The 41,684-nt window shown below is 72.1% G+C and carries 41 protein-coding genes (1 of these 41 only partly in view); 28 read left to right on the plus strand and 13 right to left on the minus strand.

Going from position 1 to position 41,684, the window contains the following annotated elements:
* The 5 genes from panC to nadC all read left to right on the plus strand — a co-directional run.
* Positions 1-525, plus strand: the 3' portion of a protein-coding gene (gene panC, locus ACGFH8_RS21010; protein ID WP_393369463.1) for a pantoate--beta-alanine ligase. It extends 324 nt beyond the left edge of the window; the window shows 525 of its 849 coding nt (coding positions 325-849); its start codon lies off the left edge, out of view; its stop codon occupies positions 523-525.
* Between the two features lie 43 nt (positions 526-568).
* On the plus strand, positions 569-997 hold the full coding sequence (panD, locus tag ACGFH8_RS21015; RefSeq protein ID WP_393369466.1) for an aspartate 1-decarboxylase: 429 nt from the start codon (positions 569-571) through the stop codon (positions 995-997).
* 96 nt (positions 998-1,093) lie between these two features.
* Positions 1,094-1,990 carry a septum formation family protein gene (locus tag ACGFH8_RS21020; RefSeq protein WP_393369469.1) on the plus strand — a complete coding sequence of 299 codons (897 nt, stop codon included), beginning with the start codon at positions 1,094-1,096 and terminating at the stop codon, positions 1,988-1,990.
* 99 nt (positions 1,991-2,089) lie between these two features.
* On the plus strand, positions 2,090-3,784 hold the full coding sequence (locus tag ACGFH8_RS21025) for an L-aspartate oxidase (protein WP_393369472.1): 1,695 nt from the start codon (positions 2,090-2,092) through the stop codon (positions 3,782-3,784).
* A complete protein-coding gene (gene nadC, locus ACGFH8_RS21030) occupies positions 3,781-4,677 on the plus strand; it encodes a carboxylating nicotinate-nucleotide diphosphorylase (protein ID WP_393369475.1) in 897 nt (298 codons plus the stop codon). Before ACGFH8_RS21025 ends, nadC begins: the two co-directional genes overlap by 4 nt.
* Positions 4,678-4,695: 18 nt before the next feature.
* Here nadC and ACGFH8_RS21035 read toward each other — a convergent pair whose 3' ends face one another.
* Positions 4,696-5,787: a hypothetical protein gene (locus tag ACGFH8_RS21035; RefSeq protein ID WP_393369478.1), complete on the minus strand. Its 1,092-nt coding sequence runs from the start codon at positions 5,785-5,787 to the stop codon at positions 4,696-4,698.
* 118 nt (positions 5,788-5,905) lie between these two features.
* On the opposite strand from ACGFH8_RS21035, the gene ACGFH8_RS21040 reads away from it, so the two are divergent.
* On the plus strand, positions 5,906-6,664 hold the full coding sequence (locus ACGFH8_RS21040) for a type III pantothenate kinase (protein ID WP_357404064.1): 759 nt from the start codon (positions 5,906-5,908) through the stop codon (positions 6,662-6,664).
* 4 nt (positions 6,665-6,668) lie between these two features.
* Here the strand turns inward: ACGFH8_RS21040 and ACGFH8_RS21045 are convergent, their stop codons facing one another.
* Positions 6,669-7,406 (minus strand): class I SAM-dependent methyltransferase, encoded by a 738-nt coding sequence (locus ACGFH8_RS21045; protein ID WP_393369480.1) that lies wholly within the window; start codon positions 7,404-7,406, stop codon positions 6,669-6,671.
* 88 nt (positions 7,407-7,494) lie between these two features.
* Between ACGFH8_RS21045 and lysS the strand changes: the two genes are divergently transcribed.
* The 3 genes from lysS (at position 7,495) to ACGFH8_RS21060 (ending at position 12,497) form a co-directional block, all read left to right on the plus strand.
* Positions 7,495-9,003, plus strand: a complete 1,509-nt coding sequence (gene lysS, locus ACGFH8_RS21050; RefSeq protein WP_393369483.1) for a lysine--tRNA ligase — start codon at positions 7,495-7,497, stop codon at positions 9,001-9,003.
* 113 nt (positions 9,004-9,116) lie between these two features.
* The gene (locus tag ACGFH8_RS21055) at positions 9,117-9,461 is read left to right on the plus strand and encodes an Lsr2 family protein (RefSeq protein ID WP_110563841.1); all 345 of its coding nucleotides are present in this window, start codon (positions 9,117-9,119) and stop codon (positions 9,459-9,461) included.
* Positions 9,462-9,947: 486 nt separating this feature from the next.
* Positions 9,948-12,497, plus strand: a complete 2,550-nt coding sequence (locus ACGFH8_RS21060) for an ATP-dependent Clp protease ATP-binding subunit (protein WP_393369486.1) — start codon at positions 9,948-9,950, stop codon at positions 12,495-12,497.
* Between the two features lie 996 nt (positions 12,498-13,493).
* Here ACGFH8_RS21060 and ACGFH8_RS21065 read toward each other — a convergent pair.
* Positions 13,494-14,405, minus strand: a complete 912-nt coding sequence (locus ACGFH8_RS21065; protein WP_393369489.1) for an A/G-specific adenine glycosylase — start codon at positions 14,403-14,405, stop codon at positions 13,494-13,496.
* 96 nt (positions 14,406-14,501) lie between these two features.
* On the opposite strand from ACGFH8_RS21065, the gene ACGFH8_RS21070 reads away from it, so the two are divergent.
* The 3 genes from ACGFH8_RS21070 (at position 14,502) to ACGFH8_RS21080 (ending at position 16,442) form a co-directional block, all read left to right on the plus strand.
* Entirely contained in the window at positions 14,502-15,014 is a 513-nt protein-coding gene (locus tag ACGFH8_RS21070) for a glycine cleavage system protein R (protein ID WP_393369491.1), read from the plus strand.
* Positions 15,011-15,595 (plus strand): peptide deformylase, encoded by a 585-nt coding sequence (locus tag ACGFH8_RS21075; protein ID WP_393369494.1) that lies wholly within the window; start codon positions 15,011-15,013, stop codon positions 15,593-15,595. The genes ACGFH8_RS21070 and ACGFH8_RS21075 overlap by 4 nt, the downstream gene beginning before the upstream one ends.
* A 118-nt stretch (positions 15,596-15,713) precedes the next feature.
* Positions 15,714-16,442 carry a hypothetical protein gene (locus ACGFH8_RS21080; protein WP_393369496.1) on the plus strand — a complete coding sequence of 243 codons (729 nt, stop codon included), beginning with the start codon at positions 15,714-15,716 and terminating at the stop codon, positions 16,440-16,442.
* A 6-nt stretch (positions 16,443-16,448) separates the two neighbouring features.
* Here ACGFH8_RS21080 and disA read toward each other — a convergent pair whose 3' ends face one another.
* The 4 genes from disA to ACGFH8_RS21100 all read right to left on the minus strand — a co-directional run bounded on the left by disA (position 16,449) and on the right by ACGFH8_RS21100 (position 21,099).
* The gene (disA, locus tag ACGFH8_RS21085) at positions 16,449-17,633 is read right to left on the minus strand and encodes a DNA integrity scanning diadenylate cyclase DisA (RefSeq protein ID WP_393369498.1); all 1,185 of its coding nucleotides are present in this window, start codon (positions 17,631-17,633) and stop codon (positions 16,449-16,451) included.
* A gap of 132 nt (positions 17,634-17,765) precedes the next feature.
* Complete coding sequence (gene radA, locus ACGFH8_RS21090) at positions 17,766-19,223, minus strand: DNA repair protein RadA (RefSeq protein ID WP_393369501.1); 1,458 nt, start codon at positions 19,221-19,223, stop codon at positions 17,766-17,768.
* 85 nt (positions 19,224-19,308) lie between these two features.
* Positions 19,309-20,118: a hypothetical protein gene (locus ACGFH8_RS21095; protein ID WP_393369504.1), complete on the minus strand. Its 810-nt coding sequence runs from the start codon at positions 20,116-20,118 to the stop codon at positions 19,309-19,311.
* A 141-nt stretch (positions 20,119-20,259) separates the two neighbouring features.
* Positions 20,260-21,099 (minus strand): UbiA family prenyltransferase, encoded by an 840-nt coding sequence (locus ACGFH8_RS21100; RefSeq protein ID WP_393369507.1) that lies wholly within the window; start codon positions 21,097-21,099, stop codon positions 20,260-20,262.
* 46 nt (positions 21,100-21,145) lie between these two features.
* Here ACGFH8_RS21100 and ACGFH8_RS21105 point away from each other — a divergent pair, with 46 nt between their 5' ends.
* From ACGFH8_RS21105 to ACGFH8_RS21120, 4 genes are all read left to right on the plus strand, one after another.
* Positions 21,146-21,916, plus strand: coding sequence for a methyltransferase domain-containing protein (locus ACGFH8_RS21105; RefSeq protein WP_393369509.1), 771 nt, complete (start codon positions 21,146-21,148; stop codon positions 21,914-21,916).
* Positions 21,917-21,957: 41 nt separating this feature from the next.
* Positions 21,958-23,124 carry an acyl-CoA dehydrogenase family protein gene (locus tag ACGFH8_RS21110; protein ID WP_393369511.1) on the plus strand — a complete coding sequence of 389 codons (1,167 nt, stop codon included), beginning with the start codon at positions 21,958-21,960 and terminating at the stop codon, positions 23,122-23,124.
* Positions 23,125-23,218: 94 nt separating this feature from the next.
* Complete coding sequence (locus ACGFH8_RS21115; RefSeq protein WP_393369514.1) at positions 23,219-24,268, plus strand: type III polyketide synthase; 1,050 nt, start codon at positions 23,219-23,221, stop codon at positions 24,266-24,268.
* Positions 24,269-24,300: 32 nt separating this feature from the next.
* Positions 24,301-24,936, plus strand: coding sequence for a hypothetical protein (locus tag ACGFH8_RS21120; protein WP_393369517.1), 636 nt, complete (start codon positions 24,301-24,303; stop codon positions 24,934-24,936).
* Positions 24,937-25,126: 190 nt separating this feature from the next.
* Here ACGFH8_RS21120 and ACGFH8_RS21125 read toward each other — a convergent pair whose 3' ends face one another.
* Positions 25,127-25,813 (minus strand): hypothetical protein, encoded by a 687-nt coding sequence (locus ACGFH8_RS21125; protein WP_393369520.1) that lies wholly within the window; start codon positions 25,811-25,813, stop codon positions 25,127-25,129.
* Between the two features lie 328 nt (positions 25,814-26,141).
* Between ACGFH8_RS21125 and ACGFH8_RS21130 the strand changes: the two genes are divergently transcribed.
* The 4 genes from ACGFH8_RS21130 to ACGFH8_RS21145 are packed head-to-tail and all read left to right on the plus strand — an operon-like array spanning position 26,142 to position 28,916.
* The gene (locus ACGFH8_RS21130) at positions 26,142-26,627 is read left to right on the plus strand and encodes a CarD family transcriptional regulator (protein WP_007073334.1); all 486 of its coding nucleotides are present in this window, start codon (positions 26,142-26,144) and stop codon (positions 26,625-26,627) included.
* Between the two features lie 55 nt (positions 26,628-26,682).
* Positions 26,683-27,378 (plus strand): 2-C-methyl-D-erythritol 4-phosphate cytidylyltransferase, encoded by a 696-nt coding sequence (gene ispD, locus ACGFH8_RS21135; protein WP_393369523.1) that lies wholly within the window; start codon positions 26,683-26,685, stop codon positions 27,376-27,378.
* Positions 27,379-27,394: 16 nt separating this feature from the next.
* A complete protein-coding gene (gene ispF, locus ACGFH8_RS21140) occupies positions 27,395-27,877 on the plus strand; it encodes a 2-C-methyl-D-erythritol 2,4-cyclodiphosphate synthase (protein WP_393369526.1) in 483 nt (160 codons plus the stop codon).
* Positions 27,878-27,887: 10 nt separating this feature from the next.
* Complete coding sequence (locus tag ACGFH8_RS21145; RefSeq protein ID WP_393369528.1) at positions 27,888-28,916, plus strand: tetratricopeptide repeat protein; 1,029 nt, start codon at positions 27,888-27,890, stop codon at positions 28,914-28,916.
* Here the strand turns inward: ACGFH8_RS21145 and ACGFH8_RS21150 are convergent.
* Positions 28,913-30,079, minus strand: a complete 1,167-nt coding sequence (locus ACGFH8_RS21150) for a homogentisate 1,2-dioxygenase (protein WP_393369531.1) — start codon at positions 30,077-30,079, stop codon at positions 28,913-28,915. The genes ACGFH8_RS21145 and ACGFH8_RS21150 overlap by 4 nt on opposite strands.
* 94 nt (positions 30,080-30,173) lie before the next feature.
* Here ACGFH8_RS21150 and ACGFH8_RS21155 point away from each other — a divergent pair, with 94 nt between their 5' ends.
* From ACGFH8_RS21155 to ACGFH8_RS21190, 8 genes are all read left to right on the plus strand, one after another.
* A complete protein-coding gene (locus ACGFH8_RS21155; RefSeq protein ID WP_393369533.1) occupies positions 30,174-31,043 on the plus strand; it encodes a hypothetical protein in 870 nt (289 codons plus the stop codon).
* Positions 31,040-32,236, plus strand: a complete 1,197-nt coding sequence (fahA, locus tag ACGFH8_RS21160; RefSeq protein WP_393369536.1) for a fumarylacetoacetase — start codon at positions 31,040-31,042, stop codon at positions 32,234-32,236. The genes ACGFH8_RS21155 and fahA overlap by 4 nt, the downstream gene beginning before the upstream one ends.
* A 172-nt stretch (positions 32,237-32,408) precedes the next feature.
* Positions 32,409-32,618, plus strand: a complete 210-nt coding sequence (locus tag ACGFH8_RS21165) for a DUF397 domain-containing protein (RefSeq protein ID WP_393369539.1) — start codon at positions 32,409-32,411, stop codon at positions 32,616-32,618.
* A gap of 138 nt (positions 32,619-32,756) precedes the next feature.
* On the plus strand, positions 32,757-33,518 hold the full coding sequence (locus ACGFH8_RS21170) for a hypothetical protein (protein WP_393369542.1): 762 nt from the start codon (positions 32,757-32,759) through the stop codon (positions 33,516-33,518).
* Between the two features lie 220 nt (positions 33,519-33,738).
* Positions 33,739-35,367 (plus strand): helix-turn-helix domain-containing protein, encoded by a 1,629-nt coding sequence (locus ACGFH8_RS21175; protein ID WP_393369544.1) that lies wholly within the window; start codon positions 33,739-33,741, stop codon positions 35,365-35,367.
* An 88-nt stretch (positions 35,368-35,455) separates the two neighbouring features.
* A complete protein-coding gene (locus ACGFH8_RS21180; RefSeq protein WP_393369547.1) occupies positions 35,456-35,935 on the plus strand; it encodes an SRPBCC family protein in 480 nt (159 codons plus the stop codon).
* A 102-nt stretch (positions 35,936-36,037) separates the two neighbouring features.
* Positions 36,038-37,294 (plus strand): PQQ-binding-like beta-propeller repeat protein, encoded by a 1,257-nt coding sequence (locus ACGFH8_RS21185; RefSeq protein ID WP_393369548.1) that lies wholly within the window; start codon positions 36,038-36,040, stop codon positions 37,292-37,294.
* 101 nt (positions 37,295-37,395) lie between these two features.
* On the plus strand, positions 37,396-37,779 hold the full coding sequence (locus tag ACGFH8_RS21190; RefSeq protein WP_393369551.1) for an LPXTG cell wall anchor domain-containing protein: 384 nt from the start codon (positions 37,396-37,398) through the stop codon (positions 37,777-37,779).
* A 74-nt stretch (positions 37,780-37,853) separates the two neighbouring features.
* Here the strand turns inward: ACGFH8_RS21190 and ACGFH8_RS21195 are convergent, their stop codons facing one another.
* The 4 genes from ACGFH8_RS21195 to ACGFH8_RS21210 all read right to left on the minus strand — a co-directional run bounded on the left by ACGFH8_RS21195 (position 37,854) and on the right by ACGFH8_RS21210 (position 41,677).
* Positions 37,854-38,738, minus strand: a complete 885-nt coding sequence (locus ACGFH8_RS21195) for a hypothetical protein (protein WP_393369554.1) — start codon at positions 38,736-38,738, stop codon at positions 37,854-37,856.
* 160 nt (positions 38,739-38,898) lie between these two features.
* Positions 38,899-39,453: a hypothetical protein gene (locus tag ACGFH8_RS21200; protein ID WP_393369557.1), complete on the minus strand. Its 555-nt coding sequence runs from the start codon at positions 39,451-39,453 to the stop codon at positions 38,899-38,901.
* 119 nt (positions 39,454-39,572) lie between these two features.
* On the minus strand, positions 39,573-40,676 hold the full coding sequence (gene hisC, locus ACGFH8_RS21205) for a histidinol-phosphate transaminase (protein WP_393369559.1): 1,104 nt from the start codon (positions 40,674-40,676) through the stop codon (positions 39,573-39,575).
* Positions 40,673-41,677: an RDD family protein gene (locus tag ACGFH8_RS21210; RefSeq protein WP_393370446.1), complete on the minus strand. Its 1,005-nt coding sequence runs from the start codon at positions 41,675-41,677 to the stop codon at positions 40,673-40,675. Before ACGFH8_RS21210 ends, hisC begins: the two co-directional genes overlap by 4 nt.
* Positions 41,678-41,684: the final 7 nt, after the last annotated feature.

Genomic DNA, 41,684 nt, shown 5'->3' on the forward strand with positions numbered 1-41,684 from the left:
GGCCCGCTCGGCGCGGAGTTGGAGGGCGCGAGCCGTCCCGGCTTCTTCCACGGGGTGCTCACCGTGGTGCTGAAGTTGCTCCAGCTCACCCGACCGGACCTGACGTTCTTCGGCGAGAAGGACTACCAGCAGCTCACCCTGGTCCGGCGGATGGCCCGGGACCTGGACGTACCGGTCGAGGTGGTCGGCGTGCCGACCGTCCGGGAGCCGGACGGGTTGGCGCTGTCCAGCCGCAACCGCTACCTGAGCGAGTCGGAGCGGGCCGCGGCGCTGAGCCTGTCCGCCGCGTTGCGGGCCGGCGCGCGCGCCGCCGAGGACGGCCTGGACGCGGGAGCGGTGCTGACCGCCGCGCACGCCGCGTTCGGCGCCGGCGCGCCGGGTGCCCGCCTCGACTACCTGGTGCTCACCGACCCCGAGTTGGAGCCGGGGCCGGTCAGCGGGCCGGCGCGGCTGGTGATCGCCGCCTGGGTGGGCGCCACCCGCCTGATCGACAACGCGGCGATCCACCTCGCCCCCCGCCCCTGACCGGGCCGCACCACCCTCCACCACTTCGTGAAAGGCCACCCCGATGCTGCGGACCATGCTCAAGTCGAAGATCCACCGGGCCACGGTGACCCAGGCCGACCTGCACTACGTCGGTTCGGTGACGGTGGACGAGGATCTGCTCGACGCCGCCGACCTGCTCCCCGGCGAGCAGGTGGCGATCGTGGACATCACCAACGGCGCACGGCTGGAGACGTACGTGATTCCCGGCGTGCGGGGCAGTGGCGTGATCGGCATCAACGGTGCCGCCGCGCACCTGGTGCACCCCGGTGACCTGGTCATCCTGATCTCGTACGCCCAGATGGACGACGCCGAGGCGCGCTCGTACCGCCCCCGGGTGGTGCACGTGGACACCGACAACCGGGTGCTCGAGTTGGGTGTCGACCCGGCCGCGGTGGCACCCGGCACGGCCGGCCACCCGGTGCCCAGCCCGTTGGCCGTGTCCGGAGTCTGATCCCGCACGAGGCGATTCCGGTCTGTCACCGGAAGGTCATTTCCGGTTACCCTTGGCGCGCTGGCGAAAGCCGGTCGGTGGCTGGGGGAGGCCGCTATGCGCAGTGCCAGGACGACCGTGTTCGCCGCTGCCGTGACGGCAGTGCTGCTGGCGGGCTGCGCCGGGTCGGGTGACCTGGACGGTGACCTGACCGACGACTGGGCGGCGCTGCCGCAGGCGTCGGCGTTCACCCCGGCCGCAGGTGTCTGCCAGGCCGCCGACTTCACCGATGTGGTCACCCTTGCCGCCTACGAGCCGGTGGACTGCGCCGGCCCACACCGGCTGGAAACGGTGCATGTCGGGGCGTTCCCGGTCGAGCGGGCGAGCGCGCCGGCGGGTGGCTCGGCGGAGTTGCGGGGCGCGTTCACCGAGTGCGACACCCGGGCGACCGGGTACGTGGGCGACGACTGGCGGGCCGGCCGGCTGCGGTTGTCGGTGGCGTTGCCCTCGGGGCCGGGCTGGGCGGCCGGTTCCCGGTGGTTCCGGTGCGACCTCACCGAGCTGACCACCGTCGAGGCCGCGGCCACGGTCGTGGTCCGGTCGGGCAGCCTGCGGGACGCGTTGAAGGGGGCGGCCGGGCTGCGGCTCGGTTGCCAACAGACCCGTACCGGGGCCGGTGCCGGGGTGCGGACGCTGATCCCGGTGGAGTGCGCGCAGAAGCACGACGCGGAGTTCGTCGGGGTGTGGCGCGCGCCGGACATGGCGTACCCGACCCGGGACGCCGACTGGGCGCCCCTCTACGACGGCTGTCGCAGCGTCCTCGGCCGCTACGTGGGCGTGCCGGACGACGTCAACCTGCGCTTTCGGAGCGGGTTGGTGGTCCGCCCGCCGGGTGCGGGGCGCTGGCGGGTCGGTGACCGGGGTGTCCGCTGCTACCTGTGGCTCAGCGACCGTACGGTGACCGCCTCGCTGAAGGGCACGGGTCCGGCCGGCCTTCCGGTCCGGACGAAGTGACCACGGGCTGACGGTCGGCGCGGCGCCGGACGGGGTAGCCCAAAACACTCGTCCCGCCCCCGCCGCCCCGGCCGAGGATGGTTCGGGTTGACTGGGGGGATGGACCTTCCAACCGTCGACCTGCCGGCCCTGCCCGCGTTGCTGGCCGCGCCCGCGCCCGGCTGGGTGGAGACCACCGACGTGATCGTGGTGGGTTCCGGGGTGGCCGGGTTGACCGCGGCGCTGCACCTGCGTGAGGCGGGTCTGCACGTCACGGTGGTCACCAAGGTCAACATCGACGACGGCTCGACGCGGTGGGCGCAGGGCGGCATCGCCGCCGTGCTCGACCCGACGGACACCCCGGCGGCGCATGCCCGCGACACCCAGATCGCCGGGGTCGGGCTCTGCGACCCGGCGGCGGTCCAGGTGCTGGTGGAGGAGGGCCCGACCCGGCTGCGGGAGCTGATGCGCATCGGTGCCGAGTTCGATCGCCATCCGGACGGCTCGTTGATGCTGACCCGCGAGGGCGGGCACCGGGCGGATCGGATCGTGCACGCCGGTGGTGACGCCACCGGCGCGGAGGTGCAGCGGGCGTTGCACGCCGCGGTGCAGCGCGACCCGTGGATCCGACTTGTCGAACACGCCCTGGTCCTGGACCTGCTGCGGGCGCCGGGCGACGGCCCGGACGGGCTCGGCCCGGCCTGCGGAATCACCCTGCACGTGCTCGGCGAGGGCAGCGAGGACGGCGTCGGCGCGCTGCTGGCCCGGGCGGTGGTGCTCGCCACCGGCGGGATGGGGCAGATCTTCGCGGCCACCACCAATCCGGCGGTCTCCACCGGCGACGGGGTGGCGCTGGCGATGCGGGCCGGCGCGGCGGTGACCGACGTGGAGTTCGTCCAGTTCCATCCGACCGCCCTGATCACGCCGCCCGGCGCGGGAGTGCCAGGTGCCGGGCATGCGCAGCAGCCGCTGGTCTCCGAGGCGCTGCGCGGTGAGGGCGCGTACCTGGTGGACGCGGACGGTAAGCGGTTCATGATGGGCCAGCACGAGTTGGCCGAGCTGGCACCCCGGGACGTGGTGGCCAAGGGCATCCACCGGGTGTTGCTGGCCACCGGCGCGGACCACGTCTTCCTCGACGCGCGGCACCTGGGCGGGGACTTCCTGGCCGGTCGGTTCCCCACGATCGTGGCGTCCTGCCTGGCGATCGGCGTGGACCCGGCGACCGACCTGATCCCGGTGGCGCCGGCCGCCCACTACGCCTCCGGCGGTGTCCGCACCGACCTGCGCGGCCGCACCTCGATCCCCGGCCTGTACGCCTGCGGCGAGGTGGCCTGCACGGGTGTGCACGGCGCGAACCGGCTGGCCAGCAACTCGCTGCTGGAGGGTCTGGTCTTCTCCCGGCGGATCGCCGAGGACATCGCGGCCGGCCTGCCCGAGCAGGTGCAGCCGGCGGACACCGGCGCCTGGCGCGGGGGTGCGGGCTGGGTGCTGCCCGCGGCGGCGACGCCGACCCTGCAACGGGCGATGACCCGGGGGGCCGGGGTGCTCCGGTCCGCGGCGACGCTTGCCGAGGCGGCCGGGACGCTGCGGGAGTTGGGCGTTGCCCGGGGCCGGCCCCGGCTCGCGGACTGGGAGGCGACAAACCTGCTCACCGTGGCGTCGACGCTTGTCGCCGCCGCGTACGCGCGTGGTGAGACCCGCGGTTGTCACTGGCGGGAGGACTTCCCGACGGCCGACGAGCGGTGGCTCGGTCACCTGGTCGGGTCGGTCGGGGCGGAGGGCCGGGTGGGCCAACTGTGGGAGGGGAACTCATGACGGGGTCGACAGAGGCGGCGTTGCGGGCGGCCGGGCTGGATCCGGCGCGGGTGCGGCAGGTGATCGAGACCGCGCTGGTCGAGGATCTGGGCCCCGACTTCCTGGACGTGACGAGCGTGGCCACCATTCCGGCGGAGCAGACCGACACCGCCGACCTGGTGGCCCGCGCGGATGGTGTGCTGGCCGGGATGGCGGTGGCGGCCGCCGTGTTCGAGCTGGTGGGCGAGGTGACCGGCTTCGGTCGTACGGTCGAGGTGTCGGTGTTGGCCCGCGACGGCGAGCGGGTGGCCCGCGGTGCGGTGCTGGCGACGGTGACCGGCCCGACCCGGCTGCTGCTGACGGCCGAGCGGACGGCGCTGAACCTGCTCTGCCGGATGTCCGGGGTGGCCACCCACACCCGCGCCTGGGCGGACGCGCTGGCCGGCACGAAGGCGATGGTGTTGGACACCCGCAAGACGACGCCGGGCCTGCGGGCGTTGGAGAAGTACGCGGTGCGGGCCGGCGGGGGCACCAACAAGCGGATGGGCCTCTACGACGTGGCCATGATCAAGGACAACCACAAGCTGGCGGCCGGGGGCATCACGCCGGCGTACCGGCGGGTCCGGGAGGCGTTCCCGGAGGTGCCGGTGCAGGTCGAGGTGACGACCGTCGACGAGGCGGTCGAGGCGGTGGAGGCCGGGGCGGATTTCCTGCTCTGCGACAACATGACGCCCGAGACGTTGGCCGAGGCGGTGGCCGCCGTGGGTGACCGGGCGGAGTTGGAGGCGACCGGCGGGTTGACCCTGGAGGTGGCGGGTCGTTATGCGGCAACCGGCGTCGACTTCCTCTCGGTGGGCGCGCTGACCCACTCGTCGCCGATCCTGGACATCGCCCTGGACCTGCGGACCGAATAGCGGGCCGAGGCCGGCGTCTCAGACGGTGGTGAGCGAGCTGGCGGCCAGGTTGAAGATCACCCGGTTCTCGGTGTCCTGCCGGCCGTCCAGGCCGTACTTGGCGCGGAAGAGCTCCAGCACCCGGTTGTAGATCTCCGGCGGCAGCTCGTCGGCCTCGCCGATGGCGAAGATCTCGCCGGCCGCCTCGGGCCGGTCCAGCACGACGGTGAGCCCGGCCAGGCCGTGCCGGGCCACGTTGCGCACCAGGTCGGTGCCGGCGATGTACCAGTCGCCGTCGGAGCGTACGTAGAGCGCGTCGCAGGTCTCCAGGTCCCGACCGGCCTGGCGCAGGCAGAGCCGCAGCGTGAGGCAGGCCGCCAGGTCCTCCAGCGGAGCGGTGTCCCACAACTCGGCGAACCGGTCGTCGACGAACTCGCCCAACGGGGTCGAGACGAACGCCTCGATCTGCTGGGTGTCGAAGGTGCTGCCCTGCACCGGGAAGAACGAGATGAAGGCCTTGCCGTCCCAGCGGTACATCTGCACGGAGGGGGCGGCGCTGTAGACCCGGACCTGAAGCCGGGCGCGGGCCGACTCGGGCAGCTCCTCGCTGAGCCGCGCGAGGTGCCACAGGTTGTTGAGGATGGCGACCGAGGCGTCCCGCCGGCGCAGCTCCTCGCCGCGCAGCCGGACCGCCGGTGAGTCCGGGTCGAGCAGCAGCACCTTGACGACGGCGCCGTTGGCGAGCGCGGAGCGCAGCGCGGCCACGAACCGGGCCGCGTACGGGCCCTCCAGCATGCTGGTCCAGGTCTCCAGGATGGCCACGATCTCGCGGGACTGGGCGACCCGTTCGATCAGGGCGTCCCGGTCCAGGCGGGGATGCTCGATGATGCTCACCGTCTGGAGCTCACGGAAGAGCGGGTTGAGCACCACGTACGTCAGCAGCGTCATGATCAGCGCGGCGCCGATGTTGAGGTAGAGGTCGCCGGCGAAGCTGCCGGTCTCCCGAACGGACGCCCGCCAGGCCTGTACGACCATCCAGATCGCGCCGCCGGCCAACGCGATCAGCACGAACACGTGTCGTCGACGACGGCGCAGGGTGTTGCGGCCCCGCATCCACCACGTCCCCGACATGTCCGCTCCCCGTCCGGCCCCGCCGTGGATTGAACCATGCTCATGTCGCGATACGACAAGGATACGGTCCGTCGCCCGGTCCGCACCCGCCCGTACGGTCGTTGTCTAGGCTGCGTGCGTGCTGCTCTGCATCGACATCGGAAACACCAACACCGTGCTGGCGACCTTCGACGGCGACAAGCTCGTGCACTCCTGGCGGATCAAGACCGATGCCCGCTCGACGGCGGACGAGTTGGGCCTCATGTTCCGGGGCCTGCTCGCCGGGGACAACGTCGAGATCACCGGCGTGGCCGCCTGCTCGACAGTGCCTGCCGCGCTGCGCTCGCTGCGTACCATGCTCGGCCGTTACTACGCGGACCTGCCGAGCGTGATCGTCGAGCCGGGCGTACGGACCGGGGTGCAGTTGGCGATCGACAATCCGAAGGAGGTGGGCGCCGACCGGGTGGTGAACACGCTTGCCGCGTACTCCCTCTACGGCGGGCCGTCGATCGTCGTGGACTTCGGCACCACCACGAACTTCGACGTGATCAGCGGTCGGGGCGAGTTCCTCGGCGGGGCGTTCGCCCCGGGCATCGAGATCTCCTTCGACGCGTTGGCCGCCCGCGCCGCCCAGCTACGCAAGGTCGAGGCCACCAAGCCCCGTTCGGTGATCGGCAAGAACACCGTGGAGTGCCTCCAGGCCGGCCTCTACTTCGGGTTCGCGGGGCAGGTGGACCGCATCGTCGAGCGGATGACCGAGGAGTTGGGCGAGGTGAAGGCGGTGATCGCCACCGGTGGCCTGGCCTCCCTGGTGATCAACGAGTGCCGCACCATCACCCACCACGAGCCGATGATCACGCTGATCGGCCTCCGGATGGTCTACGACCGCAACCTGTGACCCGTCAGTGCCGCCGGGCGCGCAGCACCAACGTCCGGTACGGCAGCTCGACTGTCTCCCGCCCGGCCAGGTCGGGGTGGGTGGCCAGGAGTTCGGCCAGCTCCCGCTCGACCCGCCGCCGGTCCGCGCTGGAGGCGGTGAGCCAGTACGACCGGGTCCGGACCATCCCGAGCACCTCGTCCGGGGTGAGCGTCGTGCGGTGCACGAACTCGTCCAGCTCGATCGGCTCGAAGGCGGGGCCGAAGTCCTTGTACTTCTCGACCAGGTTGCCGGACCGGTATCCGATGTGGGCGATCCTGCTCAGCTCCGCCACCCACTCGTCCCGATCGTCCCGGACGTTCCAGATGGGGGCGAAGGTGCCGCCGGGGCGGAGGACCCGGGCGATCTCGGCGTGCGCCGGCTCCCGGTCGAACCAGTGGTAGGCGGTCCCGACCAGCACCGCGTCCGCCGCGCCGTCTGGCAGCGGCACGGCCTCGGCGCTGCCCGCGAGCGCCGTCGTGCCCGGCGTCGCTTCCGCGAGCTGGGCCCGCATCCCCGGATCGGGCTCCACGGGTACGACCTCGTGACCCAGGGCCTGCACGGCGCGGGTCAGGATGCCGGTGCCCGCGCCGAGATCGACGACCCGGGCGTTGCTCAACCCGTCGAGGGCCCAACCGACCGCCCGCTCGGGATAGCGGGGTCGAAACCGGTCATAATCGCTCGCTGCGGCCCCGAACGAGAGGGCGTGAGTGTGATCGACCATGGCGGGCAGGTTATCTGGTAACGGCCCCCGGACGGCTTGAGTACGCTCGGCCCTGACCCCCTGAATCTTCGTGACGAGGAAGCGTGCCGTGAGCGAGCAGAACGCCGTGCCAGTGGACCCCGCCGACGACCTTCCCGAGCAGATGAAGGTCCGCCGGGAGAAGCGGGACCGGATGCTCGCCGAGGGCGTCGAGCCCTACCCGGTCGGTTTTCCCCGGACGACCACCCTGGCGCAGGTCCGGGCCCGCTACGCCGACCTGCCGACCGACACCGCGACCGGCGACCAGGTCGCGGTCACCGGCCGGGTGATCTTCGTACGCAACACCGGCAAGCTGTGCTTCGCGACCCTGCGCGACGGCGACGGCACCGAGTTGCAGGCGATGCTCTCCCTGGACCGGGTCGGTCCGGAGCGGCTGGAGGCGTGGAAGCGCCTGGTCGACCTCGGTGACCATGTCGGCGTCACCGGTGAGGTGATCACCAGCCGCCGGGGTGAGCTGTCGGTGCTGGCGCAGCAGTGGGAGATGACCGCCAAGGCGCTGCGACCGTTGCCGGTGGCGCACAAGCCGCTCTCCGAGGAGGCCCGCGTCCGGCAGCGTTACGTCGACCTGATCGTCCGGCCGCAGGCTCGGGAGATGGTCCGTACCCGAGCCGCCGCCGTGCGCAGTCTGCGCGATTCACTGCACGGGCAGGGCTTCATCGAGGTGGAAACGCCGATGCTGCAACTGCTGCATGGTGGTGCGACGGCCCGACCGTTCGTGACCCACAGCAATGCGTTGAGCACCGATCTGTATCTGCGAATCGCTCCGGAACTGTTTCTCAAGCGCGCTGTGGTTGGCGGCGTCGACCGAGTCTTCGAGATCAACCGCAACTTCCGTAATGAGGGTGTCGACTCTTCGCACTCGCCGGAGTTCGCGATGCTGGAGACGTACCAGGCGTACGGCGACTACGACACGATCGCCGACCTGACCCGTAATCTCGTGCAACAGGCGGCGATCGCGGTCAGCGGTTCGACGGTGGTGACCCACGCCGACGGACGGGAGTTCGACCTGGGTGGCGAGTGGCGGTCGGTGACACTCTTCGGCGTGCTTTCCGAAGCGCTCGGCGAGGAGGTCACGGTCCGCACCGACCGAACCCGCCTGGTGGAGTACGCGGACAAGGTGGGATTGGCCGTCGACCCGAAGTGGGGGCCGGGCAAGCTGGCCGAGGAACTGTTCGAGGAGCTGGTGGTCCCCAGCCTGGTGGCGCCCACCTTCGTGCGGGACTACCCGGAGGAGACCAGCCCGCTCACCCGGGCCCACCGCAGTGAGCCGGGGCTGGCCGAGAAGTGGGACCTCTACGTGCTCGGTTTCGAGCTGGGCACCGGCTACTCCGAGCTGGTCGACCCGGTCGTGCAGCGGGAGCGGCTGGTGGCCCAGGCGCGGCTCGCGGCCCGGGGCGACGACGAGGCGATGCGCCTCGACGAGGACTTTCTCCGGGCGATGGAGTACGGAATGCCGCCGGCCGGGGGCATGGGAATGGGAATCGACCGGATGTTGATGGCCCTGACCGGCCTCGGAATTCGGGAAACGATCCTCTTCCCGTTGGTCCGCCCGGAGTAGGGGTTCGCCCGGCTCACCCCACGCCGTAACGGCATCCTATTGACGCGGCAAGCACTGCGGGGGTTATTGTGCTCTCGTTAGCAGGAGTGCCCTGCTCGAAAGGAATGTGGGACGTGGCCAAGCAGATCATTCACAAGCTGGTCGATGACCTGGACGGCGGGGACGCGGACGAGACCGTCAAGTTCGCCCTCGACGGCGTTCAGTACGAGATCGACCTGTCGAGTGCCAACGCCGCTAAATTGCGCGACGCTTTTGCCTCGTACGTGGGTGCCGGCACGAAGGTCGGCCGGGGCGGCGTCGTGATCGGTGGGCGGGCTGCCCGTGGTCGGGGTGGCGCGACCGCCGATCGGGAACAGAACAAGGCGATCCGGGAGTGGGCCAAGAAGGCCGGTAAGGACATCTCGGACCGGGGTCGTATCCCGCAGGAGATCGTTGACGAGTACCACGCGAAGCGCTGATCCATCAGCTTTGGTGGCCAGTCGCCACCGCAGGCGACACCGACGCCGGGCCGGAGTGGTTCTCCGGGCCGGCGTCGCCGTGTCCGGGGTGCGGGACGGGGGTCGAGGGGCGGGGAAGCATTTCGTGCCCACCGACGTTGTCCACAACCAGTGGAGCAACTATCCACAGCCTGTGGACAACCCCGTCGCGACCCCCGGCACCCCCTCCGGGGGCTTCCGGAGCGCTTCCGAGGCCCGGATCGGGCTCCGGTCGTGCCAGTCGGATTTCGCTCTGCGCGTAGCGACAGGACTACCGGAACACCTCCTGAGCGCGGACGGTTGTCCAAAACGACGTGGAACTGACCCAGAGCAGAGACACACGACCTCAGCTGAGTCGGTCAGCGACGATAGAGTAAGGAGGCACGGACGCCCGTCCCGGACGTTCGTGCACCGGCCCCGCCAAGATCTTGACCATCAAGGCGCACGGCACGTGAGGAGCACGAGGGCATGTTCGAGCGGTTCACCGACCGAGCGCGACGGGTTGTCGTCCTGGCCCAAGAAGAGGCCCGGATGCTCAACCACAACTACATCGGTACGGAACACATCCTGCTGGGCCTGATCCACGAAGGTGAAGGCGTCGCGGCGAAGGCCCTGGAGAGCCTCGGCATCTCCCTGGAGGGCGTCCGCCAGCAGGTCGAGGAGATCATCGGCCAGGGTCAGCAGGCGCCGAGCGGGCACATCCCGTTCACGCCGCGGGCCAAGAAGGTGCTGGAGCTGTCGCTGCGCGAGGCGCTGCAGCTCGGCCACAACTACATCGGCACCGAGCACATCCTGCTCGGGCTGATCCGGGAGGGCGAGGGCGTTGCCGCCCAGGTGCTGGTGAAGCTCGGCGCCGACCTCAACCGGGTCCGCCAGCAGGTGATCCAGCTGCTCTCCGGCTACCAGGGCAAGGAGCCCGCCGCTGCGGGCGCCGCGCCGGGTGAGGCCGCGCCGTCGACAAGCCTGGTGCTGGACCAGTTCGGTCGCAACCTGACGCAGGCCGCCCGTGAGGGCAAGCTCGACCCGGTCATCGGGCGCGAGAAGGAAATCGAGCGGGTCATGCAGGTGCTCTCCCGCCGTACCAAGAACAACCCGGTCCTGATCGGTGAGCCCGGCGTCGGTAAGACCGCCGTGGTGGAGGGGCTTTCCCAGAAGATCATCAAGGGCGAGGTGCCCGAGACTCTCAAGGACAAGCAGCTCTACACGCTCGACCTCGGTGCGCTGGTCGCCGGTTCCCGCTACCGCGGTGACTTCGAGGAGCGCCTCAAGAAGGTGCTCAAGGAGATCCGCACCCGCGGCGACATCATCCTGTTCATCGACGAGATCCACACCCTGGTGGGTGCGGGTGCCGCCGAGGGCGCGATCGACGCCGCGAGCATCCTGAAGCCGATGCTGGCCCGTGGTGAGCTGCAGACCATCGGTGCCACCACCCTGGATGAATACCGCAAGCACCTGGAGAAGGACGCCGCTCTCGAGCGCCGGTTCCAGCCGATCCAGGTGGGTGAGCCGTCGCTGGCGCACACCATCGAGATCCTCAAGGGCCTGCGCGACCGGTACGAGGCCCACCACCGCGTGAGCATCACGGACGCGGCCCTGGTGGCTGCCGCAACTCTGGCCGACCGGTACATCTCCGACCGCTTCCTGCCGGACAAGGCGATCGACCTGATCGACGAGGCCGGTGCCCGGATGCGGATCCGTCGGATGACCGCGCCGCCGGACCTGCGTGACTTCGACGAGCGCATCGCCCAGGTGCGTCGCGACAAGGAGTCCGCGATCGACGCTCAGGACTTCGAGCGCGCCGCGCAGCTGCGTGACAAGGAGAAGCAACTCCTCGGTCAGAAGGCGCAGCGGGAGAAGGAGTGGAAGGCCGGTGACCTGGACGTCGTCAGCGAGGTTGACGACGAGCAGATCGCCGAGGTGCTCGGCAACTGGACCGGCATCCCGGTCTACAAGCTGACCGAGGAGGAGACCTCCCGCCTGCTGCGCATGGAGGACGAGCTGCACAAGCGCGTCATCGGTCAGGAGGACGCGGTCAAGGCGGTCTCGAAGGCGATCCGGCGTACCCGGGCCGGCCTGAAGGACCCGAAGCGCCCGTCGGGCTCGTTCATCTTCGCCGGCCCGTCCGGTGTCGGTAAGACCGAGCTGTCCAAGGCGCTCGCCGAGTTCCTCTTCGGCAGCGAGGATGCTCTCATCCAGCTGGACATGTCCGAGTTCCACGACCGTTACACGGTCTCCCGGCTCGTGGGTGCCCCTCCCGGCTACGTCGGTTACGACGAGGGCGGGCAGCTGACCGAGAAGGTGCGGCGTCGGCCGTTCTCGGTGGTCCTCTTCGACGAGATCGAGAAGGCCCACCCGGACGTGTTCAACACGCTGCTCCAGATCCTGGAGGACGGTCGGCTCACCGACGGTCAGGGTCGGATCGTGGACTTCAAGAACACGGTCATCATCCTGACCACCAACCTGGGCACCCGTGACGTCGCCAAGGCGGTGTCGCTGGGCTTCCAGCAGTCGGAGGACTCCGAGTCCAACTACGACCGGATGAAGCAGAAGGTCAACGACGAGCTCAAGCAGCACTTCCGGCCTGAGTTCCTCAACCGGATCGACGACACCATCGTCTTCCACCAGCTGCGTCAGAGCGAGATCCTCTCGATCGTGGACATCATGATCCAGCGGATCGAGGGCCAGCTGCGCAACAAGGACATGGGTCTGGAGCTGACCGACAACGCCAAGAAGTACCTGGCGGCGAAGGGCTTCGACCCGGTGCTCGGTGCCCGTCCGCTTCGTCGCACGATCCAGCGCGACATCGAGGACAACCTCTCCGAGCGCATCCTGTTCAACGAGCTGACCCCGGGTCAGATCGTCGTGGTGGACTGCGAGGGCGACCCGAACGACATCGACAAGTCCAAGCTCGTCTTCCGGGGCGCGGAGAAGCCTGTCGAAGTTCCGGACGCCGTTCCGGCCGACCTCGGTGGCACCGCCGCTGGCACCGCCGCAGCGGCCACGGACGAGGTGGCATAACCAGCAGCAAGGGCGGGGCCCCGGTGGCATGAGCCACCGGGGCCCCGCCTTCTTTGCGCCATCCCCCAGGACCCACGCGCCCGCTCCGCCTGCCCCGCCTTCCCGCGCCTGCCTGCGCCTGCCCGGATCGTGCTTGTGCCGGTGGGGCCTGCCGTGACCGTGTCGGCCTGATCGTGCTTGTGCCGGTGGGGCCTGCCGTGACCGTGTCGGCCTGATCGTGCTTGTGCTGGTGGGGCCTGCCGTGACCGTGTCGGCGTGATTGCGCTTGTCCCGATCGCCCCTGTTCCGATGGGCGCGCCTTGATCGCGCCCGCCCGGCCTGTCCAGGCCTTCCCGCACCTCTGCGCGCCCGCCCGGCTTCACTCGCCGTGCGGCGTCCCGCAACATCAGGGAAAGTGCTGGCTCACGACGTCCGGAGGCAGCAACTTCCCTGATGTTGTGGGGCACAGTGAGGCCTACGGCGTGGACTGGTCGGGGGCTTGGGGGTCCCGCGGAGGCTTGCGACCGCAAGATCGCGCAGCATCCATGATGTAGTGGCCTCCAGCCCGCGCGAGACCACTAATTCCAGGATCGAGCACGATCTTGTGGCCCAGCCCAGCCCACAGCGCGGCGCGCGGCGGGCGGCGCGCGGCGCGGTGCGGGGCACGGCGCGCGGCGCGGTGCGGGGCACGGCGCGCGGGCGGGGCGGGGCACGGCGCGGCACGGCACGGCCCATGCGGGGCACGGTGCGTGGCCCGGTGCGGGGCACGGCGCACGGATCGGGGCGGGGCGCGGCACGACGCATGGCACGGGGCGGGGCACGGCGCACGGCGCGGTGCCGGACACGGCGCGGTGCGGCGGGGCGGCGCACGGGGCGGTGCCGGACACGGCGCGGTGCGGCGGGGCGGCGGGGCGGCGGGGCGGCGCACCATGCAGCCGGGTGGGACGCGGTGCGGCGGGGGGCGGCGCACGGCGCGCCACACGGTGGGGCCGCGGCGGCGTGGCCGGTCGGGGTGGTTCAGGTGGTCAGGTCGGCGGTGGGGTGGGACGGGCCGTCGCCGGCGAGGCGGAAGGAATCGGTGCCGGCTGGTTCGACCAGCCCGTCCTGCACCAGGCCGGCCAGGGCTCGGGCGCGCTGCACGTCATCGGTCCAGACCTGGTCCAGGCGTTGGTGCGGCACCGGACCGGTGGTCTCCCGAAGCATCTTGAGCAGCAGGCCGCGTACCTGCCGGTCGGTGCCCGCGTACCGCTGGGGTCGGCGGGTTGGCCCCGTTGGGGCCTCCTGGCCGGAGGCCCGCCACGCGCAGGTCGACTCGACCGGGCAGGCCGTGCAGCGCGGTGACCGGGCGGTGCAGATGACCGCGCCCAGCTCCATGAACGCGGCGCTGGCCAGCGCCGCCGCGGCCGGTTCCGCCGGGAGTAGCTCTTCGGTGGCGACCAGGTCGGCCGGTCGGGTGACCGGCCCGGCGTCGGGCTCGCCGGCTACCGCCCGGCAGACCACCCGCCGTACGTTGGTGTCGACCACCGGGTGCCGCTGCCCGTACGCGAACGCCGCCACCGCTCGTGCCGTGTACGTGCCGACTCCCGGCAGGGCCAGTAGTTGTTCCAGGCGGTCCGGCACCCGGCCGCCGTGTCGGTCGACGATCGCTACCGCGCATTCTCGCAGCCGGACGGCCCGACGGGGGTAGCCGAGGCGTCCCCACATCCGGATCGCCTCGGCGGGGGTGTCCGCCGCCAACGCTGCCGGATCCGGCCAGCGGGCCAGCCACGCCTGCCAGGCCGGCACGACCCGGACCACGGGTGTCTGTTGGAGCATGACCTCGCTGACCAGGATGGCCCACGGGCTGGTGTCCGGCGCCCGCCAGGGGAGGTCACGGGCGTGTTGCTGGAACCACCTGCTGACCAGGGTCGCGAAATCGGGTTGAGTCATGGCATCCCCGATGATGTCACGCGCCGTGGTCCCGCTGGGTGGGCGGCTCGGGCGGGGTGTCACGGCGGCGCTGCCGGGATCGGAGAGAATGCGCGGATGAACGAGCTCGCGATCACCGTCATCGGTCGGGACCGGCCGGGCATCGTGGCCGACGTCGCCGAGGTGTTGGCCCGACTGGGCGCGAACCTCACCGACAGCACGATGACGCGGCTGCGGGGGCATTTCGCGATGACCCTGATCTGTACCGGGCCGGCCGCCACCGAGGTTGAGGCCGCGCTGGTGCCGCTGGCCGCCGAGGGTCAACTGCTGGCGACGGTACGCGCGGTCACGCCGGACGGTGAGGTGCCCGCGGCGGGTGAACCGTACGTGCTGGCGGTGCACGGTTCGGACCGGATGGGCATCGTCGCGGCGATGACCCGGGTGCTTGTCGACGCCGGCGGGAATGTCACGGACCTGAGCACCCGCCTGGCGGGTTCGCTCTACGTGGTGCTGGCCGAGGTCGAGTTGCCTGCCGGCGTGGCCGACGCGCTTGTGGACCGGCTGCACCGGACTGCTGCCGAGCTGGGCGTGGAGGTCACGCTCCGGCCTGCGGACCCGGATCTGTTGTGAGCGGCGCGGAGAGCGTGCCGGCCGCCGAGACGTACGCGGGTCTGGGCGGCTGGACACCGGAGGCGCTTGCCGTGTCGGGCGTAGTGCGGGCGGTGTTGTCCGCCCCGCATCCGGTGTTGAGTCGGGCCGCCGGTGAGGTCGATCCGACGGCGGCCGAGACAGTCCAGCTCGCGGCCGATCTGGTCGCGACGATGCGGGTTTCGCCGGGCTGTGTCGGGTTGGCGGCGCCGCAGGTCGGGGTTGGTGCTCGGGTGTTCGCTGTCGATGTGACCGGGCACCCGAAGGCGGTGACGGTGCACGGGACCTTCGTGCTGTGCAACGCCCGCGTGGTGGAGGCGACCCGGTGGAGACCGGGCCGGGAGGGTTGCATGTCGGTGCCGGACCTGACCGGTGACGTGAAGCGGGCCAGCCGGCTGGTGGTGGAGGGTGACCTGCCGGGCACCGGCGGGCCGGTCCGGTTGGTGACCGACGGCTTCGAGGCGCGGGCGTTGCAGCACGAGATCGACCACTGCGCGGGGCTGCTTTTTCTGGATCGGGTGGCCGGTGCGCACGCCGTCTACCAGCGCAAGGTCTACCTCTGAGCGGGTGGCGGGCGACCGGGGCCTCCGTCCATAGGGGACGGTTGCGCCGGCGTCCCGGTGGGGCTCCGGCGCGTCGCGCCGTACTGGTGGGGGCAGCGCGGCTACGGTGGGGGGCATCATGCGTCTGACGGTCGGCCCCCTGCCACCCGCCGTGTACTGGCGGCGTCGCGTCGTCGTACTCGGAGCGGGGCTTCTCTTCCTGATTGTCCTGCTCTATTCCTGCACCAACTCGGGTCGCTCCGGCGACGACTCGAAGGCCGCGGGGTCGCCGACGGCCACGCCCACCGGGACGACCGGTCCGGGCGCTCCCGTGCTGACGCCGCAGACGGGTAGTCCGCAGCCGTCGGCGTCCGGCGATGCGGGCGCGGCGAATCCGGATGCGACGACCCCGAGCCCCGCGATCACCAGCAACGATCCTCCGCCGGATGCGGTGGGCGGTTCGGTGGACGACGGCACCTGCACCGACGCGGAGATCCGCGTGGTCTCGATGGCGAGCCCGACCTCGGTCCAGCGCGGGGCGCTTGTCGACCTGCAACTCAAGATCAAAAACACCTCGGACCGGACGTGCAGCCGCAACGTCGGCGCCGACCTGCAGGAGATCTTCATCAAGTCCGGTGCCGAGAAGGTCTGGTCCTCGGACACCTGCGGCAAGGTCCAAGGCTCGGACGTGGTGTCCTTCACGCCGAACATCGAGCGCTCCTACCAGGTGCAGTGGAACGGGCGGGACACCAGCCGGTGTGACGGCCAGTTGGCCGGTGGGCCATTCCCGCCGGTCGGGTCGTACGAGGTGTTCGCCCGGGTCGGCACGAAGCTCAGCGCGCCGGTGAAGCTCACCGTCACCGGCTGATCCGGATCAGACGTACCGTTCCAGGATCGACGCCTCGGCGAGCCGGGACAGCCCTTCCCGGACACCGCGTGCCCGGGCGTCACCGACCCCTTCGACGGCCTGCAGGTCCTCCACGGTCGCGCCCAGCAGCCGTTGCAGGCTGCCGAAGTGCACCACCAGGCGGTCGACCACCGCCACCGGCAGCCGTGGCACCTTGGCCAGCAGCCGGAAGCCGCGAGGGCTGACCGCCGCGTCCAGCGCGTCGGACGCGGCCGGGTAGCCGATCGCCTTGGCCACCGACACCAGATCGATCAGCTCGGTGGCACCGAGCAGGTCCAGCTCGACGAGTGCCTCGTCCAGGGTGCGCGACTTGCGGCCGACCGGCAGGTAATCGCGGATGACGAGCGTCCGGTCGGCGTCCACGCCGGCCATCAACTCGTCGAGTTGCAGGGCCAGCAGGCGGCCGTCGGTGCCCAGCTCGACCACGTAGCCGGCGATCTCGTCGGCGATCCGGCGCACCATCTCCAGGCGCTGCACCACGGCGACCGCGTCCCGTACGGTGACGAGATCCTCGATCTCCAGTGCGGAGAGCGTGCCGGAGACCTCGTCGAGCCGGAGCTTGTAGCGCTCCAGGGTGGCGAGCGCCTGGTTGGCGCGGGAGAGGATCGCCGCCGAGTCGTCGAGCACGTGTCGTTGACCGTTGACGTAGAGGCTGATGATCCGCATGGACTGGCTGACCGAGATGACCGGGTAGCCGGTCTGCCGGGCCACCCGCTCGGCGGTGCGGTGTCGGGTGCCGGACTCTTCGGTCGGGATGGACGGGTCCGGCATCAGGTGCACGGCAGCCCGGACGATCCTGGTGCCGTCGCTGGAGAGCACGACGGCGCCGTCCATCTTGCACAACTCCCGGACCCGCGTCGCGGAGAACTCCACGTCCAGCGGGAAGCCACCGGTGCACAGGCCCTCGACGACCTTGTCGTAGCCCAGCACGATGAGCGCACCCGTGCGGCCCCGCAGAATGCGCTCCAGCCCGTCGCGCAGGGCGGTGCCAGGGGCCATCAGGGCGAGGTTGGCGCGCAGTGGGTCCCCGGCGCTCCCGGCGGCCCCCGCCGTCACGCTCACGCTGATCGGGCGGGCGGGCGAGCCCACGGCGCCGGTGCGGGCCTGGGGCGGCGCGCTGGCGGGCTTGGTGGTATCGCGGTCGATCGGCACGGACACAGTCTACGGACTGCCGTGCGGTGGGTGCTGTCGTGGTTACTGTGATGTGTCACGATGCGGCCCTTCCAACCCGTTTCCCGCTTGCGGCGTGCTGTCCGGTTTTGCCGTCCCCGTCGGCACGGTGGGTCACTCGGCGGACGCGCGGGCCGCATGGTGCAGCGCCGAACGGACGTCCGTGACCTCGGTCACCCGCATCTGCTCGGGACCGGCGCCGGTGCTCGCCGGGCCGCAACCGGGCGGCACCAGTGCCATCTTGAAGCCCAGCCGGGCCGCCTCGGCCAGCCGGCGGGGCACCGCCCCGACCCGACGCACCTCGCCGGTCAGACCCACCTCACCGATCGCCACCAGGTGCGGCGCGATGGCCAGGTTGAGCCCGCCGGAGGCGACCGCCAACGCCACCGCGAGGTCCGCGGCCGGCTCCACCACCCGGATGCCGCCGACCGTGGCGGCGAAGACCTCGCGGTCGTGCAGGGTCAGCCGCTCGGTGCGCCGTTGCAGCACCGCGAGCACCATCGCCAGTCGTGCCGAGTCGAGGCCGGAGACGGTGCGCCGGGGAGAACCGGCCACCGTCGCGCCGATCAGCGCCTGCACCTCGGTGACCAGGGCCCGTCGCCCCTCCATGGCCACCGTGACGCAGGTGCCCGGGACCGGCTCCGCGTAGCGGGTCAGGAACAGCCCGGACGGGTCGGCCAGGCTGCTGATGCCGCCCTCGTGCATCTCGAAGCAGCCGACCTCGTCGGCCGCGCCGAACCGGTTCTTCACACCGCGCACCAGGCGCAGCGAGGAGTGCTTGTCACCCTCGAAGTGCAACACCACGTCGACCAGGTGCTCCAGCACCCGCGGCCCGGCCACCTGGCCGTCCTTGGTGACGTGCCCGACCAGCACGGTGGCGATGCCCCGCTCCTTGGCGACCGAGACCAGCGCGGCGGTGACCGCGCGCACCTGGGTCACCCCACCGGGCACCCCCTCGGTGCCGGTGGTCGAGATGGTCTGCACCGAGTCGAGCACCAGCAGGCCCGGCTTGACCGCGTCGAGGTGCCCGAGCACCGACCCGAGGTCGCTCTCCGCCGCGAGGTAGAGCCTGTCGTGCAGGGTGCCCATCCGCTCGGCGCGCAGGCGCACCTGACTGACCGACTCTTCCCCACTGACCACCAGCGAGGGGCTGCCGGCACCGGCCGCCCAGTGCTGGGCCACGTCCAGCAGCAGGGTCGACTTGCCGACGCCGGGCTCGCCGGCGAGCAGCACCACGGCACCGGGCACGAGACCGCCGCCGAGCACCCGATCGAGCTCGCTCACCCCGGTGGGCACGGCGCGGGCCGGGGCGGCGCTGATGGTGGCGATCGGCCGGGCCGGCTCGGACGGAAGCCGGGAGCTGACCACCCGACCGGCCACGGTCGGGCCGGTCACCGTGCTCTCGACCACCGCGCCCCACTCGCCGCACTCCGGGCAGCGCCCCACCCACTTGGGCGGCTGGTGCCCGCAGGCGTCGCACTCGTAGGCCGGGCGCGGCTCGCGGGCGGCGGACCGGCCACGGGCGGCGCCGGCCGTGGCACCACGCGAAGGAGTCGATCGGGAGGTGGTCACATCAGGACGCTAGCCCTCTCGTACGACGAAAACACCCCGGCGTGGTGGTCACCACGCCGGGGCGTCCGTCGATACGGAGGTCGTGTCACCCGTGGGTCGTGCCGCCCTCGTCGCCCTCGTAGCCGCCTTCGCGCTCGATGAGCGGCGAGGGACGCGCCGCCGGGGTGAGCGGCACCGCGATCGGCGCCTGGCCGGTCACCGTGTTGCCGTTGCCGAAGTCGAAGGTCACCGAGACGTTCTGGCCGGAGCGCAGCGCCTCGGTCAGGCCGATCAGCCGCAGCTGCGAGGTGGCCTCGGAGTTGAGCTGGATGTAGCTCAGCGGAGCCAGCTCGATCCGGGCCAGCTGGCCGGGGGCGGCCGGGCTGGCCGAGCCCGATGCCCGCGCCGACTCCGGGGCGGACGGCGTGGCCGAGGACGAGCCGGTCTCGGACGGGGTCGCCGACGGGCTGGCCGAGCCGGACGCGGGCGTCGACGGGCTCTGCGAGCCGGACGGAGACGCGCTGCCGGACGGCGTCGCGCTGGCCGAGGCGGAGGCGGACTCCGAGGCGGTCGGCATCGCGCTCGCCGAGCCGTCGCTGATCCGCACCTCGCGAGCGGTCTCGGGGGCGACGGTGACGGTGACGGTGACCGTCTGCTTCGAGTCGTTGTAGATCACGGCGTTCAGCGGAGCGTCCTGGCCGGCCCGGTAGCCCTCGGTGCCCGGGTACGCCACAAGCAGGCCGCGCACCGAGAAGGATCCGTTGTTGGTGGTGAGGTTGACGCCCTGGATCGACGGCTCCTTCAACGCGGTCTCGGCGATCTGACCGGTGCCGCATCCGGACGCAAGCAGGCCGGTTGCCGCAATCCCGGACAGCAACAGGGCCGCCCGCCGGGATCCCCTGATCGAGCGCGTCACGTCGGTCCTCCTCGTCACAATCCCCACCCGGGCCGCACGCCCGGGCACGGTGGCCATACCCGCGCAGACCGCGCTCCAGGGTAGTTGGGGCTGATCGAGGCCCGCACGCGGACCCGGCAATGCCACCTGGCCGGGTGCCGCTCACACCACCCGACCGCTCGCCACCAGCAGGACCACGTCGATCAGGGCCACCAACATGACCGCCCGGAAGGCCGCCACCGGCCGCCGGCCGGCCCGGACCGCCGAGCGTCCCGCGTACCAGCTCAGTGCCGGCACCACGGCGGCCGTGCCGACGGCGGCCAGCCCGACCGCCGACGGCGGCCCGGGTGGTCCGAGGACCAGGGTCGCGGTCGCCGCGAGGAGCAGACCGGCCGCAGCCGCCCGGCTGCCGGTGGACCCCAGCCGATGGGGTAGGCCGCGCACTCCGGTCCGGGCGTCGTCGGCCAGGTCGGGGAGCACGTTGGCGAAGTGCGCGCCGGCCCCCAGGCAGGCCGCCGCCACCAGCAGCCAGGTGGGTGGGGCCGGCTGACCGGGCAGCGCGAGGACCACGAAGGCGGGCAGCGCGCCGAAGGAGACGGCGTACGGCACCACCGAGAAGGCGGTGGCCTTGAGTGGCCAGTCGTAGAGCAGCGCCGAGATCAGGGCGACGGTCAACCAGAACGCCGCCGTCGGGTTCGTGGTCAGCGCCAGCAGCGGACAGGCCACCGCGGCCGCCGCGGCGGCCCAGGCCGTGGTGCGCCGGCCGACCGCGCCGGCGGCGACCGGTTTGTCGGTACGCCCCACGGTGGCGTCCCGCTCGGCGTCCAGCGCGTCGTTGGTCCAGCCCACGGCGAGTTGGCTGGCCAGCACGGCGAGCACCACCGAGACGATTCCCGACGGCCGGTGGCCCACTCCCCACGCCAGCAGACCGGCGACCGTGGTCACCGCCGCGGCCGGTTCCGGGTGGCTCGCCCTGACCAGCCCTAACACCCTCGGCGACATAAGGGAAGTCTGGTCGTTACCGAGCAGTCGTGCCACTCTCGGTGCCATGCGAGACGTGGCTGCGTCCGCGGCGTCCACCGGCCCCCGGGTGCTGCCGCGAAACGATCCGCGCCAGTACGACGACCTGGCCGGTGAGTGGTGGCGGCCGGATGGCGCGTTCGCGATGCTGCACTGGCTGGCCGCGGCACGCGCGGCGCTGGTGCCACCGGCGACCCGCCCCGGCGAGCTGCTGGTGGACCTGGGCTGCGGCGCCGGCCTGCTCGCGCCGCACCTGACCGGCAAGGGCTACCGCCACGTCGGTGTGGATCTGACCCGCTCGGCGTTGCTCCAGGCGGCCGAGCACGGAGTACGCGTCGTCCAGGGTGATGCGACAGCGGTCCCGCTCCCGGACGGCTGCGCCGACGTGGTCTCCGCGGGCGAGTTGTTGGAGCACGTGCCGGCCTGGCCGCGGGTGGTCGCCGAGGCGTGCCGGCTGCTGCGTCCGGGCGGTCTGTTGGTGCTGGACACCCTGAACGACACGGCACTGGCCCGGCTCGTCGCGGTACGGATCGCCGAGCGGCTGCCGACGGTGCCGCGCGGCATCCACGATCCACGGTTGTTCGTGGACGCGCGGGAGTTGGTGGCCGAGTGCGCCCGGCACGGCGTCGACCTGCGGGTGCGCGGCATCCGTCCGCAGGTGGGCGGCCTGGTGGTCTGGTTGCTGCGGCGAGCCCGAACGGGCCGGCGGGGCACGATCTCGACCGGCCGCCGCCCGCGCATCGTGCCGACCCGGTCCACCGCGGTGCTCTACCAGGGGTGGGGGGTCCGAAACGGATAGTCGGGCCGGGACGGGGTACGGCACTGTGAGGAGGAGGCGACATGACGGTGCACGCGCTTGAGGCGGCCCGCCGGTTGGCGCCGCGGTTCGCCGCGCGGGCCGCGCAGCACGACCGGGACGGTTCCTTTCCGGTGGACGACTTCCGCGATCTGCGGGAGGCCGGCCTGTTCGGGTTGATGGTGCCCCGCGCGCTGGGAGGCATGGGAGCCACCTTCGCCGAGTACGCCGCAGTGGCCACTGAGCTTGCCCGGGGCAACGGGGCGACCGCCCTGGTCTTCAACATGCACGCCTCGGTGACCGGCGCGCTGGGCGCGGTCACCGAGGAACTGGCCGAGGCGTTGGGTGTCCCGGACGAGGCGCTTGCCGCCCGGGACCGCCTGCTCACCGCCGCCGCCGAGGGCTCCTGGTACGCGGTCGCGATGAGCGAGCGGGGGGCCGGCGCCCGGCTGTCCCAACTGAGCACGGTCTACGAGGCCACCGACGAGGGCTGGCATCTCAAGGGCAGCAAGACCTTCTGTTCCGGTGCCGGGCACGCCGACGGTTACCTGGTGGCGGCGCGCAGCGTGGCCGACCAGTCGGTGGTCTCGCAGTTCCTGGTGCCGGCCGGCGACGGTCTGACCGTGGAGCCGACCTGGGACGCGCTCGGCATGCGCGCCACCTCCTCACACGACCTGCACCTGGACGTCACGGTGCCCACGGACCGGCTGCTCGGCGGGGTCGAGGGCCTGGCGTTGGTGGTGGCCCAACTGATGCCGCACTGGCTGGTGGCCAGCTACGCGGCCGTCTACGTGGGGGTCGCCCGGGCGGCGATCGACGCGGCGGTCGAGCACCTCAACGAGCGCCGGCTGGCCGGTCTGCCGGCGGTGCGGGCACGACTGGGCCGGGCGGACGCGGCCACGGCGGCCGCCCAACTTGTGGTCGCCGAGGCGGCCCGCCGGGTGGACGAGGTGCCGGGCGACGAGGAGACCAACCGCTGGGTGTGGCGGGCGAAGCTGCTCGCCGGCACCACGGCCGCGGAGGTGGCCGCGTCGGTGTTGGAGGCGGCGGGCACCTCGGCGACCCGCCGTGGCCACCCGTTGGAGCGGCTCTACCGGGATGCCCGCTGCGGCTCACTGCACCCGGCCACGTCGGACGTCTGCGCCGACTGGCTCGGCATCGCCGCGCTGGGCGGCGACCCGGATCGTGACGGATCGGCACCGCGTTGGTGAGCCGGCCGGACGAGGCTCGCAGGAAAGAACGGCCAGCCGAGGTGGCTGGTGGGACGGCCAGGGGGAGGACAGCATCTGACGAGAGGTGGGGATCGTGTCCGTACCAGTGATCGCGGGGCTCGGGGCTGCGCAGCCGCCGTCCGCTTCGCAGGACGAGTTGTGGGAGGGCTTCTTCTCCCGGCACTTCTCCGGCACCACCCGGTCGTTGGCCCAACGGATCTTCGCCAACTCGGGGGTGACCCGGCGGCAGGCCGCGGTCAATCCCCTGCTGGAGGACGTCTCGGACTGGCCGACCGAGCGCCGGATGCGCCGCTACCAGGTGGAGGCGCTGCCGTTGGGCAAGGAGGCGGTGGGCCGCGCGTTGACCGCCGCCGGGTTGGGCGCCGGTGACATCGGGCTGTTCATCGTCTGCTCCTGCACCGGCTACGCCACCCCGGGGCTGGACATCCTGCTCGCCCGGGACCTCGGCATGGCGGCGGACACCCAGCGGATGGTCATCGGCCACATGGGCTGCTACGCGGCGCTGCCGGGGCTCGGCGCGGCGAGTGACTTCGTCACCGCGCGGGGGCGGCCGGCGCTGCTGCTCTGCGCGGAGCTGACCAGCCTGCACATCCAGCCGTCAAGTGCCAGGGTGGACACCCAGCAGATCGTCTCGCACGCGCTCTTCTCGGACGCCGCGGTCGCCGCCGTGGTCGTGCCGGGTGGTCCGGGGTACGCGTTACGCGAGGTCACCTCGGTCACCGACACCTCGACCGCCGACCACATGACCTGGGACGTCACCGATGCCGGCTTCCGGATGGGGCTGTCGCCGAAGGTGCCGCAGGTGCTGTCGAAACACGTACGCGGGTTGGTCGACGACCTGTTGGCCCGGCACGGCGTCACCAGTTCCGAGGTGGATGGTTGGGCCGTGCACCCGGGCGGGCCGCGGATCCTCAACGTGGTGGAGCGGGAGTTGGCCCTCCCCCCGGAGGGGCTGGCGGCGTCCCGGGCGACGCTCGACGAGCACGGTAACTGCTCGTCGCCGACCGTGTTGCTGATCCTGGACCGGTTGGGCCGCTCGACGCCGGCGGCTCGACGCGTCGTCATGCTGGCCTTCGGCCCCGGCCTCACCCTCTACGCTGCTCTGCTCGATCGACAGGAGTAATCATCCGGCGGCCGCGGCGTTACGCTCGATGGATGGGTACGACGGTGGACGAGCGGCTGCGCTCGGCGGTGCTGTTCGGTGCGACGGTGGCCGTCCTGGTCGGCGGTGGCTGGTGGTGGCGCTCGGCCGCGCCCTCCCCGGTGACCCGGCTGCCTGGCGCGGCGGTGACACCGATCGCGGGGCCCGGCGTCAGCTCGTCCTTGGCTCGCGTCCTGGTCCGGGGTGACGAGGTGACCGCGCGGGTCGATGGAGAGACGGGGGCGGTCGACCGGGCGGTGAATGTCCCGCGGGCGGTGATCGACCCGGGCAGCGGTGAGATCCTCGACATCGAGGGTGATCCGAGCTGGCTCTTCTTCCTGGGTGGGCTGCCCTCGTTCCGCGAGACGATCTGGCGGGAGCAGAAGACGCTCGTGCCGGGGCAGCGCGTCGTCCGGCAGGGGGGAGGCGGTGACTCCCGATACCTCCTGCAGTACCGGTGCACCAGGCCGGGCACCCTGATGGTGACGGTCTTCGACGCCGAGCTGGACGGGCCGTCCGAGATCGACTGCGACGGCACGACCACAGGTGCCCAGCTGTTCTCGCACGGCAGGCCGTTCCGGGTGTCGCTGTCGACGGTCGGGGTGCGCGAGATCGACGTCGAGGCGCAACTCGTCGGCCTGCCCCGCTAGGGCGTGTGTCAGAGCCCCTGGCCGGCCTGCGGCGGGCCCAGACGACGACCGGCCGCGTTGGAGATTGGTCCGGATACAACACCGGTATCCGGACCAATCTCCGCCTTGCCGGACCGCCGCCTGGACTCCGCCTCGGCTCGACCGAGGACTTTGACACACGCCCTAGGGCGGGTTTTCGGCAGTCGTGGCGTCAGCCGGCGAGGGCGCTCAGGTCGTCCCGGTAGGAGTCGACAGACCCCAGGTCGGGCAGCACCCGGGTCACTGTGCCGGTGCGATCGACGAGCAGCGCGGTCAAGGTGCCGGGGTGGACCGGTTGACCCAGGAACGACCGCAGGCCGCCGGCGGGGTCGGCAAGTGCCCGGACGCCCGTGCTCGCCGGCGGCGGGGTCGCGACCGTCCGCCCTCCGGCGACGGTGATCACCGCGATTCCCGGGGGCGCGGCTGCCACCGCCTCGTCGATCCGCTCCGGGCAGGGGCAGCCGTCCACCAGGATGATCATGGCGGGGAGCAGGCCGCGCAGCGGCACCGGCGCCTGGGCTGCGTCGACCAGGTCCAGCGCGGGCAGTGCCCGGCCGGCGACGGTCGCGGGAGGCGCGTACGGGGCCGGTGTCGGTCGGTCGGTGCTCCGGCTGGCGCGGGGCCAGGCGACGGCGAGCAGGCCGGCCGTCGTGGTGAGCAGGGCGACAAGCAGCACCAGCGCTGGCAGGGCCAGGCGGCCGGGGTGGTCGCCGGCGGCGCGGCGCAGCTCGCGACGAAGCTGGGCGGCCTCGTCGGCGAGCGCGGAGGCGTCGTCCGGGACCACGATGCGGCCCCACTCGGGCGGTAGGCCGGGCAGGCCGTCGGCTGGCCCGTGACCCTCGGCATCCGGCTTGCCCATCGGACCTCCTGGAAGGGGCTCGAGAGCGGTGTGCGGCTCGGCCTCCAGGGTCCCGCACCAGGGGCGCCTCCCGCTACACCTGGGCGCATTCCCGCCGGCCGCGATACCATGGGAGGAGCGCATAGCCCTTGATCTCGACGTTCTGTTCACCCGTGCCGGGCAGTCATCCGCACGTTACGGAGCGTGTTCGAACCATTGGTTTGACCGCCTGTCAAGCTGAAGCAAGACCTCTCACAGGGCCCCTGAGCTGCGCCAACGGTCAGGACATCGGTGAGACATCGGTGCCTGAGCGTGTTACCCTAGACACAGCGAAAGGGGTTTCGAACCTATGGTTTTCAGTGTCGGCGAGACCGTTGTCTACCCCCACCACGGGGCCGCACTCATCGAGGCAATCGAGACTCGGGTCATCAAGGGCGAGCCTAAGCAATACCTCGTCCTGAGGGTCGCGCAGGGTGACCTGACTGTCCGGGTGCCGGCCGAGAACGCCGAGATCGTGGGCGTGCGTGAGGTGGTCGGCGAAGAGGGCCTCGGTAAGGTCTTCGACGTTCTGCGGGCTCCGCACACCGAGGAGCCGACCAACTGGTCGCGGCGTTACAAGGCTAATTTGGAAAAGCTGGCCTCCGGCAACCCGCTGAAGGTCGCCGAGGTCGTGCGTGACCTGTGGCGCCGGGAGCGGGAGCGGGGCCTCTCTGCGGGCGAGAAGCGGATGCTTGCCAAGGCCCGCGACATTCTCGTCGGCGAGGTCGCGCTGGCCGAGAAGAGCACCAAGGATGAGGCGGAGACGCTGCTCGACAAGGTCCTCACCGAGGCCTAGTCCGCACAGCATCGTCGTCCCACCACACAGCGAAGAAACCACTGAGGACCGCGACGTGACCGCGCAGCTCAACCCGCGCGGTGACGTCGCGGTCCTCGTGCCTGCGGCGGGTGCCGGCGTACGGCTCGGCCCCGGCCGACCCAAGGCGCTGCGCCTGCTCGCTGGCGAGCCGCTGTTGGTGCACGCCGTGCGTCGACTGGCCGCCGCGCCGTCGGTGCACACGATCGTGGTGGCCGCGCCGGTCGCCGACGTGCAGGCAGTCCGTGAGTTGCTGGCCCCGGTCGCACCGGTGATCGTGGTCCCCGGCGGTGCGGAACGGCAGGCGTCGGTGGCCGCCGCGCTGGCCGCGGTGCCCGCCGGCCCGACGATCGTCCTGGTGCACGACGCCGCCCGCGCGCTCACCCCACCCGAGCTCGTCGAATCCGTCGCGGCGGCGGTTCGCGACGGGCGGGACGCGGTGATCCCGGTGCTGCCGGTCGTCGACACGATCAAGGAAGTCGGCGCCGGCGAGGTGGTGCTCGGCACCGTCGACCGTTCCGCCCTGCGTGCGGCGCAGACCCCGCAGGGTTTCCGCCGGGCCGTCCTCAGCGCCGCGCACGCCGCGGCCGGCGACCCCCTCACCGACGACGCCGGGCTGGTCGAGAAACAGGGCGTCACGGTGAGCTGCGTGCCGGGCTCGGAGTACGCCCTGAAAATCACCAGACCGTTCGACCTGGCGCTGGCCGAGCACCTGCTTGGCGCCTCCGGTTGACGCGTACCCTCTGCTCATGATCGTTCCCCGGGTGGCCATCGGCACCGACGTGCACGCGTTCGAGCCCGGCCGGCCCTGCTGGGTCGCGGGCCTGCTCTGGCCCGACCAGGACGGCCTCGCCGGGCACTCGGACGCCGACGTGGTCGCGCACGCAGCCTGCAACGCGCTGCTCTCCGCCGCCGGTCTCGGTGATCTCGGCTCCGCCTTCGGGGTGGACCAGCCGGAGTGGGCCGGCGCGTCCGGGGTGGCCCTGCTGACCGAGACGGCCCGCCGGGTGCGCGCCAGCGGCCTGGAGATCGGCAACGTGTCGGTGCAGGTCATCGGCAACCGACCCAAGATCGGCCGCCGTCGGGCAGAGGCCCAGGAGGTGCTGTCCTCGGCGGTCGGCGCCCCGGTCACCGTCTCCGCCGCGACCACCGACGGGCTCGGCTTCACCGGCCGCGAGGAAGGGCTGGCCGGTGTCGCGGTGGCCCTGGTGTACGACGCGTCGGCCGCCTAAGCTCGCCGCGATGTCCAGCGACCCAGTCCCCGACCGTTCCGCCGCCGACGGCTACCTTCAGCGGGCCCAACTTCTCGCCGAGCTCGGCCGCCACGACGAGGCGGTCGGTGAGCTGACCTACGGGTTGGCCCTGCAACCGGATGACGTGGACGCCCTCACCGCGCTGGCCCGGGTGCACCTGGCCGCCGGCCGCCCGGCCGAGGCGCTCACCGCCGCGGACACCGCCGTGGCGGCCGCACCGGAGGCTTTCCCGCCGCTTGTCGTCAAGGGCATGGCGCTGGCCGACCTGGAGCGTTACCCCGAGTCGGCGGCCACCGCCGACCGGATCCTCGCCCTCGGCCCGGCCGACGCGTACGCCCAGTGGAGCGCGGCGGCGCTCCTGGCGGACGCCCGCAACGGCCAGCCGGCGCTGAACGCGGCCTGGCGTGGCGTCGAACTGGCACCGGAGGAGCCGCAGGCGCACCTGGTGCTCAGCCTGGTCGCCGCCCGGCTGAACCTGTTCGACCTGGCCGAGCGGGCCTACCGGGAGGCGTTACGGCTCGACCCGCGCGTCGCCGAGGCCGGGCACGACGTGGGTGTCCTGCGGTTGGAGCAACGCCGTTGGTCGCAGGCGTTGGCGCACGTCGCCGAGACCGTCACGATCACCCCGAGCCGCATCGACTCGCCGCGGACGCTCGCGCACGGCCTGCACCGCCTGGTGCTCTACGGGGCGGGCTGGTCGCTGGTGGCGGCGGTGCTGGTGGCCTTCGCGGCGTCGGCGAGCGGCGGGTTCTCCCGCGTCCTGGCGGTGCTCGCCGCGCTCACCGGGGGGATCGTCGTCTGGCAGCTCGCGGCCCGGTTGCCGGGGCTGACCCGGACCGTCCTGCCGGCCCTGCTGCACTCCGACCGGGCGATCGCGCTGTCGATCTACGCCGTGGCCGCCGCGCCGCTGCTGCTACTGGTGTACGCGGTGGTCGGCTCCCCGTGGCCCCTGGTGCTGGCCATCGCCGCCACGGCGGTAGCCGAGTTCGCCATCTTCACCAGAACCGCACTCCGCTAGCCGCGACGCGCCCACGTCCAGGCGTATCCCTCGTCTTCGCAGGTGTTGGCGGCGTCGCAGAGATCCAGGGGGCGGAAGGTGTCGACCATGACGGCCAGCTCGTCGAAGTAGTCGGCCCCGATGGAGCGCTCGGCGGCACCCGGCTGGGGGCCGTGGGTGAAACCGGACGGGTGCAGCGAGATCGAGCCCTGATCGATGCCGGAGCCGCGGCGGGCCTCGTAGTTGCCGCCGGTGTAGAAGAGCATCTCGTCGGAGTCGACGTTGTGGTGGTTGTACGGCACCGGGATCGAGTCCGGGTGGTAGTCGACCTTGCGGGGCACGAACGAGCAGATGACGAAGTTGGGGCCCTGGAAGGTCTGGTGCACCGGCGGGGGCTGGTGGATGCGGCCGGTGATCGGCTCGAAGTCGTGGATGGAGAAGGCCCACGGGTAGAGGTGGCCGTCCCAGCCGACCACGTCGAACGGGTGGTTGGCGTAGACGTAGCGGGTCCAACCACGCCGGTGGCGGACCAGCACCTCGACCTCTTCGCCGTCGACGAGCAGCGGGGCGTCGGGGCCGCGGACGTCGCGCTCGCAGTACGGCGAGTGTTCCAGGAACTGGCCGCGTACGGAGAGGTAGCGCTTGGGTGGGCCGATGTGGCCGGAGGCCTCGACGGTGAGCAGCCGGACCGGTTGGTCGCCGGTGGGCACCAGCCGGTGGATGGTCGAGGTGGGGATGACGACGTAGTCGCCGGCGACCGCGTCCAGCGCCCCGAACGGGGACTCGACCCGCAGGGTGCCCGACTCGACGTAGAGGCAGTGGTCGCCGGTGGCGTCGCGGAACAGCGGCGAGGGCCGGTCGGCGAGCACGTACCCGATCCGGACGTCGTCGTTGGCGAGCAGGTACTGCCGGCCGAGGATCGGGTCGGCACCGCCGGTGTCCAGCTTGTGGGTGCGCAGGTGGCGGGGCTTGAGCGGCAGGTTCGGGGCCCTGGTGAACGCGGGTGGGGTGAACTCGTCGGCGGCCAGGATCGCGGTGGGCGCGTGCCGGTGGTAGAGCAGGGACGAGTCGGAGGAGAAGCCCTCCTGGCCCATCAGCTCCTCGGCGTAGAGGCTGCCGTCGGGTTGACGGAACTGGGTGTGGCGCTTGCGCGGCACCTCGCCGACGCTGCGGTAATACGGCATTTCGCCTCCCGATATGTCCCGTCCACCGGCCAGGTGTGTCCGATAATCGGACGTTGTTGTCCGTTCCTCGTAGCGTCCCGTACATTCTTGTTCCGTGTCAACGCAGGTGCCCGCACTCCTGACCGGCCTGGTGGACGACGCTGCCGTCTTCCCGCCGGGCAGCGCCGCGCTGCACGACGCCCTGGCCGCCCACCGCCAGCACCGCGCCGCCTGGTACGCCGACCTGGTCGGCCCGCTGCTGGTCCCCGCCTCGACAGTCGCGGCCGGCAAGCTGAGCGGTCTCGTCGACAGGGGCGAGGGTCTGGTGATCGGTCTCATCGGGGACACCGGTGTCGGTCGGCTGCCCCTCGCGCTCTCCTTCCTCGCCCCCGACGGCGTCACCGCGCGGCAGGTCGAGGTGGCGGTCGCCAAGCGTGGCGAGGACCCGCTGCCCGGAATCGCCGAGTTGCTGCGGCTGACCGACGCGCTCCCGGGCGTGGAGACCGTCTACGCCGAGCTTCCGTTGACCTTCGGGCTGACCGGCGCGCTCGACGCGCTCGCCGCCGCCCGCGCCGACGGTGTGCCGATCGCCGCCAAGTTCCGCACCGGCGGACTGGCCGCCGAACTGTTCCCCACCCCGGCCGAACTGGCCGCGGTGATCTGCGCCTGCCGGGACCGGGACCTGCCGTTCAAGCTCACCGCCGGGCTGCACCAGGCGGTCCGCCACCTCGACCCGGAGACCGGCTTCACCCACCACGGGTACGCGAACGTGCTGGCCGCGACGCTGGCCGCCGCCGACGGTGAGGGTGTGGCCCGGGTCGGTGAGCTGTTGACGGCTCTCGACCCGCGCCCCCTGTTGGAGCGCGCGACGACACGGCTGCACGAACCTCGTCCGCTCTGGGTCGGCTTCGGCTCGTGCAGCATCCTGGAACCACTTACCGATCTGATCCGGCTGGGGCTGGTGAACGGGGGCTACGACGCATGACCTGGGTGACCGGCGTTGACGGTTCGCCGTACGGGGTGACGAACCTGCCGTACGGGGTCTTCCGGCGCGACGGGGGCCGGCCGCGGATCGGCGTACGGATCGGGTCGTGGGTGTTCGACCTGGCCGCCGCGGAGACCGCGGAGCTGCTGCTGGCCGCCGGCGCGTTGTGCCGACCCACCCTCAACGAGTTCATGGCGCTGGGGCGTCCGCAGTGGGTCGCGGTGCGGCAGCGGATCACCGAGCTGTTGACCGACCCGACGCACCGGGCCGCCGTGGAGCCGATGCTCGTGCCCCTCGACGACGTGGAGTTGGTGCTCCCGATCGAGGTGGCCGACTACGTCGACTTCTACTCCTCCGAGCACCACGCGTCGAACGTCGGGCAGATCTTCCGCCCCGGTCAGCCGCCGCTGCTGCCCAACTGGAAGCACCTGCCGATCGGCTACCACGGGCGGGCCGGCACGGTTGTCGTCTCCGGCACGCCGGTGACCCGGCCGACCGGCCAGCGGGCCTCCGCCGAGGGCCCGGTCACCGGCCCGTCGGTACGCCTCGACATCGAGGCCGAGGTCGGTTTCGTGGTGGGCGTACCCAGCCGGTTGGGTGATCGGGTGTCGGTCGACGACTTCGCCGACCACGTCTTCGGGGTGGTGCTGGTCAACGACTGGTCGGCCCGGGACATCCAGGCCTGGGAGTACCAGCCGCTCGGACCGTTCCTCGGCAAGTCGTTCGCCACCTCGGTCTCGGCCTGGGTGACGCCGCTGGACGCGCTCGGCGACGCCTTCGTCCCGGCCCCCGACCAGGACCCGCCGGTGGTCGACTACCTGCGCGACGTGCCGCACCTGGGTCTGGACCTCCGGCTGGCGGTGGAGTGGAACGGCGCGCTGGTGAGTGAGCCGCCGTTCGCCACCATGTACTGGACGCCGGCACAGCAGTTGGCCCACCTCACCGTCAACGGCGCGGCACTGCGCACCGGCGACCTGTACGCCTCCGGCACCGTCTCCGGTCCCGACCGCGCGCAGGTCGGCTCGTTCCTGGAGCTGTCCTGGGGTGGGGCCGAGCCGGTCCCGGTGGGCGACGAGAGCCGCACCTTTCTGGCCGACGGCGACACGGTGACCATCACCGCCACCGCTCCCGGCCCGGACGGCACCACAATCGCCCTGGGCGAGGTCAGCGGCACCATTCGTCCGGCCCACTGAGCGGTCGCATTCCATCCGTCTCGTGCACGGGACCGGTTATCGCACAGCCGGTGCGATAACCGGCCCGGGTTGACCCGTTGATCGTCCGGATCCCGTTGCCTCGCCGCGCGATCCGAGCCGGGCTCAACCCGGCTGCCAGCGGTGGGGCCCATCGCACACGGAGGTAACGACGATGCACGAACTTGCGGGCGCGATCTGGCGTACCAGCAGCCGTTCCAACGACCAGGGGCTCTGCGTGGAAGTGGCGGACAACCTGGTCGACGTCCATGGTCTGGTCGCGATCCGCGACTCCAAGGACCAGGCCGGCCCCACACTCGCGGTCAGCCCGCCTGGGTGGACGGCGTTCATCGGCGCGATCCGGGTCGGTCGCTTCGAACACTGACCGGAGCATCGGCACCGGTCGGCGACGGCCGGTGCCGAGCGGTCGTCCGGGGCCCGTCCTGTCCCGAGTGCTCGTCCGGGACTATCCCAGCCAGCGGATTGCTTGCCGAGATCAATTCGTACAACTGCAGTGGTGGACATGAGAACCCATTCGGTTGAGGGCGGAATTCGCCCCACCACACGCAACGCGATCCTCGGCACCATCTCCCTGCTCGCCGCGCTCAGCGTGATCCTCGCCCTGGTGACCGGCTCGGGCGACAACGCCAACGCCGCCAAGAGTCGGGTGCAGGTCATCCAGCCCGCAGCCGTTGGCTCGGGTGACACGGTGGCCCAGGGCAACGACGGCACCACCGACCGGGCCATCGCCGAACGGTCCAGTGGCGAACCGACCCAGAGCGACGAGGTCACCGCCGACCGGGCCGCCGCCGACGGCAGCGAACTGGCCCAGGGCGGCGACGTCGCCGCCGACTCCGACCAGGCCGCCGAGGACAGCGGCGAACTGGCCGAGGGCGACGAGGTCACCGCCGATCGGGCCGCCGCCGGTGCCACGAAGGCCAGGCCGTGTGAAGGACACGGATACAAGCGGTACAACCCGCGCCGTACGTTCGCGTGGCAGAAGACGTCGGGCTGGCTGTGGGCGACCCGCAACTCGAAGCCGGGCGACACGTACGTGCAGTTCCGCTCCGGAGGCGGCGAGTACGTCTACAAGGAGTTGACGAACTGCAGCAACGTCCGTGGTTGGATGGCCGGGGCCGGCTCCTACCGCTACAAGCACTGCGGTGACCTGCGCGCGTGCACCTTCACGTCCTGGAAGACCATCACGACGAAGGGCAGTTGCTCCCGGGTCTACAACAAGATCACGGCGTACGACCCCGGGCACCACAAGTGCTTCACCTACTAGTCGGCGCACCGTCGAGGGCATCGCTCAGGTGACCCCCGCCGGCTCTCCGACCTGATCATCAACCGTACCGACTTGAAACGATCCCACCGCCCGGCCATGCTCAATCGGCCGGGCGGTGGGTCGTCCACTGTCGACACGGCCCGACCAGCACCGAGCGGAGTCGACGCTCGGATGCCCAGCGGGTGTGTCGGGCTGGCTGAGCGGGGGGGAGAAACGGTCGATGGCGAACGAGCAACCCACCGTCGGTGGGCCGCCTGACCCACAGGCCGCCGGCTCGGCGGCCGAGTTCGTGGCCCAGATGCGGGCGCTACGTCAGTGGTCCGGACTGACAATTCGGCAGGTCACCAGGAAGGCGCAGGAGGCCGGCGACGTGCTGCCGCACAGCACGCTGAACACGGCGCTGGGCCGGGCCACCCTGCCGAGGGAGGAGTTGGTCGCGGCCTTCGTCCGGGCCTGCGGCGGCGACCAGGACACGGTGGACGCCTGGATCACGGTGCGCAAGGGGCTTGCGGCGGCCGCCGCCGGTCAGCCCGAGCCGGTCACCCCCGTCGCCACCACGACCGCCGGTGCCAACTCGATCGCCGACGAGCCGAGGGTCCGCCCACCGTGGGGGCTGCTCGACGAGGCACCGCCCCTACCGGCCGAACTGTCGCAGGTGACCGACTGGGAGCGCGACGGCACGCGGCCGCCGGAGGCGACCGGCGACGAGCCGGACGGCAGCGAGACGGTGACAAGTGCATCGGCTGTCGCCGGGTCGAGCAGCGACGAGCCGGCCGCCGTCGTCGGCGAGCCGCGCCGATACGCGGTCGAGCCGGATCCGTCCGCCACGCGCGAACCCGCACCGTCGCCCCGAGGGTCCGATCCGGCTGCCGCGCGGTCCGAGCCGGTCGCGGGCGAGTCGGTCGCGACTCCGGACCGGCCAGTGCGCGTTCACGCGTACGCCGAGGGGCCGCTGGCGACGGCCGTGCGGAACCGGCGCGGCAGCGCCTGGTCGGGACTGCACCGCAAGCGGGCCGCGGAGGCCGACGGGGTGGCCGTCGCACCGCTGCGGCTGCGCGACTTCGTGCCGCCGCTGGCTTTTCGGGCTGGCTGGTCGACGCGTGTGCTCCTCGGCGCAATGGTTGTCCTGCTGGTCCTGGTAGCCGTCGGCGTGGCGGTCCGGGCGCTCCGTGATTCGCAGCGGGGTGAGGGTCCGGCAGGTGTGCGGGCGGGGCCGACCGCAGGCCAGGACGACGGGGAGCAACTGCTGTCGAAGGATCGCGATGGAAAGACAGCCAGCCCCAGCCCTCCCTCGAGCATCGTCGTCCCGGCGCCCACGACCAGGGCGCCGAGGTCGCCCAAGGCGTCTCCGACGAGGGCTGCCGCCGCCGCGCTGCCCGCGGCCGGCACGTACCGCATGATGCCGGCGGCCACCGGCGGTGGGTCCAACTGTGTGGGCGTGGGTCCGGAGCCCGGCAACGACCGGCCGGAGGTGGCCGTGATCGTCTCGTGTGCCGAGGCCGAGCCCGCCGCCAGCGAGCTGCGGAAGGTGGCGGCCAACACGTACCAGATCTATTGGGCGCGCCCATCCGGCGGTGGCGGATGCCTACAGGTCGACCCCGACCCGAACGGCGAACCATCGACCGCCCACGGGCAGTTGGTGGCGCCGCGCGGCTACTGCAACCGTCCGGATCAGCGGTTCATCCTCGAACCGGTCCAGACGGACGTGGGCCAGGGTTACCGGCTGCACGCCGCCACCGCACCGAAGATGTGCATCGGCCCGATCGGCGGTGGCCGAACGGCGGGCACCGCAGTCGCCCAGGTGTCCTGCTTCAACGACGACGTGCAGGTGTTCCTCTTCAAGCCGTAGTGCCCCCGGTCCGCAGCTGTGGAAAATTCGTTCCCGGGGCCACGGCCGGCCCTCACTCCGCGTACCGTCGGGGATACGGGAGGCTGGCATGTCGACGGTGGCGGTTACCAGGTTCATCGAGGCGCACGCTGTCGATGTCTGGTGTCTGCTGACCGACCTGCCCGGCCGCGCGGCCCGGCTGACCGCCGCCGGCCCGATCGAGGTGCTCACCCCGGGTCCGTTCGGGCCGGGCACCGCCTGGCGCGAGGAGCGATCCCAGCCCGGCGGCGGCACGCTCACCGAAGAGTTCCTGGTGGTGGAGGCAGTCGCGCCGCACCGGTTGGTGCTCTGTTCCTCGGGTGCTGGCGTGGACTACCGGATCACCTGGAGTTTGCGGCAGGTCAAGCGTCGCCGCCGAGGTTGCACGGCGGTCACCGTCACCCACGAGGCCGCGCCGACCGCTCCGTACGGTCGGGTGGTGGCGCTGCTGCTCGGCGGCCTCGCCGCGCGGGCGGTCGAGGTGGCACTCGGGCGCGACCTCGCCGACCTGGCCGTGGCGGCCAGTGCCGGCGCCGTCGAAGCCGCCTGAGCACCGGCTGGTCACCTTCGCCTCCGCCTCCGCGCGTGGTCGCCGTGACCTGCGCGGGGTCCGGCCGGTTCCGCTGGGTAGGGTGCCGGGCGGAGGTGCGGCATGGGGATCCCGAGAGGCCGACGACGGCTCGTGATGGCGGTCGCGGCGCTGCTCGCGACCGTGGCCGTCGCGGTCATCGCCTATCGGGTGCTCGCGCCGGCCGAGGTGAGCACAGTGGCCCACGCCGCGTATCCACCGCCGGCCCAACCGGCCGCCGGTGTGGTCGGTCGGCTGCCGGTCGCCCCGTTGATCGTGGACGGGAGACTGCGGGTGTACGCCGCACACCGCCAGGTCTACGCCGACCGGCCGGTCGACGGTCGGCACCGGACCACCCCGTACTGGTCGTACCGGCGCTGGCCGGCGGAGTTGACCGGGGTGGTCGCCAGCGGCAGGACTGTGGTCAGTCGCTGGTCCGACGGGAAACTTGTCGCGCTCGACGCGCCCACCGGTCGGGTGCTCTGGCGGGTCGACGGCCCGGAGCCCGCCGAGACTGAGGCGGTGGTACGTCGTACCGGTGCGGCCACCGTCTGGGACCCGCGCGGGCTGCACCTCGCCGACCTCTCGGACGGCCGCACGGTGGTGGTGGCGAGCGGCGAGGCCGAGGCGCGCGGGGTCGAGGTGAGCGGCGGTCAGCAGTTGTGGCGGGCCGAGTTGCCCGGCCGGTGCCGCAGCGACCTCGGCACCACCGCCAGCGGACAGCTGATCGGTCTGGACCGGTGCGCCGGACCCGCGACCGTCGAGTTCCGGGACGCGGCGACCGGCGTGGTGCACGAACGGTGGCGACCGCCGGGTGGCCCGGACGAGTTGGTGGTGACTCCGCTCGGATGTCGTACCGGCCGGTCGGACTGCCCGGCCCTGCGCACCTCGGGACCGGGCGACGCGGCCGGTCGGGGATGGCTGGTGGGCCCGGGCGAGCCGGTCGCTGCCCCGGTGCTCGATCCGGCCGGGGCCACGGTGGTGGGTGACCAGGTCGTCGTGGTGCTCGACGGAGCGGTGGTGGGTCGGTCGGCGCGTACGGGTGCCGAGTTGTGGCGGTCGGCCGATCTCGGCGCGGTGCGGGTCCTGGCCGTGCAGCCCGGCCGGGTGCACCTGCTGACCGAAGCCAACAGCCTGGTGACGCTGGACCCGGTGACCGGCAGGCAACTGTCCCGCTTCTCGCTGAACGTCGGACGGGACGGGACGGGCTGGGTGCCCGGGGCGGTGGGGGCCGAGGGCGGCTACGTCGCGGTGGAACGTCTCCGCCGGCCGGTCGACCCTGCCGCGGACGACAGGCGCTACTACCTGACCGCCGAAGCGGTGATCCTGGCCGCCACCTGATCGTGGTGTCTCCGGTGCCCGGAAACCCGAACCGTACATACCCTTTGTCGGTAAAAGGTATGTTTTTCATGGTTCAGGTTTCCTCGGGAAGGGGTCCACGCATGGGCAGGACAGCAGCCAACTACCTCGTGGGTGGCGCACTGGCCGCCGCGGCGAGCCTCGCGCTCGCGGTTCCGCCGGTGCTCGACGCCGATCCCGCGTCGGCGCGCGGGTTCACTGCCGCCCGGGTCGCGCCGTCGGCGGACACCGGCGTCACCTTCGAGATCCTGCCGGCGTCACCGACGCCCACGCCGACGCAACCCGCACCACCCACGCCCACGCCGACACAACCCGCGCCACCCACGACGGCGCCACCCCAGCCCACTCCCAGCCACGGTCAACTGCCGGTCACCGGTTCCGGCGGGTCGACGTTGCTGCTCCTCGGACTGGGCGTGATCCTGCTGATCGTCGGTGGCCTCGCCGCCAGTCGTCGGCGGCGAGTGTGACGTACGCCGGCCGTCGGCGGTTGGCGGAGGCCCGCCGCCGGCGGCCGATGCGCTGCCCGACCGCCGGCCTGGCGTCATCGTCCGGCCGGGACTCGCTCCCGTGGCCTGCCGGTCGGAGGTCGAGGCGACTGGCGGGACCGGCGGCGGACCAGCACCGCGAGGCCGACGAGGAGCAGGAGGCCCGCGACGGCTGCCGCCACGGTCCAGCCGGACGTCATCCGGGAGATGACGCTGCCCCGCTTGCCGACCTGACCCGCGTCGGGAAACTGGATCTGCGCGCTGACGCTGCGCTTCACCAGACCGCTCTCCAGGTTCACCTCGATCTTCCAGGGCCCGTTCGGCAACGCGGCCGGCAGTCGGGCGATGACCTGCCCGGAGCCACCCGGCGGTAGCGTGACGCCCTGCCCGACCTGGAAGGGGCCGGCCCGGCTGTCGGCTGGTCCGTCGCTGAGGGTGACCGTGCCGGTCAGGTCGATGGCACGGCCGCCGGTGTTGGTGACCTGGGCGGTCACCGAGGGCTCGCCCTCGGGGCTGCGGGCCGGGCGAAGTTCACCGATCGAGAAGTCGGAGACCGGTTCACCTCCGGGTCCGATGTCGAGGTACATCCGGACGCCGACCCGGTGGATCTGGGTGACCTCCCCGCCGGCCCGGGGCGCGGAGGTGGCGGACGCCCAGATCACTCCGTACCGCTCGCCGCGCGAGGCGGGCGGCGGCACCGTGATGGTCGCCAGGACCCGGGCCTCGCCCCACGCTTTCACCTCGACAGCCGAGGTGTCGAGGGTGACCCAGGAGGTCAGCTCGTTGGCGGCGCGGCCCTCGCCGAACCTGAACTCCGAACCCTCGACGGTCGCCGCCGCCGGATACACGTCGATGCGGCGGTCCTCGTCGGTGCGATTGGCGATCAGCAGTTGCCGTTTGATCGTGGTGCCCGGCGGCAGGTGATCGACGATGTAGCGCAACGCCCGGGGGTCGTCGCGGCGGTTGGTAGGTGCCTCCAGCAGCCGGATTCCGAGGCGGTCGTCGGCGTCTGGCTCGGCCGCGCCGGCCCGGGTCGACAGACCCGGACCGGCGAGGGAGAGCAGCGCCAGCGCGACCGCGACGGTCGACCGGCCGTGGCGGCTAGGCCACCGAATGCGTCACCGTCCCGGTGTAGACGCCCGCGATGCTGTCCAGCGGCACGTTGACGACCAGGGTGGGGTTCCAGGCCGCGGTGTTGCCGCCCGTGCCACCGGTGTGGGTGAACGCCGTGAGTGGGGTGACGCTGTCCAGCGGCGCGGCGGCCGCGGCGTTGACCTGACCGGGCGTGAAGGTGCCGGTGCCGGTGGTCGCCGTCGCCGGACCGGACCAGTAGTCGATCTCGCCCGGGAGGACCGTCTCGGCGGGGGTGCCGCCGCCGGTCTGGAAGACGGTGGCGGTCACCGAGGCCACCCAGGAGGCGTCCGCGGCACCCCGGGAGTCGGTGACCGTGACCGTGCCGAGTTGGCCGGTGATGATGCTGCCGGGCGCACCGCTGCCCAGGTCGGCGGTGGCCGGCGCGTCGATGTCGAGGGTGCCCGCCTCCACCTCGAAGGTGACGGTGGTGGTGTCGGTGGGCGCGGCGGCGGCCGGTGCGGCGAGGAAGCCCACCATCGCGGCGGCGGCCGCTCCGGCGAGGCAGATCTTGGCAGTACGCACTGTTTGATACCCCGTTCTCGAAGTGAGCCGGTGTGATTCCTCGATACAACCGGCTACTTCGGAAGATAGGGCAGTTAGCGGGCGGAAGCGGACAAACCGAACTTATAGCCCGATCCGGGTCAGGTCAGTGCCGACTCGGCGGCGGCCAGGAACGCGTCGTTCTCGGCAGGGGTGCCGATGGTGACCCGGACCCCGTCCCCTGCGAACGGCCGCACGATCACCCCGCGCGCCTCACACGCCTTGCCGAACGCCACCGCCCGCTCGCCCAGCGGCAACCAGACGAAGTTGGCCTGGCTCGCCGGCACCTCGGGCACGAACTTGCGCAACGCCTCACCGACCCGGTCCCGCTCGGCGACGACCAGGGCGCAGCGGCGCTCCATCTCCGTCACCTGTGCCAGCGCGGCGAGCGCCCCGGCCTGGGCCGCGGTGCTGCTGGAGAACGGGGTCGCCACCTTGCGGATGGCCGCGGCCACCACCGGCTGGGCAACCAGCCAGCCCATCCGCAGGCCGGCCAGACCCCACGCCTTGGACAGGGTGCGCAACACCGCCACGTTCGGCCGGTCCAGGTAGTCGAGACCGTCCGGCACCTCCGGGTCGGTGACGAACTCCCGGTACGCCTCGTCGATCACCACAAGCACGTCGTCCGGCACCGCGTCGAGGAACCGGTCCAGCTCGGCCCGGCGCACCGCCGTACCGGTGGGGTTGTTCGGGTTGCAGACGAAGATCACCCGGGTCCGGTCGGTCACCGCCGCGGCCATCGCCGCCAGATCGTGCCCGTGCCCGGCGTCGTTGGGCACCCGCACGCTCGTCGCGCCGCTGGTCGCCACGATGATCGGGTACGCCTCGAAGGACCGCCACGAGTAGAGCACCTCGTCGCCGGGCAGGCAGGTGGCCCGGACCAGGTGCTCGGCGAGCGCCACCGACCCGCAGCCGGTGGCGATCCGGTCGGCGTGCACCCCGTACCGCTCGGCAAGCGCGTCACGCAGCGCGACCACGCCCATGTCCGGGTAGCGGTGCGAGGTGGTGATCGCCTCGGTGACCGCCTCCACGACGCCCGGCAGCGGCCCGTACGGCACCTCGTTGCTGGCCAGCTTGATGGCCTCCGGCAGGCCCAACTCCCGAGCCAGGTCGGCGGGACTGCGCCCCGGCACGTAGTTGGGCAGCGCGTCCAGGTCGGCGCGGGTCAGCCGCAGCGCCGGCTGGTGACGTCCGGAGTCGGTCATGGGGTGTCTCCCGAGGGCTGGTTGCGGTCGTTCGAGGGGGTGGGATCGTGCGGAACTTCGACGACGACCGTCTGCGCGCGCTTGTCGTGAAGCGCCTGACGCAGCGGGTGGTCGAAGAGCGGGGAGAGGGCGTCGACGAGTTGCAGCACCAGACCGATCCCGGCGCAGTACCAGAGCAGAGTGGGCAGACCCAGCGTGCTCCACCGGCTCAGCGACCGACCCATGCCCAGCGGCTGGTCGGCGGCGATCGGCACCGCCCGGATCCGCATCAGCCGCTTGCCGACGGTCTGCCCGTTGGCGGCCATGGCCGGCACCTCGTACGCCAACCAGAGCGCGGCGGCGACAAGCAGGATCACCAGCAGGAGCGATTCGGCCTGCGGGCCGGGCAACGGCAGGTCCTCGGTGGAGGTCTCGCTCCGCGCCGCCCGCCGGAAGACCTCCTGCCAGTACGGGGCCCACTCCTGCGCCAGACGCCAGACGAACCAGCCGTTGGCCACGATGTTCAGCGCGAAGACGAGGCCGAAGTCGATCAGCCGGGCAACGAACCGGCGGCCGTAACCGGCCAGCACGAGGCCGTGCGGCCGTGGCTCGGGCGGTCGCACCGGCACACCCGGGTGGCCGGGCGGGGGCGCCCAGCCCGGTTGGCCGCCCGGAGGCGCCCAGCCCGGCGGACTGCCCTGCGGACCCCAACCAGGCGGGCCGGCGGCCGGTCCCCAACCTGGACCGGGGCCGGGCTGCGGGCCGTACCCCGGTGGTGGGCCGTACCCCGGTGGTGGGCCCTGCTGCGGCGGCCCGCCGGGCACGACGGTCGCCGGGCCCGAGGTGCCCACCGCGACGGGCGCGCTCGGGGTGACCGGCGCCGGCGGCGGCTCGACCGGCGGAGGGCCGTCCGGCGGGGTGGCATCGACGGGGATGGGCGCGCCGAGCCAACCCTCGCCGTCCCAGTAACGCCGGGTGTCGGTGTCGGCCGGGTCCACATACCAGCCGGGTTGAACGCTCACGCCGCCG

The organism is Micromonospora sp. NPDC049175 (assembly GCF_043197345.1).
Lineage (GTDB): Bacteria > Actinomycetota > Actinomycetes > Mycobacteriales > Micromonosporaceae > Micromonospora.

Excerpts from the sequence above, each read along its gene's own strand:
- panD (WP_393369466.1), top strand. The coding sequence starts at position 569 with ATGCTGCGGACCATGCTCAAGTCGAAGATCCACCGGGCCACGGTGACC.
- ACGFH8_RS21020 (WP_393369469.1), top strand. The coding sequence starts at position 1,094 with ATGCGCAGTGCCAGGACGACCGTGTTCGCCGCTGCCGTGACGGCAGTG.
- ACGFH8_RS21025 (WP_393369472.1), top strand. The coding sequence starts at position 2,090 with ATGGACCTTCCAACCGTCGACCTGCCGGCCCTGCCCGCGTTGCTGGCC.
- nadC (WP_393369475.1), top strand. The coding sequence starts at position 3,781 with ATGACGGGGTCGACAGAGGCGGCGTTGCGGGCGGCCGGGCTGGATCCG.
- ACGFH8_RS21035 (WP_393369478.1), bottom strand. The coding sequence starts at position 5,787 with ATGTCGGGGACGTGGTGGATGCGGGGCCGCAACACCCTGCGCCGTCGT.
- ACGFH8_RS21045 (WP_393369480.1), bottom strand. The coding sequence starts at position 7,406 with ATGGTCGATCACACTCACGCCCTCTCGTTCGGGGCCGCAGCGAGCGAT.
- ACGFH8_RS21060 (WP_393369486.1), top strand. The coding sequence starts at position 9,948 with ATGTTCGAGCGGTTCACCGACCGAGCGCGACGGGTTGTCGTCCTGGCC.
- ACGFH8_RS21065 (WP_393369489.1), bottom strand. The coding sequence starts at position 14,405 with ATGACTCAACCCGATTTCGCGACCCTGGTCAGCAGGTGGTTCCAGCAA.
- ACGFH8_RS21070 (WP_393369491.1), top strand. The coding sequence starts at position 14,502 with ATGAACGAGCTCGCGATCACCGTCATCGGTCGGGACCGGCCGGGCATC.
- ACGFH8_RS21080 (WP_393369496.1), top strand. The coding sequence starts at position 15,714 with ATGCGTCTGACGGTCGGCCCCCTGCCACCCGCCGTGTACTGGCGGCGT.
- ACGFH8_RS21100 (WP_393369507.1), bottom strand. The coding sequence starts at position 21,099 with ATGTCGCCGAGGGTGTTAGGGCTGGTCAGGGCGAGCCACCCGGAACCG.
- ACGFH8_RS21105 (WP_393369509.1), top strand. The coding sequence starts at position 21,146 with ATGCGAGACGTGGCTGCGTCCGCGGCGTCCACCGGCCCCCGGGTGCTG.
- ACGFH8_RS21110 (WP_393369511.1), top strand. The coding sequence starts at position 21,958 with ATGACGGTGCACGCGCTTGAGGCGGCCCGCCGGTTGGCGCCGCGGTTC.
- ACGFH8_RS21120 (WP_393369517.1), top strand. The coding sequence starts at position 24,301 with ATGGGTACGACGGTGGACGAGCGGCTGCGCTCGGCGGTGCTGTTCGGT.
- ACGFH8_RS21125 (WP_393369520.1), bottom strand. The coding sequence starts at position 25,813 with ATGGGCAAGCCGGATGCCGAGGGTCACGGGCCAGCCGACGGCCTGCCC.
- ACGFH8_RS21130 (WP_007073334.1), top strand. The coding sequence starts at position 26,142 with ATGGTTTTCAGTGTCGGCGAGACCGTTGTCTACCCCCACCACGGGGCC.
- ispF (WP_393369526.1), top strand. The coding sequence starts at position 27,395 with ATGATCGTTCCCCGGGTGGCCATCGGCACCGACGTGCACGCGTTCGAG.
- ACGFH8_RS21145 (WP_393369528.1), top strand. The coding sequence starts at position 27,888 with ATGTCCAGCGACCCAGTCCCCGACCGTTCCGCCGCCGACGGCTACCTT.
- ACGFH8_RS21150 (WP_393369531.1), bottom strand. The coding sequence starts at position 30,079 with ATGCCGTATTACCGCAGCGTCGGCGAGGTGCCGCGCAAGCGCCACACC.
- fahA (WP_393369536.1), top strand. The coding sequence starts at position 31,040 with ATGACCTGGGTGACCGGCGTTGACGGTTCGCCGTACGGGGTGACGAAC.
- ACGFH8_RS21165 (WP_393369539.1), top strand. The coding sequence starts at position 32,409 with ATGCACGAACTTGCGGGCGCGATCTGGCGTACCAGCAGCCGTTCCAAC.
- ACGFH8_RS21170 (WP_393369542.1), top strand. The coding sequence starts at position 32,757 with ATGAGAACCCATTCGGTTGAGGGCGGAATTCGCCCCACCACACGCAAC.
- ACGFH8_RS21175 (WP_393369544.1), top strand. The coding sequence starts at position 33,739 with ATGGCGAACGAGCAACCCACCGTCGGTGGGCCGCCTGACCCACAGGCC.
- ACGFH8_RS21180 (WP_393369547.1), top strand. The coding sequence starts at position 35,456 with ATGTCGACGGTGGCGGTTACCAGGTTCATCGAGGCGCACGCTGTCGAT.
- ACGFH8_RS21185 (WP_393369548.1), top strand. The coding sequence starts at position 36,038 with ATGGGGATCCCGAGAGGCCGACGACGGCTCGTGATGGCGGTCGCGGCG.
- ACGFH8_RS21190 (WP_393369551.1), top strand. The coding sequence starts at position 37,396 with ATGGGCAGGACAGCAGCCAACTACCTCGTGGGTGGCGCACTGGCCGCC.
- hisC (WP_393369559.1), bottom strand. The coding sequence starts at position 40,676 with ATGACCGACTCCGGACGTCACCAGCCGGCGCTGCGGCTGACCCGCGCC.